The following is a 57,671-nucleotide window of genomic DNA, read 5'->3' as shown; positions in this document are numbered from 1 at the left end:
ACCGACGCGTTCGAAGCCCGAGCACTCCAGCACGAGATCGACCATTGCGCCGGCCTCCTTTTCCTCGACCGGGTCGCCGGCGCCCACGCGATACACCAGCGCAAGGTCTACCTCTAGGCCAAACCTTTTGAAGCGGCGTCAGGGCGGCGCGTCGGCGAGATCCTGGCGGTCCACCCCTATACCGTGAGGGCATCATGAGACTGACGGTTGGTCCTCTTCCTTCCGCCGTCTATTGGCGGCGTCGCGCCATTGTGCTCGGTGCCCTTTTCATCGTCCTCTTGGTGCTCTTCACGACCTGTCGCGGCGGTGACGGATCCGGGGCGAGCAAGACCGGCGCCACCAGCACCCCGACGGTCGACACCGGCGGCGACCCAGCCACGCCGGACGCCGAGCAGTCGCCTCCCCCGCCCCCGTCCGACGATCCCGCCACCGGCGCCCCGATAGCGCCACCCGCGGCCACGACCGGCGCTCCCGTCGCGCCGCCCGCCGACGGCTGCACCGACGCCGAGATCAAGGTCACGCCGGTGCCGAGCCTGACCAACGCGCCCGCCGGCCAGACCATCGTCATCAAGCTGCGCATCAAGAACGAGTCCGGCCGCGAGTGCAGCCGCGACGTCGGTCCGGACGAGCAGGAGATCTACATCAAAAAGGGCGCGCAGGTCATCTGGTCCTCCGACCGTTGCAGCACCTACCGCGGCTCGGATGTAAAGCCGTTCCCGCGCAACCTCGAAATGGAGTTTCAGGTCACCTGGAACGGCCGGCAGAGCACCGGCTGCCAAAACGGCGCGGCCACCGGCAGCGCCCCCAGCCCCGGCGAATACCAGGTCTTCGGCCGCCTCGGCACCGACCTCAGCACTCCGGTAAAGCTCACCCTCACCTAAAAGATTCGAGCTACCGCGATGATGCTCCTATGGATGTCAAGCGGCGAGGTCAAGATCGTTTGTTGTGATGATTTGGTAGAGTTCGCGGGCGACGTACCGTTTGAGGCAGCGGATGATCTCTTTCTTGGATAGGCCGTTTTTGGTGCGTCGTTCCATGTAGGCGCGGGTGTTGGGGTCCCAGCGCAGCCGGCTGAGTACGACGCGGTAGAGGGCGGCGTTGGCCTGTCGGTCGCCGCCGCGGTTGAGCCGGTGGCGGGTGGTTTTGCCGGATGAGGCGGGTAGTGGGGCGGCGCCGCAGAGCATGGCGAACGCGGTTTCGGAGGCGAGCCGGTCGTGGTTTTCGCCGGCGGTGACCAGTAGTTGGCCTGCGGTGTCGGCGCCGACGCCGTGGACGGCGACCAGGGCGGGGTTGATGGCGGCGACGAGGGGGTCGAGCAGTTCGTCCAGGTCGGTGATCTCGACCGACAGTTGTTGGTGGCGGCGGGCCAGCGTGCGTAGGGCGAGCTTGGCGGCGGTGGCCGGGCTGGCGGCGTCGGCCCGGTCGGGACGCAGGTTCGCGCAGGTGGTGATCAACTTTTTGACGGCCAGGCCGCGTAGCCGGGCGCGTAGGTCGTCGGGGGCGGTGACGATCAGGGTTTTGATCTGGCGTTGGGTGTCGGCGCGTTGCTCGACCGCGCTGCGCCGGGCCACCCGCAGGTTGCGCAGGGCCTCGACGCGGCCGTCGCGTTGCTTGGGTGTGCCGGTGCGTTCGCCGGCCAACGCGGTCTTGGCCGCCGCGATGGCGTCGATTGGGTCGGACTTGCCTGCCAAGCGGCGGGTCTTGCGGTCCGGGCGGTCGACCTCGATCACCTCGACGTGCTGCTGGTGTAACAGGCGGGCCAGTCCCGCACCGTAGGCGCCGGTGCCCTCGACACCGACCCGGAGCAGCTGGCCGTGCCGGCGCATCCAGGCCAGCAGGGCCGTGTAGCCGGCCGTCGTGGCGGGGAACTGCTCGGTGCCGAGCACCCGCCCGACCAGGTCGATCACCGCCGCGGTGTGCGTGTCCTGGTGGGTGTCGATCCCACCCACGACCTCGATCGCGGCTTCGTCAGGTGTAATAGAGGGCATCGTCGTCCTGTCGTTCGTCACGGTGGGCAAGGCGGCACGCACCAGCCGGGCAACGCGGACAAGACAGAGATGGGGCCTCTGGCCAGGCTCCTATTAGGTCACAACGCCACGTCCAGCCAGTGCACGAGCACCTCCCGACCGGAGCCGACAAATCTTCGCCAAGACCCGAAGTCAGTCCGTCGTTGGGTCAGACCCCGGCGGGAGGTGCTCACAAACATCATCTCTGTCCGTCGTGGTCCAGACCGTTGCTCCCGCGGCCTCACCCTCCGCGGTGGGAAAGCACCGGTCGGGCCGGGCACGGGGCGGCATGACGGTCGGCTAGACGTAGCGCTCCAGGATGGATGCCTCGGCCAGGCGGGAGAGGCCCTCGCGCACTCCGCGGGCCCGCGCGTCGCCCACGCCGTCGACGGCCTGCAGGTCTTCGACCGTGGCGCCGAGCAGCCGCTGCAGGCTCCCGAAGTGGCCCACCAGCCGGTCGACGACCGTGCCGGGCAGGCGCGGCACCTTGGCCAGCAGCCGGAACCCGCGCGGGCTGACCGCCGCGTCGAGCGAGTCGGAGGCGCCCGGGTAGCCGATCGCCTTGGCGACCGCCACCAGGTCGATCATCTCGGTGGCGGAGAGCAGGTCGAGCTCGACAAGCGCCTCGTCCAGCGTGCGGGCCTTGCGCCCGGCCGGCAGGTAGTCGCGGATGACCAGCGTGCGGTCGGCGTCGACGCCGGCCATCAGCTCGTCCAGCTGGAGGGCGAGCAGGCGGCCGTCGGTGCCGAGCTCCACCACGTATCCGGCGATCTCGTCGGCGATCCGGCGGACCATCTCGAGCCGCTGCACCACGGCCACGGCGTCGCGCACGGTCACCAGGTCTTCGATCTCCAGCGCGGAGAGCGTGCCGGAGACCTCGTCGAGGCGCAGCTTGTAGCGCTCCAGCGTCTGCAGCGCCTGGTTGGCCCGGGACAGGATCGCGGCCGAGTCGTCGAGGACGTGGCGCTGCCCGTTGACATACAGCCCGATGATGCGCATGGACTGGCTGACCGAGATGACCGGAAAGCCGGTCTGCTTGGCGACCCGCTCCGCCGTACGGTGCCGGGTGCCCGACTCCTCCGACGGGATGGACGGATCGGGCATGAGGTGGACGGCGGCCCGCACGATGCGGGTGCCGTCGCTGGAGAGCACCACCGCACCGTCCATCTTGCACAGCTCGCGCAGGCGGGTGGCGGAGAACTCGACGTCGAGGGGGAAGCCGCCGGTGCAGAGCGACTCGACCACCTTGTCGTAGCCGAGGACGATCAGCGCGCCGGTGCGGCCTCGCAGGATCCGCTCCAGCCCGTCGCGCAGGGCGGTGCCTGGCGCCATCAACGCCAGATTGGCGCGCAGGGGATCACCTCCCGGTGCGGGGCCGGCGGCCGGGCCTGGCGCGGCGGCCGCTCCAGCGCTGACAGTGCGCGCGGGCGAGCCGACCACGCCCGCGCGGCCGGCCAGGCTGGCGGCGGCGGTTCTATTCGCATCGCGGTCGATCGGCACGGGCACAGTCTACGGACCGTCATCCGACCTGTGCGGTTGCGGTTCGGCGGCAGATCCGTAGCGTGACGTCGACAACCTCACGCGTGACGTTATCCGGCTGAAGCGCGTGCCGCCCACTGCAACGCCGCCCGCACATTGGCCACCTCCACGACGCGCAGGCCCTTGGCGCGTACGCCGGTCGCGTCGGGCCCGCACCCCGCCGGCACCAGCGCGAACGTGAAGCCCAGCCGGGTCGCCTCGGCCAGCCGGCGGGGCACCGCTCCCACCCGGCGGACCTCACCGGTGAGCCCCACCTCACCGATGGCGACCAGGTGCGGGGCGATCGCGAGGTCGAGCCCGCCGGAGGCGACGGCGAGCGCGACGGCCAGGTCGGCGGCGGGCTCGACCACCCGGATGCCGCCGACCGTGGCCGCGAAGACCTCGCGGTCGTGGAGCTTGAGGCTGTCGGTGCGGCGCTGGAGGACGGCGAGCACCATGGCGAGGCGGGCACCGTCCAGCCCGGACACCGTGCGCCGCGGCGAGCCGGGCACCGCCGCCCCGATGAGCGCCTGCACCTCGGTGACCAGCGCGCGCCGCCCCTCCATCGCCACGGTGACGCAGGTGCCCGGCACCGGCTCGGTGGAACGGGTCAGGAAGAGCCCGGACGGGTCGGGCAGGCTGGAGATGCCGCTCTCGTGCATCTCGAAGCAGCCCACCTCGTCGGCGGTGCCGAACCTGTTCTTCACCCCGCGCACGAGGCGCAGCGACGAGTGCTTGTCGCCCTCGAAGTGCAGCACGACGTCGACGAGGTGCTCCAGGACCCGGGGGCCGGCGACCTGACCGTCCTTTGTGACGTGCCCGACCAGGATCGTGGCGATGCCCCGCTCCTTGGCCACCGCGACCAGCGCGGCGGTGACCGCCCGCACCTGGGTGACCCCGCCCGGCACGCCCTCGGTGCCGGGCATGGAGATGGTCTGCACGGAGTCGAGCACCAGCAGGCCGGGCTTGACCGCGTCGAGATGGCCGAGGACCGCGCTGAGGTCGCTCTCCGAGGCGAGGTAGAGCCGCTCGTGGAGCGCGCCCATCCGCTCCGCCCGCAGGCGCACCTGGCTGACCGACTCCTCGCCGCTGACCACCAGCGACGGGCTGCCCGCGCCGGCCGCCCACTGCTGGGCGACGTCGAGCAGCAGCGTCGACTTGCCGACGCCGGGCTCGCCGGCGAGCAGGACGACCGCGCCGGGCACCAAGCCACCGCCGAGCACCCGGTCGAGCTCCGTCACGCCGGTGGGGCGGGCCCGGGCCGGTGTGGCGCTGATCTCCGCGATCGGCCGGGCCGGCTCGGCCGGCACGCGCGAGCTCACCACGCGTCCGGCCGCCATCGGACCGGTCACCGTCGACTCGACGATCGAACCCCACTCGCCACACTCGGGGCAGCGCCCGACCCACTTGGGCGGCTGGTGCCCGCAGGCGTCGCACTCGTACGCCGGGCGGGGCTCACGCGCCGCGGCGCGGGTCTTGGCCGGGCTCCGCGGGATCGATCTCGACGTCGTCACGCCGGCACGCTAACCGTGGGGTACGACGAAAGCCCGGCTCAGTGCTCGCCTTCGCCCGCCTCGGCCGAGCCCCGCGGCACCGGAGTCATCGGCACGCCCACCGGTACGTCGAGGGTCAGCGTGGCGCCGCCGCCGAAGTCGAAGAGCAACTGCACCGTCTCGCCCGCCTTCAGCTCCTGCTTGAGCCCGAGCAGCTCGACGAACTGCTGGCCGGACGCGGTCAGCGCGGCGAAGCTACCGGCCGGGATCCGCACGGTCGCCGGCGGCGCGGGCGGCTCGACGGTCGGGGTCGGCTCCGCCGTGGGCGTGGCCGACGCGGACGGGGTGCCGGTGGCCTCCGCCGACCCGCTGGGCGTGCCCGTCGGCTCCACGGACGGCGAGGCGGAGGGAGAGACCGAGGGCGACGGCGTCGGCGAGGGTGTGCCCTTGGCGCCGGTGGCCAGGGTGACCGACTCGGCGTCCGCGCTCGTCACGGTCACCGTGACCGGCTGGCCCGTGTCGTTGAAGATGTGCAGGTCGAGCGGGGCGTCGGCGCCCGTCTCGTAACCCCCGGAGTGGTAGACCACCATCGCGTTGCGGACCGAGAGGCTCCCGCCGAGCGCGCTGATGTCGCCGTTGGCACCCGGCACGGCCGGCACCTTTTGGGCGGTCTCGGCGATCTGTCCTGCGCTGCACCCCGAGGCCAGCAGGGCGGTCGCCACGGCCGCGCCGGCAAGCAGCGTCATCGAGCGCCTCACGTCGGTCCTCCCTGTCGTGTCTGACCGGGGCCCAGCGTAGTTGCCCGTGATCGCCCGTTCGCGCCAGGCCCGCCAGTTGTGTCCTGCCCGGCTCGGACGCGGGCGTCCCTAGACCACGCGGCCGCTGGTGACGAGTAGGAGGACGTCGATCAGGGCCACCACCAGCACGGCGCGGAAGACCGCCACCGGTCGCGCACCTCGGGATGAGGCCAGGCGTCCCGCGTACCACCCTGCGGGTAGGACCACGACGGCGGCGGCGATGGCCGCGACGCCGTACCAGCTGGGGCGTCCGGGCGGGCCGAAGACGAGCGTGAGCGTCGCCGCGAAGAGCAGCCCGGCGGCGGCCGCCCGCGACCACGCCGCCCCGATCAGGTGCGGCAGGCCGCGCACTCCGGTGCGGACGTCGTCGTCGAGGTCCGGCAGCACGTTGGCGAAGTGCGCGCCGGCGCCGAGCAGCCCGCCGGCCGCGACGATCCAGGCCGGCGGCCGGGGCGAGTCCGGCAGGGCCAGGATGACGAACGCGGGCAGCGCGGCGAACGAGAACGCGTACGGCAGCACCGAGGCCGGGGTGAACTTGAGCGGCCAGTTGTAGAGCAGCGCGCTGACCAGGGCGGCGGTGATGGCGGTCGCGGCGGGCAGGCCGAGCGTGAGCCCGATCAGCGGGGTGGCGACGGCGGCGGCCAGCCCGGCGATGCCGACGACCCGCCGGCTCACCGCGCCGGTGGCGAGCGGCTTGTCGCTCCGCTCGACGGCCCGGTCGCGCTCGGCGTCGAGCCAGTCGTTGGTCCAGCCCACCGCGAGCTGGGTGGCGAGCACGGTGAGGCCGACCAGCGCGGCGCCGGCCGCGTCGTGGCCGACGCCCATGGCGAGGAGGATCGCGACCGCGGTCACCGCCGCTCCCGGCTCCGGGTGGCTGGCGCGGAGGAGGCCGGGGAGTGCACGCATACCGGGAAGTCTGGTCGTTACCGGGGAGTCGTGCCACGCTCGATGCCATGCGCATCCTGCCGCGCAACGATCCCCGGCAGTACGACGATCTTGCCGGGGAATGGTGGCGGCCCGATGGCGCCTTCGCGATCCTGCACTGGCTGGCCGCCGCTCGCGCCCGGCTGGTGCCACCGGCGTCCCGGCCGGGAGCGATCCTCGTCGACGTGGGCTGCGGTGGCGGGCTTCTCACCCCGCACCTGCATGGAAAGGGCTACCGGCACGTCGGGCTGGATCTCACCTGCTCCGCGCTCGAGCAGGCCGCCACGGGCGGCATCACGCCGGTCCACGCCGACGCCGGTGCCCTCCCGCTCGCCGGCGGCTGCGCCGACGTCGTGGTCGCGGGCGAGATCCTCGAACACGTTCCCGACCTGTCCCGAGCCGTCGCCGAGGCGTGCCGCGTGCTGCGTCCCGGTGGTCTGCTCGTGCTCGACACCCTCAACTCCACCGCGCTGAGCCGGCTGATCGCCGTAAAGCTCGCCGAGCGCGTCCGCGGCGTGCCACGCGGCCTGCACGACCCGGCACTCTTCGTCGATCCGCGGGTATTAGAGCGGGAGTGTGCCCGGCACGGGGTGGCACTCGCCGTCCGCGGCGTACGCCCGACCGTGCCGGGACTGGCCGCCTGGTTGGCCGGGATCGGTCGAGGTCGTGGCCGGATCGTCCCGACCTGGTCGGCCGCGATCCTCTACCAGGGCCGGGGCATCAAGGACGGCGGCTAGCAGGCAGGAGAGGGGCAGGTCATGGCGGGTGACGCGATAGCGGCTGCGCGGCGGTTGGCGCCGCGGCTGGCGGCCCGGGCGGCGGAGCACGATCGGGACGGCACGTTACCCGTGGACGACTTCGCCGACCTGCGGGCCGCGGGGCTCTTCGGGCTGATGGTGCCGGCCCGGCTGGGTGGCCGGGAGGCCGGCTTCGCCGAGTACGCGGCGGTGGCATACGAGCTGGCCCGGGGCAACGGGGCGACCGCCCTGGTCTTCAACATGCACGCCTCGGTGACCGGTGCCCTGAGCGCGGTCAACGAGGAGGTGGCCGAGTCGCTGGGCGTACCCGACGAGGCCCTGGCCGCCCGCGACCGCATGCTGGCCGAGGCGGCCGCCGGCTCCTGGTACGGCGTGGCGATGAGCGAGCGCGGCGCCGGCTCCCGGCTGTCCCGGCTCGCCACGGTGTACGAGCCGGTCGACGGGGGCTACCACCTCAAGGGCACCAAGACGTTCTGCTCCGGTGCCGGCCACGCCGACGCGTACCTGGTCGCCGCCCGTAGCGCCACCGACCAGTCGGTGGTGTCGCAGTTCCTGGTGCCGGCGACGGCGGACGGGCTGAAGGTCGAGCCCACCTGGGACTCGCTCGGCATGCGCGCCACCGCCTCGCACGACCTGCACATCGACGCCGTCGTATCGGACGACACGCTGCTCGGCGGCGTGGAAGGGCTGGCCCTGGTCGTCGCCCAGCTCATGCCGCACTGGCTGATCGCGAGCTACGCGGCCGTGTACGTCGGTGTCGCGCAGGCCGCCCTCGACGCCGCGGTCGAGCACGTGGTCAAGCGGGGCGTCTCCGAGCTCCCGTCGGTGCGCGCCCGGATCGGTCGCGCCGACGCTGCCGTGGCGGCCGCCCGCCTCGTGGTGGCGGAGGCCGCCCGCCGGGTCGACGAGGAGCCCGGCGCCGAGGAGACCAACCGCTGGGTGTGGCGCGCGAAGCTCCTGGCCGGTACCACCGCGGCCGATGTCGCGGCCTCGATGCTGGAGGCGGCGGGCACCTCGGCCACCCGCCGCGGCCATCCGCTCGAACGGCTCTACCGGGATGCCCGCTGCGGCTCGCTGCACCCGGCCACGTCCGACGTCTGCGCGGACTGGCTGGGCGTCGCCGCGATCGGCGGGGATCCGGACCGCGAGGGGACCAGCCCGCGATGGTAGCCGCCACGATCGCCGGGCTGGGCACGGCCGCCCCCGCCCAGGCCCACCAGGACGAGCTGTGGCGGGGCTTCTTCGCCAACCACTACGCCGGTACCACCCGGGCGCTCGCCGAGCGGATCTTCGCGAACGCCGGGGTGCGTACCCGCCACGCCGTCGCCAACCCGCTGATCGAAGACGTCTCCGGCTGGCCGACCGAGCGCCGCATGAACCGGTACCTGATCGAGGCCCTGCCCCTCGGCAAGGAGGCGGTCGACCGGGCGCTCGTCGACGCGGGCGTTGCCGCCGCCGACATCGGGCTCTTCGCGGTCTGCTCCTGCACCGGATACGTCACGCCGGGGCTGGACATCCTGCTCGCCCGCGACATGGGCATGGCGGACGACACGCAGCGGCTCTTCGTGGGGCACATGGGCTGCTACGCGGCGATGCCGACGATCGGGGCGGCGGCCGACTTCGTGACCGCCCGCGGCCGGCCGGCGCTGCTGCTCTGCAACGAGCTGACCAGCCTGCACCTGCAGCCGGCCTCGGCCCGGGTGGACACCCAGCAGATCGTCGCCCACGCGCTCTTCTCGGACGCGGCGGCCGCCGCCGTGCTCGTTCCGGGTGGCACCAGCGGGTACGCGGTCCGCGAGGTCGCCTCGGTCACCGACACCTCGGCGGTCGACCACATGACCTGGGACGTCACCGACCTGGGCTTCCGGATGGGGCTCTCGCCGCGGGTGCCGCAGGTGCTGTCCGTGCACGTACGCCGGTTCGTCGACGCCCTGCTCGCCCGGCACGGCCTCACGGTGTCCGATGTGGACGGCTGGGCGGTGCACCCGGGCGGTCCGCGCATCCTCAACGTGGTGGAGCGCGAGCTGGCCCTACCCGCCGTCGCGCTGGGCGACTCGCGGGCGACCCTCTCCGCGTACGGCAACTGCTCCTCGCCCACCGTGCTGCTGATCCTGGAGGCGATGCGGCAGCGGCCCGACCCGCCGGCGTGGGTGGTGATGCTCGCCTTCGGTCCCGGACTCACGCTCTACGCGGCCCTCCTGCAACGCACGTAGCCGCTACAGTGCCACCGTGGAGGGGCGGCTGAGTCTCGCTGTGCTGGTCGCCGGTGCGACCCTCGCGTTCGTCGCCGGAGCCGCCTGGTGGGTGGCCGCCGCGCCGCCGACCCAGGTCGAGCCGGCCGGGATCGCCCCGCAGGTCGTGGCACCCGAGCCCGCCCCGCCCCTGGAGCCCGAGCGGGTGGACATCGATCCAGACAGCTACCTGCCCGAGTTTCCCAACACCGTCGAGCGCCAGATCCTCCGGGTCGAGCCCGGCGCGGCGTACGCGGTGAACGTCCAGGCGGTAAAGGGCGGCGAGTACCGGTTCCAGTACGTCTGCCTGGGCCCGGGCGACCTGCTGGTGCGGATCAACGGGACGACCGAGGGCGTAAAGGCCTACGAGGTCGACTGCGAGGGCAATCTCAGCACGTTCCAGTTCGTCGCCGCGCAGAGCGAGGTGCTGGTCGAGATGTACCGGCCCGGCACGGAGCCGGCCGAGGTGGGCATCCAGGTCATCGCCGTGGAGTGAGGCGGCTCAGGACAGCCGGGCGAGATCGCCGCGAAACTGCTCGATGGTCTGCGCGGCCGGCACCGTGGAGATGATCTCGCCGGTGCGGGCCACCAGCAGCACGGTGGCCACCTGGCCGGTGCCCTGGGTGCCGAGCTGGAGGCTGCCGCGCAGCTCCCCGGTCGGGTCGGCCAGCATGCGCACGCTCGCCGCCCCGGTGCCCGGCCCACGCGGCGTGCTGGCGCGCGGCGGCGGCGCGGAGGACTTCGTGACCATGACGACCGTGACGCCCGGCTTGGCGGCGGCCGCGGTGTCGGCGACGAGGCGGGTGCAGTCACAACCGTCGGTGAGCATCACCGCGGCGGGGAGCAGGCCACGCAGCGAGACGGGGGATCCGTCGACATCGATCAGGTCGAGGGCCGGCATGGTGCGGCTCGGCATCGGGGCGCTCCCGGACTGGCGGGCGACCGGCGGCGGCAACGGCTGCTGCCGGCCCGGCCAGGTCACCGCGAAGAGGCTCGCGAGCGTGGCGAGCACGGCAACCGCCATGATCAGCAAGGGGATGCGCAGGGAGGACTGGCCCGTGCCGCCGCGGACCGGCCAGCCGAGCCGCCGGCGCCACGTGTCCTGGCGGGCCCGCCGGCGTAGGTCCTTACGGATGGCGGCCGACTCCTCGGCGAGCTCGCTCAGGTCGTCGGGGATGACCACCGTGCCCCACTCGGGCGGCAGGTCGGGCACGCCTTCGGGGCGTCCGCCGCCTTCTGGCGGGGTGCCGCCATTGCCGTTGCCCATGGTCCGATGTCCCCCAGTCCGCGCGCCGCGAAGTCGATCGGGGTCAACCTTTAGGGTCTCTCACCGAGGGGTGGGACCGCTAGGGGGGAGCGGTCCTTACGGCCGGTCCCGGAGGCGCCGCCGGTGTCGCGGAGTGCTGATTCAGGGATTACTCTGCGTGGCGGATGGTCGATGGAATCCTCCTGTCAAGCTGGAGAAAGGCCTCTCACAGGGCCCCTGAGCTGCGCTAACGGTCAGGACCGGGGCGGGACATCGGTGCCTGAGCGTGTTACCCTAGACACAGCGAAAGGGGTTTCGAACCTATGGTTTTCAGTGTCGGCGAGACCGTTGTTTACCCCCACCACGGGGCCGCACTCATCGAGGCAATCGAGACTCGGGTCGTCAAGGGCGAGGAAAAGCAGTACCTCGTCCTCAGGGTCGCTCAGGGTGACCTGACGGTGCGGGTGCCCGCCGAGAATGCCGAGATCGTTGGCGTGCGTGAGGTAGTGGGCGAGGAAGGCCTGGGCAAGGTCTTCGACGTCCTCCGTGCTCCGCACACCGAGGAGCCGACCAACTGGTCGCGGCGTTACAAGGCGAATCTGGAGAAGCTGGCCTCTGGCAACCCGCTCAAGGTGGCCGAGGTTGTTCGTGACCTGTGGCGGCGGGAGCGTGAGCGGGGCCTGTCGGCTGGCGAGAAGCGCATGCTGGCCAAGGCTCGCGACATTCTCGTCGGCGAGGTCGCCCTGGCGGAAAAGAGCACCAAGGACGAGGCGGAGATCCTCCTCGACAAGGTGCTCACCGAGGCCTGATCCTCCGGCTGACCCGTTTACACAACCTCTCCACGGGGACCGCGACGTGACCGCGCAGCTTGATCCGCGCGGTGACGTCGCGGTCCTCGTTCCTGCGGCTGGGGCCGGAGTGCGGCTGGGCGCCGGCGGTCCCAAGGCTCTCCGCCGGCTCGGTGGAGAGCCGTTGCTCGTGCACGCCGTGCGCCGCGTGGCGGCCGCACCGTCCGTGAGCGCGATCGTGGTGGCCGCGCCACCGCCCGACGTCGAGGCCGTGCGCGCACTGCTCGCCCCCGTGGCTCCGGTGATCGTCGTGGCCGGCGGGGCCGAGCGGCAGCAGTCCGTGGCGGCGGCCCTCGCCGCGGTGCCCGAAGGGCCCGACATCATCCTCGTGCACGACGCCGCCCGGGCCCTCGCCCCGGCGTCGCTGGTCGAGTCCGTGGCGGCAGCCGTGCGGGCCGGCAGCGCCGCGGTCATCCCCGTGCTCCCGGTCGTCGACACCGTCAAGGAGGTCGGCGCCGATGGGGTGGTGCTCGGCACGGTCGACCGCTCCGCACTCCGCGCCGTGCAGACCCCGCAGGGCTTCCGCCGGTCGATCCTCGCCGCCGCGCACGCCGGCGCCGCCGCGGCGTACCTCACCGACGACGCGGGCCTGGTTGAAAAGCAGGGGGTACCGGTGACCTGCGTCCCCGGCCACGAGCACGCGCTGAAGATCACCCGCCCGTTCGACCTGGCGGTCGCCGAGCTGCTCCTGGGCCAGGCCACGTGATCATTCCCCGGGTCGGTATCGGCACCGACGTGCACGCGTTCGCGGCGGGGCGGCCGTGCTGGGTGGCCGGGCTGGAGTGGCCCGGCGTCGACGGCCTGGCCGGACACTCGGACGGCGACGTCGCCGCGCACGCCGCGTGCGACGCGCTCCTGTCCGCCGCCGGCCTCGGCGACCTCGGCGCCAACTACGGCACCGACCGCCCGGAGTGGGCCGGCGCCGCCGGGGTGGCGCTGCTGGCCGAGACCGCCCGGCGGGTGCGCGCGGCCGGCTTCGAGATCGGCAACGTCTCGATCCAGGTGGTGGGCGTACGGCCGAAGATCGGACCGCGCCGGGCCGAAGCCGAGGCGCTCCTGTCGACCGCCGTGGGCGCCACCGTGACCGTCTCCGGCACCACCACCGACGGGCTCGGCCTCACCGGCCGGGGGGAGGGCCTCGCGGGTCTCGCGGTGGCAGTGGTGTACCAACGCTGACGTAGGCTCGGCCTCGTGCCCAGCGATGCGCCATCGGACCGGGACGCCACACCCGACAGCTACGTGCAGCGCGCCGCACTCCTGGCCGATCTGGGCCGCTACGACGAGGCGGCCGGGGAGCTGGCGGAGGCCCTCGCTCTCGATCCGCACCACTCGGCGGCGTTCGCGACGCTGGCCAGCGTGCACCTGGCCGCCGAGCATCCCGCCGAGGCACTACTGGCCGCCGAGGCAGCCGTCGCCGCCGCCCCGGGTGACCTGCCGGCCCTGGTCAGCCGCGCGATGGCCCTGACCGACCTGCGCCGGTTCGCGGAGGCCGCCGCCGTGGCCGAGGAGATCCTCCGGCTCGGCCCCGCCGATCCGTACGCGCAGCGCAGCGCCGCCGCCGTCCTGGCCGACTCGCGCAACGGCCAGACCGCCATCGACGCCGCCTGGCGCGCGGCCCAGCTCGCGCCCCGCGACCCGCTGACCCACCTCGTGCTCGCGCTGGTGGCCGGCCGCCTGGGGCGCTTCGAGCTGGCCGAGCGGGCCTACCACGAGGCGCTGCAGCTCGACCCCACGCTCTCCGGTGCGGCCGACGAGCCAGGCATCGTGCGGCTGGACCGCCGGCGGTACGCGCGGGCGCTGGAGCGGGTCTCCGAAGCCGCCGTCTTCCAGCCGATGCCCACGTTTCAGCCCGCGCCGGAGCCGGCCGCCAAGCGCCCCGTGGAGCGCGTCCGGCCGGTGGTGCTCTTCGGCGCCACGCAGAGCCTGGTCACCGCGATCCTGGTCGCGTTCGTGGCGGCGGCCGGCGGTGCGAGCTCGCGGCTGCTGGCCGGCGTGCTCGGCGGCGTCGGCCTGCTCGCGCTCGGCGTGCTGATCGGCCGGCTGCCGCGCCCAGACCGGTTCGGCGGCCGCCCGGGACGGCTGGCCACGCTCGCGGTGGCGGCCGGCCCCTGCCTCGTCATGCTGTACGCGTTGGTCGGCACGCCCTGGCCGCTCGTGCTCGCGATCGTCTCCGCCGTGACCGGCCTCACCCTCCTCACCCGCCTGGGGTGAGAAAGCCCGGGGTGAGAAAAGCCGGGGTGAGAAAGCCCGGGGCGAGGACGCCCTGTGGTGAGGAGGCCGAGCTAGCCCGTGCTGCGTCCCGCCCACGTCCAGGCGTACCCGGTGTCCTCACAGGACAGTGCCGGCTCGCAGAGATCGAGCGGCCGGAACGTGTCGACCATCACCGCCAGCTCGTCGAAGTAGTCGACCCCGATCGCCCGCTCCACCGCGCCCGGCTGCGGCCCGTGCGTGAAGCCGGCCGGGTGCAGTGAGATCGACCCCTGCTCGATGCCGGAGCCGCGCCGCGCCTCGTAGTTGCCGCCGGTGTAGAAGAGCATCTCGTCCGAGTCGACGTTGTGGTGGTTGTACGGCACCGGGATCGCGAGCGGGTGGTAGTCGACCTTTCGCGGCACGAACGAGCAGATCACGAAGTTTGGCCCCTGGAACGTCTGGTGCACCGGCGGCGGCTGGTGCACCCGGCCGGTGATCGGCTCGAAGTCGTGGATCGAAAACGCCCACGGGTACAGGTGACCGTCCCAGCCGGCGACGTCGAACGGGTGGTGGGCGTACACGTAGCGGGTCCAGCCGCGCCGGTGCTGGACGTATACCTCGACGTCGGAGCCTTCCACCAGCAGCGGGGCGTCGGGGCCGCGCACGTCCCGCTCACAGTACGGCGAGTGCTCCAGGAACTGGCCGCGCACCGAGAGGTAGCGCTTGGGGGGTCCGATGTGGCCGGTCGCCTCGATCGTGAGCAGGCGCAGCAGGTCGCTGGTGGGCACGACGCGGTAGATCACCGAGGTCGGGATCAGCACGTAGTCGCCGCTGGCCACCTCGAGCGTCCCGAACGTCGACTCCACCCGGGCGGTGCCCGACTCCACGTACAGGCACTCGTCGCCGATCGCGTTGCGGTAGAGCGGCGAGGGGCGGTCGGCGACCACGTACGAGACGCGCACGTCGTCGTTGGCCAGCAGCGGCTGCCGCCCGAGCACGGCGTCGGCCCCGCCCGCGTCGAGCTTGTGCGTGCGCAGGTGGCGGGGCTTGAGCGGGCGGTTGGCGGCACGCGTCCAGGCCGGCGGGTCGTACTCCTGCGCCGCCACGATGGCCGTGGGCAGGTGGCGGTGGTACAGCAGGGACGAGTCGGCGGAGAAGCCCTCCTGGCCCATCAGCTCCTCGGCGTACAGGCTGCCGTCCGGCTGCCGAAACTGCGTGTGTCGTTTGCGCGGGACCTCCCCCACGCTCCGGTAGTAGGGCATGTCCTACCCTCCGTTATGTCCTGTTCACCGGCCGATAGCGTCCGGTTATCGGACGGTGTTGTCCGCTCCTTGTAGCGTCCATTAGGTTCTCTGTTCGTGTCAACCGGACTGATTCCGGCGCTCTTCACTCGCCTCGTGGATGACGCCGCCGTGTTCCCACCGGGGAGCGCGCCGCTGCCTGAGGCGATCATCGGGCATCGCGAGCACCGCGCGGCGTGGTACGCCGAACTCGTCGGTGCCCTCCTGCTGCCCTCGTCGGCGCTGTCCGACGTGGGCCGCCTGCTGGCGCCCGGCGAGCGGATCGAGGCCGGTCTGATCGGTGACGGCGGGGTCGACGCCCTGCCGGCTTCACTCGACGCCGCCGACCCGCGCCTGGAGATCGCTCAGGTCGAGGTCGCGGTCGCCAAGCGCGGCGAGGATCCCGAGCCCGGTCTCCGCCGGCTGCTCGCGGTCCTGGCCGATCGGCCTTCCCTCACCGGGTACGCGGAGATCCCGCTCACCTGGGGCCTCCTGGCCGCCCTGGACGCGGTCGCCGAGGCGCGTACCGCCGGTGTCGCGGTGGCCGCCAAGTTTCGCACCGGTGGGCTGGCCGCCGAGCTCTTCCCCACGCCCGTCGAGCTGGCCGCGGTGATCTGCGCCTGCCGCGACCGGAAGCTGCCGTTCAAGCTCACCGCCGGGCTGCACAACGCGATCCGGCACACCGACCCGGAGACCGGGTTCGTGCACCACGGGTTTCTCAACGTGCTGGTCGGCACCGCAGCGGCCGCCGACGGCGCCGAGGTGGCCGACGTGGCCGAGCTGCTCGCCGCGACCGACCCGGTGCCGCTGATCGAGCCGGCCCGCGCGCTGCGGGAGCGGCCTCGTCCACTCTGGATCGGCTTCGGCTCGTGCAGCGTCGTCGAGCCGCTGACCGACCTGATCCGGCTGGGCCTGGTCGACGGCGGCTTCTCCTGACCTGTGTTTGTCGGGTAATTGGCTGGGATACAGGGGGTGACGGGCGTACCGTTATTCGCCGGGGGAGGCGCTATGTCCACGGTGGCGGTTACGCGATTGGTCGATGCTCCGATGTCGCGCGTGTGGCGGGTCTTCACCGACCTGCCGGCCCGCGCCACCTGGCTCTCCACAGTGGACGCGATCGAGGTGATGACCCCGGGCCTCTTCGGCGCCGGCACGGTGTGGCGGGAGACCCGCACGATGCCCGGCGGCGTCCAGGTGACCGAGGAGTTCACCGTGCAGCGGTGCGATGCGCCGACCCGCTTCGTGGTCGCCTCGCCCGGCATCGGCGCCGACTACCGGATGACGTACACGCTGACGCCCGTCGAGGTCGGCCGCCACCGTGGCGGCACCGCGGTGACGGTGGTGCAGGAGGGCGCGCCCTCCGCTCCGGGCGGTCGCCTGCTCGTGCTCGTCTTCGGCGGCCTCGCCGCGCGCACGGTCGAGGGCGCGCTGCGGCAGGATCTGACCGATCTGGCGACCGCCGCCGTTCGGCCCGCGGCCGCTTAGGTTAGGTAACCTGCCCGGCGTGGGCATCCGACCTTCGACCTGGCTCCGGGTGGGCGCGGTCACCGTGGCCGTATCGGGTTTGATCGCCGTCGGCAGTGTGATCGCCTACCGGGTGCTGGCCCCGGCGGAGACCGTCACGGTCGCCACGACGGCGTACCCCGCCGCCCCGGCCGCCCAGCCCGGCGTGATCGGTTCGCTGCCCGCCGCACCGCTCATCGTCGACGGCCGGCTGCGCATCTACGCCGCCACCCGTCAGGTGCGCGCCGACGGGCCGGTCGACGCCCGGACGCAGCGCACCCCGTACTGGTCGTACCGGCGGTGGCCGCAGGAGCTCCTCGGCGTCGTGGCGGCCGGCACCACGGTCGTCGGGCGCTGGTCGGACGGCGACGTCGTGGCGCTCGACGCCCGCACCGGCAAGGTCACCTGGCGGGCCGCCGGCAAGCCGCCCGAGGAGGCCGGGTACGAGGGTGGCAGCACCGGTGCCGAGACCGTGTACGAGCCGGAGGGGCTCTACACGTCCGGCGGCACCGTGCTCGTGCGCGACGCCGCCCAGCTTCGCGCCCTCGACATCGCGACCGGGCGGGAGCTGTGGCACGCCCCGATGCCCGACTGCCGCGAGGGCGGGTTCACCACCGCCGGCGGCCGCTTCGTCACCACCGACGCCTGCGGCGGGACTCCGGCCGTCGAGTTCTACGACGTGGCGACCGGGCAGCCCCAGGGCCGCTGGGCGCCGCCGTCGGCCGGGGCGACGCTGGAGGTCGAGCCGCTCGGCTGCGCGCCGGCCCAGTCCGCCTGTACGGCCCTGCGCACCGTCGACGCCACCGGCTCGCGCGGCTGGCTCCTGGGCGAGCCGGACGCGGCCGGCAAGACGCCGGTGACGGCCGCTCCGGCGCTCGACCCGCCCGGTGCGGTGCTCGCCGGCGAGGTCGGCGTGAGCCAGGCCGGCGGCGATGTCGTGGCGCGCTCTCTCCGCGACGGTGCCGAAGTGTGGCGCTGGCGCGGAGACGGCACTTCGGAACTGCTCGGCGCGCAGTCCGGATCTGTGCATTTGCTAACTGAAAATTGCGACCTCGTCACTCTCGATCCAACTACTGGAAGAGAGAAGTCACGCTTCTTGCTGGCGTACGCAAGGGAAGGCATCGACTGGCGACCGGGGTTGGTTCGGGCCGGCGACGGGTTTGTCGCGGTCGAGCGGCTCGTCGAGCCGGAGAACGCTGATGCCGATGAGGCTGATGAGTATTTTGGTGCGCTGCCGGTAATCCTCGCGCGCACGTAGGAGGCCTTACCGACAGCAAGCAAACGGGGGCACCCGGTAAGGTGCCCCCGAAAAGCAAACTACGGCCCCCTAAGGATCGAACCTCTTTCAACCCGTAACTCGTTGGGCCTGCGTCCCGACCCCTCACCTCGTGTCGAGACGGGCCTGAAGCGGGAGGTTGAAAAAGGTTCGGTGGAGAGCCGTTGCGGTCGCCTCGTTCAATCGTCAGCTGTGAAGATCGAACTCACCGTTCTTCGCGCCGACGACGAAGCTGTCCCACTCGGCCGGCGTGAAGAGCAGCACTGCTCCGCTCCGGTCTTTCGTGTCGCGCACCGCGACTCCGCGGTCGAGGATGGCGACCTCAACGCAGTTGCCGTTCCCGCTACTGCGCGTGCTCTTGAACCACGCTGCACGGGTCAGGTCCAGGGCGGCCATTCCGCACCCCTTGTCCCTAGATTGATTACGGACGGTTGCGAGAAGCCTTGCGTATCCAGGCGGTCGATTCGTCGGGAGCGAGCGCCATTTTGCGCAGCCTCTCGTGGACGAGTGTATACCCGCGCACGTGATCCTGCTCTTCCAAGGCTTGACCGTTTGTCAAATTCTCCAGATAGACCACCGGCTCGTCCGCTGCGTCGGGAAAGCTTATGATCACGTAGGGTGTTGTCATTGCCGGATGGCCACCAACGGAAAACGGTAGTACCTGAACAGTCACGTTAGGTAGCTCCGACAGATCCGCCAGATGGTCGAGTTGGCGGCTCATCACCTCTGGCCCGCCAACCGAGCGCAAGAGAACCGCTTCGTTGAGTACCGCTGACAACTCGACGGGATTTTCCCGGTGCAGCACCTCTTGGCGGCGGATCCGGGCCGCCACCTTGCGGTCGAGGTCGTCCTCGCCCGCGGTGAGCCGGTAAACCGCCCGCGCGTAGTCCTCGGTCTGCATCAGCCCGGGCATCGTTTCGGCCTCGTAAGTCCAAACGGCGGCCGCCTCGGCCTCCAGCCCGACGTAGAACTCGAACCAGACCGGCAGCACGTCGCTGTAGTTCTGCCACCAGCCGCGCTGCTGGGCGCCGCGGGCGATGTCGATCAGCGCCTCGGCGTCGCTACCGGTCACCTGGTAGAGCGCGAGTGCGGCGCGTACGTCGCGGGGTTTTATCCCGATTTGCGCATTTTCAATACGAGACAAGTTGCTCTTGGACATATCGAGCTGGCGCGCCGCCTGTTCGAGGTTCATCCCCGCCTGCTCGCGCAGGTGGCGGAGCTCGCGGGCGATACGGCGGCGGCGAACTGTGGGGCTTCCGGACACGGCAGCGAGTTTCGCACCTCTATCCACGGCGCGCCACCAAGGTCGTCCGCGAATCAAAACGGGAGTTGCGTTGCATGTGTGTCAGGTGCATTCTGGTGTGGCTACCGGGTGAATTGGCATATGTCAACTGGTTCACGCCTGGTGCGCGAGTCACTGCGTTCTGTTCTCAACAATTAAGCCCAAATCGGGGGAGAACGCCGTTGAGGCATCTGTCGATCGTGCGAGCCGACCACGCCGACGTGGACGCCATCATCGACCTGATCACAGACTCCTTCCAGCATCTGGCTGTCTCGGTCTGGCTGGTGCCGCGGCGCCACGAGCGGTGGGCCGTGCTGCACGGCCACATCCGCATCCACGTCGAGCACGCGATGCGCTACGGATACGTGCACGTGACCGGCGACCGACTGGGGGCGGCGGTGTGGCTGCCGCACGATCGGCGGCTTCCGTCACCACCTGACTACGACGAACGGTTGATAAAAGCGTGCGGCCACTGGGCCGACCGGTTTCGCACCGTCGACCGGCTCATCGCCGCCCACCACCCGCGGCGCCCGCACCACCATTTGACGTACCTGGCGGTGCACCCCGAGCGCCGGGGCGAAGGCGTCGGCTCGGTGCTCCTGCGCCACCACCACGCCCGCTTGGACGCCGCCGGCATCGGGGCCTACCTGGAGGCGAGCAGCTCGCCCAGCCGCGACCTGTACTCGCGGCACGGCTACCGCACCGGCGAGATGTTCGCCGTGCCGGACGGCGCACCCTTCTGGCCGATGTGGCGCGAGCCGTACATCCCGGCCGAGCGCTGAGCGTTGGGCGTCAGAGCGCGGCTTCGGCCGCGACGAGGAAGGCGTCGTTTTCCGCCGGAGTGCCGACCGTGACCCGGACCCCGTCACCGGGGAAGGGGCGCACGATCACGCCGCGCGACTCGCAGGCCGCGCCGAACTCGGTCGACCGGTCGCCGAGCGGCAGCCAGATGAAGTTGGCCTGGCTGTCCGGGACGTCGACGCCGAGCTTGCGTACGGCCTCACCGAGCCGGTCCCGCTCCGCGACCACGAGCGCGCAGCGGCGCAGCACCTCGTCCTGCTGCCGCAGCGCCGCGAGCGCTGCCGCCTGGGCCACCGCGCTGGTGGAGAACGGGGTCACCACCTTGCGCACTGCGGCGGCCACCTCGGGCTGCGCGACCAGGAAACCGACCCGGAGGCCGGCGAGGCCCCACGCCTTGGAGAGCGTGCGCAGGATCGCGACGTTGGGGCGGTCGCCGTACACCTGGAGCCCGTCCGGCACGTCCGGGTCGGTCACGAACTCGCGGTAGGCCTCGTCGAGCACCACCAGCACGTCGTCCGGCACGGCGTCGAGGAAGCGGTCGAGGTCGGCGCGGCGGATCGAGGTACCCGTCGGGTTGTTGGGGTTGCAAACCAGGACCATCCGGGTGCGGTCGGTGACCGCGGCCGCCATCGCCGGCAGGTCGTGGCCGTGGCCGGCGTTGTTGGGAACGCGCACGCTGGTCGCGCCGGTCGTGGCCGCGACGATCGGGTACGCCTCGAACGAGCGCCACGAGTAGAGGATCTCGTCGCCGGGCAGGCAGGTGGCCCGGGCGAGGTGCTCGCAGAGGGCGACCGAGCCGCAGCCGGTGGCGATCCGCTCGGCGGCCACCTCGTACCGCTCGGCGAGCGCCTCGCGGAGCGCGACCACGCCCATGTCCGGGTAGCGGTGCACGCCGCTGGCCGCCTCGGCGATCGCCTCGACCACGCCCGGCAGCGGTCCGTACGGCACCTCGTTGCTGGCCAGCTTGATCGCCTCGGGCAGGCCCAGCTCGCGGGCGAGGTCGGCGGGATTGCGGCCGGGCACGTAGCTGGGCAGTGCCTCGAGGTCGGCGCGGGTCAACTTGGTCATTGGGTACCTCCGGGGGCATCCGCGGTCGCGGTCTGCGGCACCTCGACCACGACGGTCTGCGCGGACTTGTCGTGCAGTGCCTGGTACAGCGGCCGGTCGAAGAACGGGAAGATGCAGTCGACAAGCTGCAGGATGAAGCCGATGCAGAAGCACGACCAGAGGAACGTGGGCAGGCCCATGAGGTTCCAGCGGCGCAGCGAGCGGCCGAAGCCGAGCTGCTTCGGACTCTCCATCGGCATCACCCTGATCCGCATGATGCGCTTGCCCAGCGTCTGGCCGCTGTTGGCCGTGCTGGGCACCTCGTACGCGAACCAGAGGGCGACGCCGATGATAAAGATCACGACTTGGAGCGCGTCCGCCTGACCGCCGGGCTGGGGCAGGTTTTGCAGCACCGGCTCGCGCGCCTCCAGCCGGCGGTTCCACTCCTGGATCAGCGGCTCGTACTCCTGGTACAGCCGGAAGATGAACCATCCGTTGACCACGGCGTTGAGCAGCAGCACCATGCCGACGTCGATCAGCCGGGCGACGACCCGGGGGCCGAGCGAGGCGATCCGCAGGCCGTGCGGGCGGGGCGGCGGCACCGGCGGCCGGTACGCGTACGGCGGGTAGGGGTAGCCCGGCGGAAGCTGGGTGCCCGGTGGTGGCGGCGCCATCGGCGGCCAGGGCTGGTTTCCCGGCGCACCGCCCGGCGTAAACGCGCCGTTTCGCTGCGGCGGTGGCGGGGCGGGCGCGGCCGGGCCGGCCGGCGACTGGGACGCCGGGGGCGCCGCCGGCGTCGTGGGTGCCGCCTCCGGCGGAGGTGGGGGTGGGGCCGGCGCGGTCACCGCGGGCGGGCCCGGCGGCGGGGTTGCGTCGGCGGGCAGCGAATCCCCTATCCAGCCCTCACCGTCCCAGTAGCGCTGGGTGCTCGGTTCAGCCGGATCCTTGTACCAGCCAGGTGCGACACTCACGCAGGAACCTTAACGACCACGGTGGCGGCGAACTTGTCGTGGAGGCACTGCTGGTGCGGCTTGTCCCACAGTTGCCACAGTCCGTCGAGGTAGAGAAAGCCCGGCACGAAGTTCGTCGCGACGTGGGCGACCAGCCAGCGCTTGGCGGCCGAGCGGCGGGTCAGCGCCGTGTCCGGGGCGAGGGCGACGATCTTGATCTTCATCACGCGCTTGCCGAGTGTCTGCCCGCTGCGAAACAGGATCTCCACGTAGTAGACGTACGAAACCACGAGCAGCACCGCGAACAGGCCGATCTCGATCAGCAGCAGCGGGACGAAGAACTCCACGAAGCTCGGCTCGACCGGGGTGCCGTCGGGCCGCACCTCGAACAGGTCGGGCCCGACGGCGAGGAAGAAGATCACAAACGCGGGCACCGCGAGCACGAGCGCGACGCAGAGGAGCACCCCGTAGTCGATCAGGTACGCCAAGAGGCGGTCGGTGAAGGTCGCCAGCGGCTGTCCGGCCGGGCTCATCGCGGGCGGCGGTGGTGGTGGCCGCAGCGCCGGGGCGGCCCAGGGTGGCGGCGGCAGCTGCCAGCCCGCCTGCTGTGGCGCGGATGAGGGGGTGGGTTGCGTCACGCGGACAGTGTTACAGGTTTCCGCGACGCCTTATCACCGCAGTCATGTACGGGAAGATCACCTCAAATCACATCGACACGGACGGATCGCGCTCGCGGGCGAAGATCCCGCGTGTCGCTACCGTGGCGACGTGGCTAACGGGACGGCCAGCGGTAGGACGGGTTGGGTGGTCGCGGCCCTGATTGTGCTGGTCATCCTGGTTAGTACCAATACCTGGAACCCCTTTCCGGGCATCTGGGAGTGGGTCAGCGCCAGCCAGCCCCTCTCCTCGCCGAACGTCAGCTGGCAGCAGCGGCTCGGCAGCGGCCCGCAGAGCGTCACCTTCGCCGGCAACGCGGTCGTGGTCGAGCACCGTACGTCGGTCGAGGCGCGCGGCGTCAGCACCGGCGCCCAGCTGTGGGAGAAGGACAAGGACTGGGCGGCGGTCGCCGGCGAGGGGCTCGACTCCGTGGTCGTGGTGGGCGAGCTGCTGACCAAGGGGTACGAGGTGCTCGACCCGATCAGCGGCTCGGTGCGGCGGACCGACAAGCGGGCGGTGGCGGTGTGGACGTACCGCAATGCGCTGCTCGACGTGCACTGCGACGACGCCAAGGACTGCCAGCTCTCGGCCTGGGAGCCGCGCGGCGACGCTCCGATGTGGACGGTGGATCTACCGGGCGTCGGGTTCGTGCTCTTCGCCGACAACCCGGACCTGCTCGACGCCAAGGCGCTCAGCACCCGCCGGGTCGAGGGCGGCGCCGGCGGTCCGGTGCTGATGCCCTCGCTGCTGGGCTTTCCGGTCGACGGCAAGGTGCGCGTCGTGGACACCGCGGCCGGCCGCGTGGTGCAGGACTTCGAGCCGGACCGCCACGACCGGCACGTGGTGGTCGGCGGCCGGGTGATCCGGGTACAGGCCCGCTCCGGAGACGGCACCTGCTACTTCACGGTCATCGCCACCGACCCGGCGCTCCAGCGGGAGGTGTGGCGGCACGAGGCGGTCAACCTGCGTACCGCCGAGGGCGCCGGGTGCGCGCAGCGGGAGGACCCGGCCGGCGGGCAGAACGTGATCGTCGGCGTGACCGCGGACGGGCGGGAGGCGGTGCTCGACGCGTACGACGGGCGGGTGCTGTGGCTGGGCGGCCACGGGGAAAAGCTGCTCGCCGTCGACGACCAGTACGCGCTCGTGCGCCCGTCCGGCGGCAAAGCGGTCACCTCGTATGAGCTCGGGGCGAAGCGGGCGCGGTGGAGCTACCCGACCCAGGACCCGAAGGCCGGGGTGGCGATCGCCCGGTTCGCGGTGATCGTCGCGCCCGAAGACCCGGACCGCATCGTGGCGCTCTCGCCGGCCACCGGGCGGACGCTGGCCGACCTGCGTTCGTCGGCGAAGGTTCTCGCCGTCGGCCCGACCGGCATGATCATCGGCGAGCAGCGCGAGATCGGCTTCGTCCCGTTCACCGGGACGGCCCCACCCGCCTCGCCGGGCGCGACTCCGGCACCCGCCGACACCTCGCTCTGCGACGGGCCGAAGGAACCCAACTGCGGCCAGGTCAAGTGACCGGACCGGCAGTGGTGCCTGGCGGGTGGGAGGCGGTGCCGGCGCTGGCTTAGGCTTGCCGCTCATGAGCGAGCGGTGCGAGCGAATCATCGAACTCAGCGTGTGTGGAGCCTCCTGCCCGCGCGCGGCGAAGCGAGGACTGGTATGAGTGCCGCCGCCGCTTTCTCCTTCTCCCCGCTGCTGCCCACCGGCGCCGACCAGACCGAGTACCGGCTGGTCAGCGACGAGGGCGTCGACGTGGTCAACGGCCCGGGCGGCCGGCGCTTCCTGACCGTCGAGCCGGCGGTGCTGACCCAGCTCACCGCCGAGGCCATGCACGACATCGCGCACTTCCTGCGCCCGGCCCACCTGACCCAGCTCCGGTCGATCATCGACGACCCGGCGGCCTCGCCCAACGACCGCTACGTGGCCCTCGACCTGCTCCGCAACGCCAACATCGCGGCCGGTGGCGTGCTGCCGATGTGCCAGGACACCGGCACCGCGATCGTGATGGGCAAGCGGGGCCGGCACGTGCTGACCGACGGCACCGACGAGGAGGCGATCGCGCGCGGTGTGTACGAGGCGTACACCCGGCTCAACCTGCGCTACTCGCAGCTCGCGCCGCTGACCATGTGGGAGGAGCGCAACACCGGCTCCAACCTGCCCGCGCAGATCGAGATCTACGCCGAGGACCCGGGCGGGCAGCCCGACGCGTACAAGTTCCTCTTCATGGCCAAGGGCGGTGGCTCGGCCAACAAGTCGTACCTGTACCAGGAGACGACGGCGCTGCTGAACCCCGAGCGGATGATGCGCTTCCTGGACGAGAAGCTGCGGCTGATCGGCACCGCCGCCTGCCCGCCGTACCACCTGGCGGTCGTGATCGGCGGCACCTCCGCGGAGTACACGCTCAAGACCGCGAAGCTCGCCTCGGCGAAGTACCTGGACGGCCTGCCCACCGAGGGCTCGATGCGGGCGCACGGCTTCCGCGACCTCGAAATGGAGGCCGAGATCCTGGAGCTGACCCGGCAGTTCGGGATTGGCGCGCAGTTCGGCGGGCGGTACTTCTGCCACGACGTGCGGGTGGTCCGGCTGCCCCGGCACGGTGCCTCCTGCCCGGTCGCGATCGCGGTCTCCTGCTCGGCCGACCGCCAGGCGCTGGCCAAGGTCACCCCGTCCGGCGTGTGGCTGGAGCGGCTGGAGACCGACCCGGCTCGCTTCCTCCCGGACGTGACCGACGCGCACCTGGAGGCCGAGGACGTGGTGCGCATCGACCTCAGCCGGCCGATGGACGAGATCCGGGCCGACCTCGCCAAGTACCCGGTGAAGACCCGGCTGTCGCTGAGCGGCCCGCTGGTGGTGGCGCGTGACCTCGCGCACGCCAAGATCGCCGAGCGGCTCGACGCGGGCGAGCCGATGCCGGCGTACCTGCGCGACCACGCGGTCTACTACGCCGGTCCGGCGAAGACGCCCGAGGGGTACGCCTCCGGATCGTTCGGCCCCACCACCGCGGGGCGGATGGACGCGTACGTGGCGAAGTTTCAGGCCGCGGGGGGCTCGCACGTGATGCTCGCCAAGGGCAACCGCTCGCGCGGGGTCACCGAGTCGTGCCACCAGCACGGTGGCTTCTATCTCGGCTCGATCGGCGGACCGGCGGCGCGCCTGGCCCAGGACTGCATCAAGCGGGTCGAGGTGATCGAGTACCCCGAGCTCGGCATGGAAGCCGTCTGGAAGATCGAGGTCGAAGACTTCCCCGCCTTCATCGTCGTGGACGACAAGGGCAACGACTTCTTCGCCGAGGTGACCAAGCCCGTGCTGACCGTCGGACGGCGCTGAGGCCGCCCAGGCCAGGCCGGTCGCGCGCGGCTGACCAGGGAGTTTGTCGGGTGCGCCCAGCAAATCCCTGACCAGCCGCGTGGCGGCGCCGCGCTCACATAGCCGCCTTTCCGTTGTGCGGAAAGACGACCCCCCGTTATGAGCTGGCATGGACCAGTGACCTGGTTCCCGCGCGTCCATCCTGAACCGTCGGGCTCTCGTTCCGCTGCCGTTTCGCTATCGCGGACCCGCGCGGACCCGGCAGCGGAGGCCGGAGGTTCGGCGAGCGCACGCGAGCCGCCGGGCGCAGCGGTGCCCGCGGGAAAGCACCCCAAGAAGTCGCTCCACGCTTCCCGGGGACCCCGCGCATGCGATCCGCAGCCGGCGCGGACCGGGGCAAAATATGTCTAAAGCCCTCTGACGTGCTCGGCCGCGTGCTCGGCTCCGAAGGCTCTCTAGTGTGGGACGTCGCTTTCACTGGTGTGAAACAGCGATAGATTTCATGAAGGCCGATCTACCGGGAGCGGGTATGCGGTTCGGGATCCTGGGGCCGCTGCGGGTGGGCGGCACCGAGGACGCCACGGTCACCGCCGGGCGGGACCGGGTGGTCCTCGCCATGCTCCTGCTCAACGCCGGCCGGGTGATGCCGGTCGACCGCCTGGTCGACGCGATGTGGGACGGTGCCCCGCCCAATACCGCCCGGGGCCAGTTGCAGACCTGCGTCTCCCGCCTGCGCCGGTCGCTCGCCGCGACGGTCGGCGACGAGGTGATCGTCACCGACCCCGCCGGGTACTCCGCCCGGATCGCGCCGGACGACCTGGACGCGACCGTCTTCGGCCAGCTGACCGCGGAGGCCCGGGCGGCGGCCGACGGCGAGCGGCTGGAGGAGGCGCGGGACGCGTACCGGGCAGCGCTGGCGCTGTGGCGCGGGCCGGCGCTCTCCGGTATCGCCAGCCGGGCCGTGCAGCGGGGTGCCGCGGCCCTGGACGAGCAGCAGGCCGTCGCGATCGAGGAGTGCGTCGAGGTCGAGCTCCGGCTGGGCCGGGAGCGCGAGCTGCTCGGCGAGCTGACCGACCTGGTCGAGCTGTACCCGCTGCGGGAGCGCCTGCGGGCCCAGCTCATGCTTGCGCTCTACCGGGCCGGTCGGCAGGCCGACGCGCTGGCCGTCTACCGGGAGGCCCGCGCGGTCCTCGCCGAGGACCTGGGCATCGAGCCCGGTCCGGCGCTGCGCGAGATGCAGCAGCGGATCCTGGTCGGCGACGTGGCGGCGGCCACCGAGGAGCGCCGGCCGCACCCGCCCGCGCGCTGCCTGCCCCGCACCGCCGCCGACTTCACCGGGCGCAACGAGGTGGTGGCCCGGCTGGTCGAGGCGGTCGAGCGGGCCGACCCGAGCGGGCCGGTGATCCAGCTGATCGACGGCATGGCCGGGAGTGGCAAGACGACACTGGCCGTACACGTGGCGACGCTGCTCTCCGGCCGCTATCCGGACGCGCAGCTCTTCGTCGACCTGCACGGGCACAGCGAGCAACGGCCGCTGGAGCCGACCGCCGCACTGGTCACGCTGCTGCGGCAGCTCGGCGTGCCGAGCGAGCGGATCCCGCCCGCGCCGGACGAGCGGGTCGCGCTGTGGCGCACCGAGCTGGCCGCGCGCCGGGTGCTCGTGGTCCTCGACAACGCGGCCAGCACAGCGCAGGTCGGCCCGCTGCTCCCCGCCGCCCCGGGCTGCCTGGCGCTGGTGACCAGCCGGCGCCGGCTCGTGGGGCTGGACGGCGTACACCCGGAGCCACTGCCGGTGTTTGCCGAGCCGGAGGCCGTCGAGCTGCTCGCCCGGGTGGCCGGCCCGGAGCGGATCTCCGCCGAGCCGGCAGCCGCCGTCGAGGTGGTACGGCGCTGCGGGTACCTGCCGCTGGCCATCCGCCTCGCCGGCGCCCGGCTGGCCCACCGGCGCAGCTGGCGGGTGGCGGACCTGGCCGCGCGGCTGCGCCGGGAGCGCCCGGTGCTGCCCGAGCTGGCGGCCGAGGACCGTACGGTGGCGAGCGCGTTCGCGCTGTCGTACCGGCAGCTGCCCGAGCCGGCCCAGCGGATGTTTCGGCTGCTCGGCCTCTACCCCGGGGTGTGGTTCGACGCGCTCGGCGCGGCAGCGATCGCCGACCTGCCGCTCGTCGAGGCGCAGGACCAGCTCGACGAGCTGGTCGACCGGCACCTGGTGGAGGAGCCGCGGGCGGGACGGTTTCGGCTGCACGACCTCATGCGCGAGTACGCCCGGGAGCTGGTCGGCGCCACCGAGCCGGAGGCCGCCCGGCAGGCCGCGGTCGGGCGGGTGCTCGACTGGGCCCTGCACGCCGTGGCGGGGGCCACCGCCGAGCTGGAGCGGGGGCTGCTGCACGGCTCGCTCGACCTGCGCCGGCCGATGCGCCCCGATCTGGTGGTGCCGTTCGGCGACGGCGGCTCGGCCTGGCTGGAGGAGCAGCGGCTCAACCTGCCGGGGCTCGTGCGGTGCGCGGCCGAGACGGGCCACCACGAGTACGCGTGGAAGCTCGCCCGCGCCATGTGGCGCTTCCTCTTCATCCGGTACTACGGCGACGACCTGCTCGCCACCCAGCTCGACGGCCTGGCGGCGGCGCAGCGCTCCGGCGACGACGCCGCGGTGGCGACGATGCACAACTACCTGGCTTCCGTGTACTTCCGGGCGGGCGAGTACCTCGACGCGATCGAGCACGTGGAGGCGGCCCTGAAGCTGCGCGAGCGGCTCGGCCACGAGCGTGACGCCGCCGTCTGCCGCGGCAACCTCGGCGTGGTGATGATCCAGCTCGGCCGGCTCTCGGAGGGCGTCGAGTGCTCGAAGCAGGCGCTCGCGACCTGGCGCCGGCTGGCCAACGAACGGGGCATCTCCTCCGCCCTGGCCGACCTGGGCATGGCGTACATGCTGCTCGGCCGGTACGACGAGGCGCTGAGCATGCACCGCCGGCACCTGCTGCTCGCCGCCGAGCACGGGCTGGACTTCCAGATGGGTGTGGCGCTCGGCCACCTCGCCCAGGTGCGGCTACGGCTCGGCCAGCTCCCGGTGGCGATCCGCCTGCTGCGCAGCGCCCTGCACCTCAAGCGGCGCACCGGCAACCGGTACGGCGAGGGGGAGGTGCTCAACGACCTGGGCGTGGCGTACCGGCTCTGCGGCGACGGGGCCACGGCCGAGCGCTATCACCGGGAAGCGCTGAGGATCATGCGGGAGATCGGCGACCGACGGGGCGAGGCGCTGGTCCGCAACGACCTGGGCGTCGCGCTCGCCGCCGCTGGCCGCTCCGTCGAGGCGGGCGAGCAGCACACGCAGGCGCTGGCGATCGCCCGGCGGATCAAGCACCGGTACGAGGAGGCCCGCGCCCTCGACGGACTGGCCACCGGCCTGCGCCACGCCGACCCGTCCCAGGCCCGCCGCCACTGGGAGCGCTGCCTGGCCATCGGCCGCGACATGGGCATCCCCGAGGCGGCCGCGGTCGCCCGCCACCTGGCCGACCTGGACGCCGAGCAGGCCGCCGCCATCCGCCGCTGACGGGGTCCGCACCCGCGCGGGGTGGCGAGCGCGACTGCTTGAGATGCGGCGCACGGACGATCATTGGGTCAGGATGGGTGTGTGACAGACCAGGCTTGGCGCGTAGAACGAGACACGATGGGCGAGGTCCAGGTGCCGGCCGACGCCCTCTGGCGGGCCCAGACCCAGCGGGCCGTGGAAAACTTCCCGATCTCCGGCCGCGGCCTCGAACCGGCCCACATCAAGGCCCTCGCGCAGATCAAGGGCGCGGCCGCACAGGTGAACGTGCAGCTCGGCGTGCTGCCGGCGGACGTGGGCGAGGCGATCGCGACGGCCGCCGCACACGTCGCCGACGGTGGGTACGACGACCAGTTTCCGGTGGACGTCTTCCAGACCGGCTCCGGCACCTCGTCGAACATGAACGCCAACGAGGTGCTCGCCACCCTCGCCGGCCGCGAGCTGGACCGGCCGGTGCATCCCAACGACGACGTGAACGCCTCGCAGTCGAGCAACGACGTCTTTCCCTCCTCGATCCACCTGGCCGCGACCGACGCGGTGGTGCACGACCTGCTGCCCGCGCTGCGGCATCTCGGCTTTGCGCTGGAGGCGAAGGTCGACGAGTTTGCCAGCGTGGTGAAGGCCGGCCGCACGCACCTGATGGACGCCACCCCGATCACTCTCGGCCAGGAGTTTTCCGGGTACGCCGCGCAGGTCCAGTACGGCATCGAGCGCCTGGAGGCGAGCCTGCCCCGCCTCGCCGAGCTGCCCCTCGGCGGCACCGCGGTCGGCACCGGCGTCAACACCCCACCCGGCTTTGCCCCCGAGGTCATCGCGAGGCTGCGCGAGATCACCGGGCTCCCGCTCACCGAGGCGCGCAACCACTTCGAGGCGCAGGGCGCACGGGACGCGCTCGTGGAGGCCTCCGGCCAGCTGCGGACGATCGCCGTCGGGCTCTACAAGATCGCGAACGACATCCGGTGGATGGGCTCGGGCCCCCGGGCCGGCCTGCGCGAGCTGCAGATCCCCGACCTCCAGCCCGGCTCGTCGATCATGCCGGGCAAGGTCAACCCGGTGGTCTGCGAGTCGGTGCGCCAGGTGTGCGCGCAGATCCTCGGCAACGACGCCACCGTCGCCTTCGCCGGCTCGCAGGGCGACTTCGAGCTCAACGTCATGCTCCCGGTGATGGCCCGCAACCTGCTGGAGTCGATCCGGCTGCTGGCCGGCGCGAGTCGCCTCCTCGCCGACCGCTGCGTCACCGGGCTCGTGGCCAACGTCGAGATCAACCGCGAGTATGCCGAGTCGTCGCCATCGATCGTCACCCCGCTCAACCGCTTCCTCGGCTACGAGGAGTCCGCCTCGATCGCCAAGCAGGCGCTCGCCTCCGGACAGTCGATCCGGGCGGTGGTGCGCGACCGGGGTCACGTGGAAGCCGGCCGGATCACCGAGGAGCAGCTGGAGCAGGCACTCGACGTGCTCCGGATGACCCGCCCATGAACCACCCGGCGACGGCGCCCCCGATCACCACCGTCGTCTTCGACGCGGACGAAACGGTCGTCGATCTCTCGCCCGCGGTGACCGGAGCCCTGGCGACGGTCCTGGCCGAGATGCGGCGGCTGAGCCCGGCGGCGGAGGCGCTGACGGTGGCCGACCTCGCCGAGGACTGGCCGCCGGTCTTTGCCGCCATGCGCGCGGCGCCGACACCGGACATCCGGCGGGCCGCGCTCGCCCGGTCGCTCGTCCGGGTGGGGCTGGAGGCGGAGCTGGACCGCGTCAGCGAGATCTTCTTCGCCCGGCGATTTGCGCTGAGCCGCCCCTTTGCCGACGTGCTGCCGGCGCTGGCCGCGCTCCGGGCGCTCTACACGGTCGGGATGGCCACCAACGGCAACAGCCGCGCCGACCGGTGCGGCCTGACCGGCGAATTTGCCTTTGAGGTCTACGCACACGAGGGAGGCCTGCCCAAGAAGCCGGCGGCCGAGTTTTTCGCGGCGGTGGTCGAGGCGGCGGGCTGCGTGCCGGCGGCGGTGGTGCACGTGGGTGACTCGTGGGAGCACGACGTGCGGGCGGCGCGGGCCGCCGGCCTGCGGGCGGTGTGGCTCAACCGCGCCGGGGCGCCGCGCCCGCCCGGTCCGGCACCCGATGGCGAGGTGCGCTCTCTCGCCGAGCTGCCCGAGCTGCTCGCCGGACTGGCCGCCGGCCGGGTCACGGCTGCCACCCCCGATCCAGAAGGGCAACGCGCAGCGCGGTGACGAAGTCGGTGAAGCCGTGGCGCATCTGCCGCAGCGTCACCGGCAGCACGGTCCAGCCGGCCGCGGTCAGCTGCCCGCGGCTGTAGCGCTGCATCAGCTCGGGGTCGACGTCGTCGAGGCAGCGGGACCGGCCACCGGCGCACGGGCCCTCGATCTCGACGGCCACCTGGAGCTCCGGCCACACCAGCTCCGGGTGGAGCACCCGGCCGGTGGCCAGCTCGATCGGGTGGCGGGCGACCGGGCGGGGGAGGCCGGCGGTGACGATCCTGATGCGCAGGCTGGACTCGGCGGCGGACCGGGACCGCGGGTCGGTCAGGTCGAAGACCCGCAGCGCCCGGCTCCGGGTGAGATGGTTGGCGTGGCGCTCGACCACCTCGCCGAGGTCGGCCCGGGCGACCTGGCCACGCCGCAGCAGCCGGTCGATGATCGACACGGCCTGGGTCAGCTCGAGCCAGCAGGCCACATCCCACGCCGTACGAGCGGGGGTGGTGCGGCGCAGCCCGTCGCGTGCCTCCATCTCGTCGGCGTCGATGTCGATGCCGTGGATCCGCAGCCCGTGCTGGGAACGGAGGCGCAGGTCGGGCGGGAGGATGACGTGGACGTCGTCGTTGTAGCTGGCGGCGTGCTCCACACCGTGCAGGAACGCGGCGGAGGGGCCGGCGAAGACCGCGGTCACCGGCAATCGCAGCGCGGTCGCACGGCACGCGAGGGTGTGGTCGAGCCGGATCCGGGAGTCGGCGTAGACGTCGTGGCGCACCCGCACCCAGGCGGTGCTCCGCAACTGGTTGGTGGAGACGAGGTCGCGCCGGACCGCGTCACTGCCCCGAAACACCTGCCACTGCAACGGTGACGGCCGCTGGGATGTAAGTGCCATGCGCAAAAGCGTCGCGATCCGTACGCCTGATCAGTACCCCCTGTGGACAACGGCGGCCCGTTGATCCACAGTGGCCTGTGGACAACTCCACGGCCCTCGCGAAGGCCGGTATCATGCGCCGCCTCAGCCGAGTGCCTGAGCCACCGCCGCCGCGGCGCTGACCACCTGCGGCCCCACCACCTCGGGGTCGAGCGGGCCCAGCGCGACCACCCCGACGCTCGCCTCCAGCCCTTCCAGCCCCAGCACCGGCACCGCCACCCCGTACGCGCCCGGCTGCAGCTCCCCGGAGGTCGTGACCACGCTCGCGTCGCCCTGCCGCCCGGCGAGGATGGCCCGGCCGGCCGCGCCCCGGTCGAGCGGGTGCCGGGACCCGGTCCGGTACGCGACGTGGAACGCGGTCCAGCTCGGCTCCACGACCGCCAGCGCGACCGCCTCGCCGCCCTCCGCGATCGTCATGTGGGCGGTCGCTCCCACGGACTCCGCGAGCCGGCGCAGCGGTGGCCGCGCGGCGTCGGCCAGCAGCGGCTGGGCCCTGTTGGCCAGGTGCAGCAGGCCGGCGCCGAGCCGCAGCCGCCCGCGCCCGTCGCGGCGGACCATGCCGTGCTCGACCAGCGCGCCGACCAGCCGGTACACGACCGCGCGGCCCACGCCGAGCCGGGTCGCCGCCTCGGTCACGGTCATCCCGCCGGGCGCGTCGGCGACGAGGAAGAGCAGCCGGAGCCCGCGGTCGAGGGTCTGCGCGGTCTCCGGCCCGCGCCCACCGTCACTCACGGCCGTCTTCGCTGCGCTCGCTCACGCCCCGAGCCTACGAGTACGGGATTCGCGCGACCGGTACCCTTGTACGGTGACGCTACGCCTGTATGACACCGCCACCAGATCGGTGCGGGACTTCGTCCCGCGTGAGGCCGGCCGGGTGGGGATCTACCTGTGTGGCCTCACCGTGCAGTCCGAGCCACACATCGGCCACCTTCGTTCCGGCGTCAACTACGACGTGCTACGCCGGTGGCTGCTGCGCGCCGGCAACGAGGTGACCTTCATTCGCAACATCACCGACGTCGACGACAAGGTGCTCGCCAAGTCGATCGAGTACGGTCGGCCGTTCTGGTCCATCGCGTACGCGAACGAGGTCGTCCTCGGCGCCGCCTACCGCTCGCTCAACGTGCTCCCGCCGACTTACGAGCCGCGCGCCACCGGGCACGTCCCCGAGATGCAGGAGCTGATCCAAAAGCTGATCGACACCGGCCATGCGTACGTGGCGGGCGACGGCTCCGGCGACGTCTACTTCGACGTCCGCTCCTACCCGGCGTACGGCGCGCTCTCCGGCCAGCACCCCGACGCGATGCAGCACCCCGACGACGGACCGGAGCGGGCCAAGCGCAGCCCCAACGACTTCGCGCTCTGGAAGGGGCAGAAGGCGGGCGAGCCGGCCGACGCCACCTGGCCCTCGCCGTGGGGTCGCGGCCGCCCCGGCTGGCACATCGAGTGCTCCGCGATGTGCTGGCGCTACCTCGGCCCCGAGTTCGACATCCACGGCGGCGGGCTCGACCTGACGTTTCCGCACCACGAAAACGAGATCGCCCAGTCCCGCGCGGCCGGCCTGCCGTTCGCCCGCTACTGGGTGCACCACGCGCTGCTCAACCTCGGCGAGGCCAAGATGAGCAAGTCGCTGGGAAACGTCATCGACCTCGACCACGTGGTCGCGATGGGCATCCGCCCGATCGAGCTGCGCTACTACATGCTCGAGGCGCACTACCGTTCCCGGATCGACTACACCGACGAGAGCCTGCGGGAAAAGGCGGTCGCCTTCCGGCGTATCGAGGGCTTCGTCCAGCGGGCCGTCGACCGGGTCGGCCCGGTGCCCGCCGGTGAGTTGCCCACCGCGTTCACGGCCGCGATGGACGACGATCTCAATACCTCCGCGGCGCTGGCGAGCCTGCGCGAGGTGGTCCACGACGGCAACACCGCGCTCGACACGAGCGACGAGCCGGCGATCCGCGCCGCGCTGTCGAGCGTCCGGGGGATGCTCGACGTGCTCGGCATCGACCCGCTCGACCCGGCCTGGGGCGGTGGCGGCAGCGGTCACCTCAAGGAGGTGGTCGACTCCCTTGTCGCGCTCGCCCTCGACCAGCGGGCCCAGGCCCGGGCGCGCAAGGACTGGACCGCCGCCGACGCGGTGCGTGACCAGCTCAAGCAGGCCGGGATCATCGTGGAGGACACTCCCGCCGGGCCTCGATGGACGGTGGACGATGGCCGGTAACTCACAGCGGCGGGGCCGGCGGGTCACGTCGAAGAAAGGCGCGAGCGGCGGCTCCGGCGGAAAGAACCGGGCCGGGCTCGCCGGCAAGGGGCGCACGCTCCCGGCCGACGAGCGGCCGTGGCACAAGGCGTACTCGGGGACGGAAAAGCTGCCCCAGCGCACCGCCTGGAAGCAGGACAAGGAGCGCCGCGCGGCCGCCGAGGAGGGGCGCGCCCCCAAGATCGGCGTACCGGGTACCAAGGACACGACGTGGGGTCGGGGCACCAAGGGGGTCAAGCCGACCAAGCGGAGCGCCGCCGCTCCCACCGGTCGCGGCGGTCCGAAGGTCGCGCCGGGGCGCAAGTCGACACCGGCCAAGGGCGCACCGGAGTTGCTCGTCGGGCGCAACCCCGTGGTCGAGGCGCTGCGCACGGACGTGCCGGCCACCGCGCTCTACGTGGCGCTCGGCATCGACATCGACGACCGGGTCAACGAGCTGGTCCGCACCGCCGCCGACCGGGGCATCCCGATCCTGGAGATCAGCCGCGCCGAGCTCGACCGGATGACCGGTGGCGTGCTGCACCAGGGCGTGGGGCTGCAGGTCCCGCCGTATTCGTACGAGCCGTTCGAGGATCTGCTGGCCGCCTCCGCGGAGGCCGCGGCCCCGCTGCTGGTCGCGCTCGACGGGGTGACCGACCCGCGCAACCTCGGCGCGGTCATCCGGTCGGCGGCGGCGTTCGGCGCGCAGGGCGTGTTTCTGCCCGAGCGGCGGGCCGCCGGCATGACCGCGACGGCGTGGCGCACCAGCGCGGGCGCCGCCGCGCGCCTGCCGGTGTCGCAGGTGACCAACATGACCCGGGCGGTCAAGGCCTGCCAGCAGGCCGGCTTCGTCGTGGTCGGCCTCGACGCCGGCGGCGAGACCGACGTGTACGACCTGGAGGTCGCCGCCGGCCCCGTGGTGGTCGTGGTCGGCTCCGAGGGGCGCGGCCTGTCCCGGCTCGTCGGCGAGACCTGTGACCTGCGGGTCCGCATCCCGATGGCCTCCTCGGTCGAGTCGCTCAACGCGAGCGTCGCGGCCGCCGTGACCCTCGCCGAGATCACCCGCCGCCGCACGGCTGGCTGAGGCCACCGCCGCACCTCGGGCTGAGGCCGTCCCACACGGCCGCCAAGGTCGCCGCCGCAGGTCGCGCTGATGCCGGCCCGGGCCCAGCAGGCGCGGGGAGGCTGCACGGCCCCCGTAACATGCTTGGCCGGGGATCCCCTCACCCCCGTGAGGAGCGGCAGAGATGGCAGGCCCGGACGGCGGTTACGCGCTCGGCGTCGACGTCGGCACGTCCAACACCGTCGCCGTCCTGCGCTGGCCCGACGGCCGCACCCGGCCCCTCCTCTTCGACGGCCAGCCGATCACGCCGTCCGCCGTCTTCCTCGACGACGCCGGGCTGCACGTCGGCCGGGACGCCCAGCGGCTGGCCCAGGGCGACCCGTCCCGATTCGAGCCCAACCCCAAGCGCCGGGTCGACGAGCCCAGCGTGCTGCTCGGCGGGCGCGAGGTGCCCACGGTCGACCTGCTCGCCGCCGTGCTCGGCGCGGTCGCCCGGACCGCGGTCGAGGCGGTCGGCTTCCTCCCGCCGGCCGTGGTGACCCACCCGGCCGCCTGGGGCTCGCGCCGGCGCGAGGTGCTCGCCGCGGCGATAGCCCGGGCCGGCTGGCCGCCGGTCGGCGACCCGGGCACCAAGCTGCTGGCCGAGCCGGTCGCCGCCGCGCGCTACTTCGCCGAGGTGCTGCGCCGGCCCGTACCGGTGGGTGCCTCGCTCGCGGTCTTCGACTTCGGCGGCGGCACGCTCGACATCGCGGTCGTCCGCAACGAGGGGACCGGCTTCGCCGTCATCGGCTCGGGCGGCGTGGCCGAGCTCGGCGGGCTGGACCTCGACGCTGCGCTCGTCGACCACCTCGGCCGGGTGCTCGCCCCGACCCACCCGCAGGCGTGGCAGGCGCTCGCCCACCCGGCCACCGCCGGCCAGTGGCGCAGCCGCCGGCAGTTCTGGGACGACGTACGCGGGGCGAAGGAGATGCTCTCCCGCACCTCCGCGGCGCCCGTGCCGGTGCCCGGCATCGACCAGGCCGTCCACCTCACCCGCGAGGAGCTGGAACGGCTGGTCACCCCGCTGCTGCGGCGCGGCGTCTACGAGGCGGCCTCGGTGATCGGGGCCTGCGGCCTCACCCCGAGCCAGCTCGCCGGCCTCTTCCTCGTCGGCGGCTCGTCGCGGGTACCGCTGGTGGCCCGCATGCTCCACGCCGACCTCGGCATCGCGCCGACCGTCCTGGAGCAGCCCGAACTGCCGGTTGCCGAGGGCGCCCTCGCCGAGCTGTCGGCACCGAGGGCCCGGGCGGTCGCGAGCGTCCCGGCGGTCTCCAGCGCCACCGCCGCGCGGGAGATGACCGCGACGCCGACCAGCGGGCCCGGGCTGCCGGTGTCGTCGGTGCCGGTGTCGCCTTCCGGGTCGCCCGTCTCCGCCGTACCAGGGATGTCGGTCTCCCCGGCCCCACCGTCTCCGCCGCGGCGGCCGCTCTACCGGCGACCGGTCCTGTGGGTGGCCGCCGCCGCGGTCGCGCTCATCGGCGTGGTCGCCGCCGCGGCGCTGGTGCTCCTGCGCAACGACGAGGTCGACTTTCAGCCGGTGGCCGAGGTGGACCGGATCCCCTCCGCCGACAGCCAGCCGTACTACGTCTACACCGACGTGGTGGGCGACCGGGGCTACCTGGCCTACGAGCAGACCGGCCAGCCGCTGACGATCGTCGCCGTCGAGCTTGCCACGGCCAAGGAGCTGTGGCGGGTGCCGACGACGAGCGTCTCCGATCGGTGGGACGGGATCAGCGCTCTGCCCGGTGCGGTGGTCGCGTTTCAGAGCAGCAGCATTTCGAGCACCGAGACGCGAGACATGGCGGTGCACGACCCGGCCAATGGAAAGCAGATGTGGCACCGGCTGATCGGGCCCAACGACGCCGTGTACCCGTTCAAGGACGTGCTGGTGCTGGTCGACACGGGTAACCAGCGCGTGCTCGGGCTCGACCTGAAGACCGGCGGAGTCCGCTGGGACCGCCCGAGCCCGGGCAAGGAGCAGGGGCTGACCGGCACGGCCGTGTACCCGGTGCAGACCGTCGAGGACGTCTCCGGCCCGGCGAGCGTGAGCGGCCGCCCCTTCGCCCCGCGGACCGACGACGACCAGCGGTTCGTGTTGATCGGCGCGGACCGCTCGGCCACCGTGATCGACGCGAGCAACAACCGCGAGCTGAGCAAGCGCACCAACGTGGCGGACCCGAGCGACGACGCCGTGGCATACAACGGGCGGCTGCTGGTGGCCACGGACGAGGGCGGATACCGGCTCTCCGCCTACGACCTCGACACCATGGGCGAGCCGGTCAACCTCTACACCGCGCCGGAGGAGAGCCGCCAGCTCGACGTCCTCGCGATGTGCGGCGAGACCCGGGTGTGCCTGCTCGACTCGGCCGGCGTAGACAGCAAGTCGACCGAGGTGGTGGCGATCGACCTGGAGAAGGGTGGCCAGCTCTGGCGCGCACCGGCGCCGGATGCCGGCGTGCTCGTCCACTTCGGCGAGGAGGTCGTCGCACAGGCCACGAGCGGCGACTACCCCGTCCGGATCTTCGACCCGGACGGCAACGAGATCCTCAAGCGCGACGGGGCGGTCGGCCGGGTCGACGCCGGCAACCTGCTCCTCTTCGACGAGGTCGCCAGCTACGCCGACGACTACAGCGTCGCCGGCCTGCATGTCGGCTCCACGGACGTGATCGAGATGGGCCAGCTCAAGGACGTCAAGACCGACACGTGCTCCTGGAACCGGACGTACATCGTCTGCGCCGGCACCACCGACTTCCTGGTCGCCCGCTTCGCCCGCGACTAGAGGCTCTGTGCGTCCACGGCCACCTTGTCTCAGACGATGTCGTGGTCCGCACGCTCATTCTGGCCCTTTGGACAGCAACGCGGCGGCCTCCACGATGCGCCTCTGCGGTTGGCATATCCGTCCCGCAGGCGGCGCCTGCTCTCGATGGTTGTGAATCTAGAACGCTTATGGCGGATATAGAGCCCTAAACGTTCTAGATCGGCTTTGGATCTGCTCCTGGGCCACCGCGGACGTCGCGGTAGCCCGGCTCACGTCGCGAGCGTGCCGTTGGCTTCGCTGAGGAACGCCTCGGCCGCCTGCTTGGGTGACTTCTTGCCGAGCTGCACGCTCTCCGCGGCCGTGGTCAGGAGTGAGCGGATCTTGGCGTGCCCCTTCGGTGGGGGTGCGGGCGCGGCGCCGAAGCGGGGCGTGATCGCGTTTTCGAAGTCGATGGTGGCGCGGGCCGTCGGGTCGGTCAGCGACTCACCGACCACCTTGCGTACGTCGGTGTTGGGGCTCAGCCCGCGCTCGGTTCCCAGGATCTTGCCGGCCTCGGGGTCGTTGACCAGGAAGTTCATCACGTCGACCACCACCTCGGGGTGGCGCGTACCGCGGAACGCCGACCAGTACATCGACGCGCGCGCCCACTGTCCCTTCGGGTCGCCGGGGTACGACACGAGGGCCAGCTCGTCCTTTGTGGTGCCCTGCAGCTCGGGCAGCTGGTTGGACCACATGAAGCTCGTCGCCGCCCGCCCGGTCGCGACGAGCTGCTTGGTCACGTCGCCGCCGTTGGCCTCCTTGATCACAGCCGGGGCGGGTGCGGCACCGCTGTCGCGCGCGGTCTGCCACATCTGGAACCACGTGGTCAGGTCGGCGGCGGTGAAGCCCATCTGGCTGCCCGCGTACAGCTCCTTGCCCTGCGCGCGCAGCCACAGCCAGAGCGCCTTGTAGTCGGCCGACGGGTCCATCGTGCCGGCCACCCGGCCGTCGGTCGCCTGCGTGATCTCCGTGGCCCAGTCGAAGAGCTGCTCGTACGTCATGCCGACCGTCGGCTCGCGCAGGTTGAGCTGGCGCACGAGGGTGCGGTTGTAGACCATCGCCGGCGTGTTCTCCGCGCCCGCGACGCCGACCTGGCGGCCGCCGACCTGCCCGTACTTGGCGAGGCTGTCGGGGAGCTTGCCGAGGTCGAGCGCCCCACTCGTCGTGTACGGCGTGAGGTCGAGGGTGACGTTTCGCTCGGCGTACTCGGTCAGGTAGTTGTCGTCGATCTGGAAGAGATCGGGCCCGTCCGGCCCGGCGGCCTGGGTGGCCAGGTTGTCGTAGTAACCCTGGTTGCCCTGCCAGTGCGTCTTGAACGTGACGTTGGGATGCCGGGCCGTGTAGAGGGCGAGCGCCTGCTCGGTCAGGTCGGCCCGCTTCTCGCCGCCCCACCAGAAGACGTTGATCTCGACCTTCTGGTCCTGTGCCTCGGCGTCGTCCGAGTCACCGCTGCACCCGGTCGTGGCGAGCAGCGCCGCCGCGGCCAGGCACCCGATCGCGCGCATCCCGATAGTCATCCGCACGGATATCGACCTTAGGGCGCGTTTCCACCCGGTGGGAGGGCCGTACGGACGAGCTGTGACCAGGGCGTTCACGAGGAGGGACGCCCTGGTCACGCACCGTGCGGGAGGCGTCGGGCGACCGCGTGCATGGCGAAGATGGCGTAGCCGGCGAGCACCGGTACCAGTACCGGAATGATCATCAGGCCCAGCGCCGCGACCAGCGCGACCACGCCGGCGCACGCCAGCACCGCGGCCGGCCGGCGCTGACCGCCGGCCAGCGCCGCCTTCGCGGCGGCGCGCCACCCCACGCCACCGGACCGACCCACCTCGACCACCGTCAGGCCGGCCAGGCCCGCGGCCGCGATCAGGATGAGCAGCGTGGGTACGGCGAGCAGGATCCCGCCGGGCACCACGCCACGGGTGATCGCGGCCAGGTTGAGCACGAGCAGCGCCCCGCCGGCCGTGGCCGCGAGCGCGGGCAGGACGCCCGGGAGCAGCCCGCGGGCGAAGCGGCCGAGGGTGACCCGCGCCCCCGGCCACCGTTCGTCCGCGGACCAGTCGTGCACCGCGGCGCTGGCGGCCGCCACCGCCGCCCCGGCCGTCACGACGCCGAGCGAGCCGAGCGTGACGAGGATGCCGACCAGCGCCAGGTCGCTGGCGTTGCGCACGGTGTCTCGCCACCCGCCGTGCACCATCCGGGGAACGTCCTCAGTGCTCATCCCTTGAGTCCGCTCGTGTTGATCCCCTCGACCAGCATCCGCTGGAAGGCGACGAAGAACAGGAACACCGGCAGCAGCGACAGCACCGACATCGCAAACATCGGCCCGATCGAGCTCTGCCCGCTGGAGTCGATGAAGAGCGTCATCGCCACCGGCAGCGTGTAGTCCTTCAGGTCGGAGAGGTAGACGAGCTGGCGGAAGAACTCGTTCCAGGTCCAGATGAACGAGAAGATCGCCGTGGTCACCAGCGCCGGGCGGCTCAGCGGCAGGATCACGTACCGGAAGATGCCGAACGGGCTGGCGCCGTCGATCTTCGCCGCCTCGTCCAGCTCGCGCGGGATGCCCCGCATGAACTGCACCATGAGGAAGACGAAGAACGCCTCGGTGGCCAGGAACTGCGGCACGAGCAGCGGCATGTACGGCCAGTCGCCGCCCACCCAGCCGAACTGCTTGAACAGGATGTACTGCGGCACAGTCAGCACGTGCTGCGGCAGCAGCAGGGTGCCGATCATGATGGTGAACCAGAACCCGCGCAGCGGAAACTTCAACCGCGCGAAGGCGTACGCGGCGACCAGGCAGGAGGCCGCGTTTCCGACGACGGTCAGCAGCGCCACCATCGTGCTGTTGAGGAAGAACCGCGCGAAGCTGACGTCGAAGTGGTTCCACCCGTCGGTGTAGTTGCCCGGCGTGAACTCCTCCGGCAGCAGCCCCGTGTTGCTCGCGATCTCCGGCTGCGACTTCAGCGACGTGCCGACCATCCAGGCGAGCGGATAGAGCACGACGCCGAGGATCGCGACGAGGACCAGCATGCGTACGATGCCGCGCGCGATTCCGGAGGGGCGGCGGGACGCAGCGAGCGCGTGCGTGCCCATCAGCTGTCATCTCCATCCGAGTAGTGCACCCAGAACCGCCCGGTCGTGAAGAAGACGGCGGTGATGATGCCGATCGCCAGCAGGAACACCCACGCCATCGCCGAGGCGTAGCCCATCTCGTAGTCGGTGAAGCCCTTGATGTAGAGGTTCAGCGTGTACATCAAGGTGGAGTCGACCGGACCGCCGGTGCCGTTGCTGAGCACGAAGGCGGCGGTAAATCCCTGGAAGCCGTTGATGGTCTCCAGCACCAGGTTGAAGAAGATGACCGGCGACAGCATCGGCAGCGTGACACTGCGAAACTGCCGGAACCGGCCGGCGCCGTCGACCGAGGCCGCTTCGTACAGCTCGGTGGGCACCTGCTTGAGCCCGGCCAGGAAGATCACCATCGGTGCGCCGAACTGCCAGATGGCGAGCACCATCAGGGTCTCCAGTGCCCAGGACGGGTCGTTGACCCAGGGCTTGCCCTCGATGCCGAAGAGGCCGAGGAAGCCGTTGAAGGCGCCCTCGCGGTTGAACATGTTGACCCAGACGATGGCCAGCGCGACGCTGCCACCGATGAGCGAGGGCAGGTAGAACAGGCCCCGGAAGAGGCCGACACCGCGCCAGGCCCGGTTGAGCAGCAGGGCGACGCCGAGCGCGACCGCGAGCTTGAGCGGCACCGCGATCAGCGCGAACGACACGGTCACCGTCACCGACCGCCAGTACGACGGGTCGGCGGTGAACATGCGCTCGTAGTTGTCCAGCCCCACCCACTCGACCTCGCTCAGCGGGCTGAGGATGTCGTAGTCGGTGAAGCTGATGTAGAGCGACAGGAGCATCGGCACCGCGGTGACGGCCATCAGGCCGAGCAGCCACGGCGACAGGAAGACGTAACCCGCCACTGCCTCGCTACGCCGGCCGCGCCGGGACCCCCGCCGCTTGGCGGGGATCCCGGAGGCTCGGTTTGCGCGCACCGACGGCTGTTCCGCCGTGGTCAACGCCACGAGCGAACTCCTCTCCGTACCTGCGCCACGTGAGCGAGCTTGCGAGCGAACAATTGGGCGCAGGGATCAACCCACAGTGCTGGTCGCGCCATCAGACGGCCTCAGCTAGCCGAGCTTCGGCTGGACGACGGCGATCAGGTCGGCCGCGGCCTTCTCCGGCGTTGCCTTGCCGAACTGGACGTTCTCCGCGGCCTTCACCAGCTCCGAGCGGAAGGTGCTGTGACCCTTCGGCGGCACCTGTGGCGCCTTGCCGAACTTGGCGGCGAGGTCGTTTTCGACCTGGATCGACAGCTTCATGTTGGCGTCGGTGACGGTGTTCGCGAACGCGGTCCGCAGGTCCATGTTGGACGGAAGGCCGCGGTCGGTGCCGAGGATGTTGACCGCCTGCTGGTCGTTCACCAGGAAGTTGATGACGTCGACCGCGGTGTCCTTCTTGTCGCTGCTGCGCGCCACGCTCCAGTACATGGAGGAACGGGCCCACTGGCCGCTCGGGTCACCGGGGTAGGCCACGACACCCAGCTCGTCCTTGGTGTTCTTCTTCAGCTCCGGCATCTGGTTGGCCCACACCCAGGAGGTGGCCGCCTTGCCGGTGACGACGAGCTGCTTGCTGATGTCGGTGACGTTGCCCTCGTGGATGACGTCGGGCGTCGGCGTGGCGCCCTTGTCGCGCGCGCCCTTCCAGAGCGTAAACCACGCGGCCAGGTCGGCCTCGGTGAAGCCGAGCTGCTTGCCGCTGTACAGGTCCTTGCCCTGCTGGCGGATCCACACCCAGAACGCCTTGTAGTCGGCGCTCGGGTCCTGGGTGCCCGGGACCTTGGTCTTCGTGGCGACCTGGGCGGCCCAGTCGATGTGCTGCTCCCAGGTCTGGCCGGTGGTCGGCTCGGGCAGGCCGTTCTTGGCCAGCAGGGTCTTGTTGTAGACCAGGCCCTGCGTGTTCTCCCCGGCGGAGATGCCGACCAGCTTGCCGTCCACCTGCCCGTACTCGACGAGGCTGGGCGGGAACTTGGAGACGTCGAGCTTGCTGCCCTTGTACTCCGTCAGGTCGGCGGTCACGTTGCGGGTGGCGAAGTCGGCGAGCATGTTGTCGTCGAGGGCGAACAGGTCGGGCACGTCACCGCCGGCGGCGAGCGTGGCCAGCTTGTCGGCGTAGCCCTGGTTGGCCTGCCAGGTCACCTCGAACTCCACGTTCGGGTGGTTGGCCTTGTAAGCGTTGAGCGCGTCCTCGGTCAGCTTGGCGCGGGCCTCGCTGCCCCAGTAGAAGACGGAGAGGCGGACCGGGGCGTTGGGGTCGGAGCTGCCGCCGCCCTCGTCGTCGCCGCATGCGGCGGCACCGAGGACCAGCGGGACGGCGATGGCCGCCGCGGTGAGCCCGCGGAGCAGGCGGCGTCTGTGCGTTCGGATACCGGGGTGCATCTTTTGGTTCACTCCTTGACAGTGTGCGGTTTGCCCGTTGGTGCTGGGCCTGTCGAGTCGCGGATCACCAGTTCGGTCTGGAGCGTTACCTGTGCGGTGGTACGACGGTCGTCGCCGTGCTGCAGCAGCATGTCGACGGCCGCCCGGCCGGCGGCCCCGGTGGGGTTGGCCACCGTCGTCAGCTTGGGGCGGGTGAGGCGGCTCAGCGATATGTCGTCGATGCCGACGATGCTGACCTCCTCGGGCACCCGCACCCCGAGCGAGTCGAGCCCCTCGATGAGGCCGATCGCCATGAGGTCGTTGTAGGCGAGCACCGCGGTCGCGCCGATGCGGCGAACCTGCTCCGCCTGGGCGGTGCCACCGTGCTCGGTGGGCTGGTTGGGGCCGAGCACGGTGAGCTCCGCGTCGGCGGTGCGGGCGGCGGCCGTGGCGGCGCGGCGGATCTCGCGGCTGGTCCACGAGCCCCGCGGCCCGCCCAGCAGGGCGACGTGGCGGTGCCCGAGGCCGGTCAGGTGCTCCACCGCGAGGCGGGCGCCCTGGGCGACGTCCATCACCACGGACGGCAGGCCGGTGACCTGCCGGTTGATCACGACGAGTGGCACCTCGCGGCTGAGCTGCTCGATCAGGCTGTTGCTCATGCGTGGGCTGCAGAGCAGCACCCCGTCGACCTGCTTGGCGAGGGCGTGGACGAGCTCCTCCTCGACCGCCGGATCCTCGTTGGTATCGGTGACGAAGATGTGGTAGTCGCGGTGGCGTGCGGCGCTCTCCGCCGCCTTGATCAGGGGCGGGAAGAACGGGTTGGCGATGTCGGCGACGATCAGGCCGATGTTGTGGGTGCGGCCGGTGATGAGCGCGCGGGCGGCCCGGTTGGGGCGGTAGCCCAGGTGCTCCGCGCAGGCGAGCACGCGGCTGCGGGTCTCCGGGTTGACCAGGTGTGGCGCCGAGAACGTGCGCGACACGGTGGAGATGTGCACTCCCGACGCACGCGCGACGTCGCGGATCGTGGCTGGCACGCGCACTCCTCTCCGTGTGTCACCCGTCACTCGGGTGGGCCAATTAATGCAAACGGTTGCTCACGTGTCAACGGGCTTAGATTGCGGGTTCGTTACGACAAGGCGGGTGGAAAGCGCTTGCTTCAACCGCTGAAGGCGACATAGCTGGACATTATGGAGTCGTCGTTGACTCCCCGGGGCTTGGCGTGGCACCTTGCCACTGCAAACCTTTGCATACCCAGAGAGGATGCTCGATGCCGGATCAAGCGCCGCGGCGGCGTCGCTACGCCCTCGTCGGCACCGGCTCCCGCGCGGAGATGTTCGTCCGGTCGCTGCTCGCCCACCCGGACCGCGCCGAGCTCGTCGCGTTCGCCGACGTCAACCAGGCCCGGATGGACCTGCACAACTCGTGGCTGGCCAGCGCCGGCGCGCCCACCGTGCCGACCTACCCGGCCGGCGACTTCGTCTCGATGCTGGACAAGGAGCGGGTGGATGTCGCGCTGGTGACCAGCGTCGACCGCACCCACGACGAGTACATCGTGGCCGCGCTCCGGGCCGGGTGCGACGTGGTGACCGAAAAGCCGATGACCACCGACGCCCCGCGCTGCCAGCGCATCCTCGACGCCGTGGCGGAGACCGGGCGCCAGGTGACCGTCGCCTTCAACTACCGGTACAACCCGCTGCACGAAAAGGTCCGCGAGGTGCTCGCCTCCGGCGAGATCGGGGAGATCGGCTCGGTGCACTTCGAGTGGCTGCTCGACGTGCGGCACGGCGCGGACTACTTCCGGCGCTGGCACCGCGACAAGGCCAACTCCGGCGGCCTGATGGTGCACAAGGCGAGCCACCACTTCGACCTGGTCAACTGGTGGCTCGGCGCGGCGCCGGTCGAGGTCATGGCGTACGGGCGGCTCTTCTTCTACGGCGAGGCGGGGCACCGCCACGGGTACGCCCGCGACTACGCCCGCGCGCACGGATCGAGCGAGGCGGCGGGCGACCCGTTCGCGATCGACCTCGCGGCCAACCCGCACCTGCGCGCGCTCTACCTGGACGCCGAGGCCGAGGATGGCTACCAGCGCGACGTCAACGTCTTCGGGCCCGGCGTCACCATCGAGGACGACATGGCCGTGCTCGCCCACTACACCAGCGGCGCCACGATGACGTACCACCTGACGGCGTACTCGCCGTGGGAGGGGTACCGGGTCATGTTCAACGGCAGCCGCGGCCGGCTGGAGCTGCACGTGGTGGAGAACGACTTCGTCAGCCCGGCCGGGGCCAAGGGCCTCAAGGGCGCCCTGCACGGGGTCGAGGCGGCGGTCGAGGAGGGCTCGGCCCGGATCACCGTGCACCCGTTCTGGGAGCGGCCGCGCGAGATCCCCGTACCCGGACACACGCGCGAAGGCCACGGAGGTGCGGACGTCCGCATGACCGCGGTGCTCTTCGGCGGTGAAAATGACCCCATGGGCCGCGAGGCCAGTGCCCGCGACGGCGCGTTGGCGCTGCTCACCGGCTTGGCCGCCAACCGTTCGTTCGAGACCGGCCAGCCGGTGCGGGTCGCCGACCTGCTCACCGTCGAATAGGAGCCCCGAGGTGACCCGAGCCGACCTGCTCTTCCCGTCCGAGCCCACGCAGCGAGCCATCGCCCGGGAGCTGTACGCCCTGGTGAGGAACAAGCCGATCATCTCGCCGCACGGGCACGTCGACCCCGCCATCCTCGCCGACGACGCGCCGTTTCCCGACCCGGCCCAGCTGATCATCTGCCCGGACCACTACGTCACGCGGATGCTGTTGAGCCAGGGCGTGCCCCCGGCGTCGCTGGGCGTACGCACGCTGGACGGCGAGCCGTACGAGACGGACGGGCGGACGATCTGGCGGCGGTTCGCCGAGCACTGGCGCCTCTTCCGGGGCACCCCCTCGCGGCTCTGGCTGGAGGAGACGTTCCGCGAGGTCTTCGGGGTGGAGACCGCGCTCGGGCCGGACACGGCCGACCAGGTGTACGACGCGATCGCGGCGAAGCTGGCCGAGCCGGAGTTCCGCCCGCGGGCGCTCTTCGAGCGGTTCAACATCGAGGTGCTCGCCACCACCGAGTCCCCATTGGACGACCTGGGCCGGCACGCCAAGCTCGCCGCGGACGGCTGGGGCGGGCCGGGCGGCCGGGTCGTCACCACGTTCCGCCCCGACAACGTGGTGGACCCCGAGTTCGAGGGCTGGGCCGACAACGTCGGCCGGCTGGGGGAGATGACCGGCGAAGACACCGCGACCTACCCCGGGTACCTCGCGGCGCTGCGCAAGCGGCGGGAGGCGTTCATCGCGGCCGGCGCCACCTCCTCCGACCACGGCCACCTGACCGCGCGCACGCTGCTGCTCGACGAGAGCGAGGCGACCACCCTCTTCGAGCGCGGGCTGCGCGGCGCGGCCACGGCGGCCGACGCCGAGGCGTTCCGCGCGCACATGCTGGTCGAGCTGGCTCGGATGTCCATTGAGGACGGCCTGGTGATGCAGCTGCACCCGGGCGCGGTCCGCAACCACAACCGCTGGCTCTACGGCAAGCACGGGCGCGACGTGGGCGGCGACATCCCGCAGGCCACCGACTACGTGCACGGGCTCGAACCGCTGCTCTCCGCGTACGGCAACGACCCGCGGCTGCGCCTCGTCGTGTACACGCTGGACGAGGACACGTTCACCCGCGAGCTGGCCCCGCTGGCCGGCGGCTACGCGGCGATGTACCTCGGCGCGCCCTGGTGGTTCCTCGACTCGCCGGAGGTGCTGCGCCGCTTCCGCGAGGCCGTCACCGAGACCGCCGGCTTCTACAACACCGCCGGCTTCGTCGACGACACCCGGGCGTTCTGCTCGATCCCGGTGCGTCACGACGTCGCCCGCCGGATCGACGCCGGCTTCCTCGCCCGGCTGGTGGCCGAGCACCGCCTGCCACTGGACGAGGCGGCCGAGACGATCGTCGACCTGGCGTACCGCCTACCCAAGGGGATCTTCCGACTGTGATCACCGCTCTCGATGTCCACGATGTACGGTTTCCGACCGCGGTGGCCGGCGACGGTTCCGACGCGATCAACCGGGGTGACTACTCCGCGACGTACGTGTCGCTGAAAACGGACCGCGGTGTGGAAGGCGCCGGCTTCACGTTCACCAACGGGCGCGGCAACGAGATCACCTGTGCCGCGGTGCGGGCGCTCGCCCACCACGTGGTCGGCCGGTCGGTCGAGGAGATCTTCGCCTCGCCGGTCGCGTTCTGGCGCTCGCTCTCCGCGGACGTGCAGCTGCGCTGGCTCGGCCCGGAAAAGGGCGTCATCCACATGGCCACCGGCGCGATCGTCAACGCCGTGTGGGACCTGCGGGCCAAGCTGGAGGGCAAGCCGCTGTGGCGGCTGCTCGCCGAGATGCCGAGCGACGAGCTCGTCCGGTGCGTCGACTTCCACCACATCACCGACGCGCTCACGCCCGGCGAGGCCACCGCAATCCTCGACAAGGGACTGTCCGGGATGGACGATCGCCGCGCCGAGCTGGAACGGGACGGCTTCCCCTCGTACACCACGTCGGTCGGCTGGCTGGGCTACCCGGACGACAAGGTGCGGGCGCTGACCCGCCAGGCGTACGCCGAGGGCTGGCGGGCGATGAAGATGAAGGTCGGCGGCCCGATCGACGACGACGTGCGGCGGGCCCGCATCATCCGGGAGGAGATCGGCCCGGACGCGCTGCTGATGATGGACGCCAACCAGGTCTGGGACGTCGACGAGGCGATCGCCAACATGGCCCGGCTCGCCGAGTTCGACCCGTACTGGATCGAGGAGCCGACGCACGCCGACGACGTACTCGGCCACGCGCGGATCCAGCGGGCAGTGGCCCCGGTCAGGGTCGCCACCGGTGAGGTCGCCGCCAACCGGGTGATCTTCAAGCAGCTGCTCCAGGCGGAGGCGATCGGCGTGATGCAGATCGACGCCTGCCGCGTGGGCGGGGTCAACGAGGTGCTCGCCGAGATCCTGATGGCGGCCAAGTTCGGCGTGCCGATCTGCCCGCACGCGGGTGGCGTGGGGCTCTGCGAGCTCGTCCAGCACCTCGCCGTCTTCGACTACCTGCGGGTCGGCGCCACGCTAGAGGGGCGCATGGTCGAGTACGTCGACCACCTGCACGAGCACTTCACCGACCCGGTACGCACCCGCGACGGCCGGTACCTGCTCCCCACCGAGCCCGGCTACAGCGCGACGATGAAGCCCGCCTCCATCGCCGAGTTCAGCTTCCCCGAGGGGCCGGCATGGCGATGAGGCTGGGCTTCGGCACCCTGGGCCAGGTCCCCGTCGAGAGCCGCCCGCGGCTGCGCCCCGGCACCGTGCCGGCCGGCATCGTCCACCTTGGACTCGGCGCGTTCCACCGGGCGCACCAGGCGGTGTACACCGAGGCGGCGGTCGCGGAGGCCGGCGGCGACTGGGGCATCGTCGGCGTGGCGCCGCGCAGCACGGACGTCGTCGAGCGCCTTGCCGAGCAGGACAACCTTTTCAGCGTCACGTCAATGTCCAACGACGCGGCGCGTACCCACGTGGTTGGCGTCCTCGCCGGCGTGCGCCACGCGGCCAGCGACCCGATGGCGGTGGTCGCGCTGCTGGCCGACCCGGCCATCCGGGTGGTGACGCTCACGGTCACCGAGAAGGCGTACCAGATGGACCCCGCCACGGGCCGGCTGCGACCCGATCCGGCCGTGGCGGCCGACCTGGTGGGCGACGGCCCGCCGGCGACCGTGCCCGGGCTGCTGGTGCGCGGCCTGATCGCCCGGGCACGGGCCGGCGCCGGCCCGATCGCGCTGGTGAGCTGCGACAACCTGCCGTCCAACGGAAAGCGCCTGCGCGGCCTCGTCACGCAGGCCCTCGCGTACGGCGGGACGGAGAGCGCGCTCGTCGACTGGGTCGGCGGCAGCGTGACCTTCCCGGGCACGATGGTCGACCGGATCGTTCCGGCCACGACGGCCGAGACGCTGGCCACCGCCGAGCGGGTACTGGGCGTCGCCGACCTGGCCGCGGTGGCCGCCGAGCCGTACCAGCAGTGGGTGATCGAAGACGACTTCCCGGCCGGCCGCCCGGCCTGGGAGCGGGCCGGCGCGGTGCTCACCGGCGACGCCAGCCCGTGGGAGCGGCTCAAGCTGCGCACGCTCAACGGCGTCCACTCCGCCATCGCGTACCTGGGCGCGCTCGCCGGCCGCGAGACGATCGCCGAGGCGCTGGAGATCCCGGGCATGGCCACGATGCTGCGCCGGTTTGTGGCCGAAGACGTCGCCGGCAGCTTCACCCCGCCGGACGGCGTCTCCGTCGTGGAGTACGGCGACTCGGTGCTGGAGCGCTTTGCCAACGCGGCGATCCGGCACCGCACGATCCAGGTGGCGATGGACGGCTCGCAAAAGCTCCCGCAGCGGGTGCTGCACACGATCGCCGACCGCCGCGCGGCCGGTGCCTCGCCGAGGTGGGGTGCGCTGGTACTGGCCGCCTGGATGCGCTTCGTGCAGGGGGAGAGCGACGCGGGTCGGCCGCTGCCGCTTGACGACCCGCTGGCCGAGCGGATCCGCAAGGCCCTCGGCGACGGCAAGCCCACCGCCGAGGGCGTGGTCGACGCGCTCTTCGGCCTGAGCGAGGTCTTTCCCGCCGAGTTCGCGGCCGACGGCACGGTACGCGAGCTGGTGGCCGGCTGGCTGGCCGCGCTGGACCGGCACGGCGTCGAGGCGACGTTGCTGGAGCTGCGATGAGGGTTGCGCTGATCGGCGCGAACGGGCACGGCCGCTGGCACCGGCGCCAGATCGCCGAACTGGAGGCGGCCGGCGTGGTCGAGCTGGCCGCCCTCGTCGACGTACGGCCGATCGAGCCGGGGCCGGAGGCCGCCCCGCACTTCACCGACCACCGCGCGATGCTGCGCGAGGCGGCGCCCGACGTGGTCGTGATCTGCACCCCGCCGTACACCCATCGCCAGATCGCGACGGACGCGCTCCGCGCCGGCGCGGATGTGCTGCTGGAGAAGCCGCCGGTCCTCTCCCGCGCCGAGCACCGCGCGCTGAGCGAGGTGCTCCGGGAGACCGGCCGCGCCTGCCAGGTCGGCTTCCAGGCGCTCGGCTCGGCGGCCCTGCACGAGCTGCGGCGCTCCATCTCGTACGGCGTGGTCGGCACGGTCACCGGGGTCGCCACCGTCGCCGCCTGGCAGCGGGACGACGCCTACTACCGGCGCTCCCCATGGGCCGGAAAGCGCACTGTGGACGGTCGCCCGGCGCTCGACGGCGCGCTGGCCAACCCGCTCGCCCACGCCTGGATGCAGTGTCTGGCCATCATGGACGGTGACCCGCCGGTCGGCGTCGAGCTGGAGCGCTACCGCTGCCGCGACATCGAGGTGGACGACACCGCCTGCCTGCGCATCACGCTCGCCTCCGGGCGGCCCGTCGTGGTCGCGGTGACCCTGTGCGGCGAGGAGTTCATCCCGGGTGAGGTCGTCGTGCACGGTACGGCCGGCCGCGCCGTACTCGAATATCCGACCGACCGGCTGCTGCTGCCGGGAGACGACGGCTATCGCGAGATCCCAGGCCGGGTCAACCTCCTGGAAAACCTCGTCCAGCACCGGGCGGACGGCACTCCACTTATCGCGCCATTGGCGCGCACGGAGCCGTTCACGGCGGTGCTGGACGTGCTCAACTCGGCCCCCGATCCGGCATTCCTCGGCGGCGACCTGGTCGTGGAAGAAGGCGAAGGGCCGGCACGGAAAGTCACGATCAAGGGCGTCAACTCGGCGCTCCGGCAGGCGGCGGAGAAGCTGGCGCTGCTGTCGGAGCTGCCGGTGCCGTGGGCGGTGGGACCGCACAGCGTGCGCCTCACGGCAACACCGGAAAACACACTGCAAACGACGGAGGAACCGGTCCGGTAAGAAATCGGACAGGGCACCAGCTTTCTCGGCAATTCGCTGCCGAGCAAATCGCCCGTGCCTCCTTTTCCTGCAAAATACCTGCAAACCTAAGGCATTGACACTCTTAACCGCAAATACCTACTTTTCCATTAAGTAGATTTCGGTTTCGTTACGAGATCAGCTCTGGGTATTGGGCAACCGCGGAGAGTGCGATGCAACTCATGCGATTGACCGCTGCGGCGGTCGGTATAGGTCTCGTCGCGGCGCTGGCCCCCTCCGGGACCGCGCTCGCTGGTAACGATCACGGCAAGCAGAGCCTGGGCAGGCAGGTCCTGCCCGCGGGTGACGGCTGGGCCGCCTCCGGGCCCGGCACCACCGGCGGCTCGGCCGCCGCCCGTGTGGACGTGCACACTGTGGATACTCGCGCCGAACTCATCGACGCGCTCGGCGGCGACAACGCCACCAACCGTACGAACGCTACCCCGAAGATCATCGTCGTCCGGGGCACCATCAACGGGTTCGAGGGACTGCCCGGCCGCTGCGCCGACCTCGCCGACCCGGCCTACTCGCTCGACGCCTATCTCGCCGCGTACGACCCGGCGGTGTGGGGGCGGGTCAACCCGAGCGGCCCGCTGGAGGAGGCGCGGGTGCGGTCGGTGGCCAACCAGACGCGGTACACGCAGATCAACGTCGGTCCGAACACGACGATCGTCGGTCAGCGCGGCGCCCGGCTGGAAAACCTCACGCTCATGGTCGACTCGGCTCCCAACGTGATCGTCCGCAATATCAACTTCGTGGACGCGTTCGACTGCTTCCCGGCCTGGTCACCCACCGACGGCGACGCGGGCAACTGGAACTCCCAGTTCGACCTCATGTCCGTGCGGCGCAGCGAGAACGTCTGGGTGGACCACAACACGTTCACCGACGGCGGCAACCCGGACAGCGGCCAGCCGGTCCACTTCGGACGGCCGTACCAGGTGCACGACGGCTCGCTCGACATCACGCACACGGCCAGCCTGGTCACCGCGTCGTACAACCGCTTCGTCAGCCGCGACAAGGTGATGCTGATCGGCTCGTCCAACACGGTCGGCCCGGACGTCGGGCGGCTCAACGTGACGCTGCACCACAACGTCTTCGACGGCACCCTTCAGCGGCTGCCGCGGGTGCGCTTCGGCCAGGTCGACATCTACAACAACTACTACCGCCTGGCCGGGGACGGCTTCTCGTACGCCCTCGGCGTCGGCGTCCAGTCCGCCATCTACGCGGAGAACAACTACTTCGCGCTGTTGGACGGCATCGCCGCGCAGGACATCCTCTACGACTGGGGCGGCACGGCCCTCACCGAGAAGGGCAACTGGGTACAGGCCAGCGGCTCCCGCCTGCCCCGACCCGTGAGCCTGCTGGACGCGTACAACGCGAGCCACGATCCGGACCTCGGCGCCGACTCCGGCTGGACGCCGGTCCTGCGGCACGGCCCGGTGCTCCCCGCCCCGCTAGTACCCCTCGCCACGCTGGTCCTGGCCGGCGCGCGCCTCTGACCGGGAGGTCCACTGTGAAGCACAAGCGACTCACCGCGGCGGGGCTGGCCGGTGCACTCGCCGCCGCGCTGGTCGGCCTCGGCACCACGAATGCGTTCGCCGACACGCTCCTCTCCGACGACTTCCAGGACGGCAACTCCAACGGCTGGTCGAAGTCGGGTGGCACGTGGTCGGTGGTGACGGACGGCTCGCTCGCGTACCGGCAGACCGGCACCAGCAGTGACGCCCGCAGCCTGGTCGGCGCCACGACCTGGACCGACTACTCAGTGCAGGCGCGGGTCAAGCCGACCGGGTTCGGCGCGGCCAACCGGTACGCCGGCCTGATCGCCCGCGCGCAGAGCAGCAGCAACTACTACGCCCTCGTGCTCACCAGCTCCGGCGGCGTGCAGCTGGTCAAGCGGGCCGGCGGCGAGCCGGTCGTGCTCGGCAGCGGCTCGGGAGGCGGCGGCACCGGCACCTGGACCACGCTGATGCTCGCCGCCTCCGGCAGCCAGCTGTACGGCTACGTCAACGGCACCCTCGCGGTCCAGGCCACCGACAGCGCGTTCGGTGCCGGCCGGGCCGGCGTCGCGGCCAACTACGCCAGCGTCACGGTCGACGACGTGGTGGTCAGCACGGTCAGCGGCACCCCGACGCCCGGCCCCACGACGGGCGGCCCGACGCTCCCGCCGACCGAGCCGCCGCTGGACCCGAGCGCGCCGCCGATCGGCTTCGCCTCGGTCAACGCCCTCGGCCAGAACGGCACCACGGGCGGCGCCGGCGGCCCGACGGTCACCGTGGACACCGCGTCCGAGCTGCTCACGGCGATCGCGCAGCCCGGGCCGCTCAACATCCGGGTACAGGGGATGATCGCCCTGCCCGGGCCGATGCACGACGTGACCTCGGACAAGACGATCATCGGGGTCGGCGCGAGCTCGGGCATCACCGGTGCCGGCTTCAACGTCGGCCTGCCGGTCAGCAGTGTCACGTCGCCGCCGCCCGACGCCGTGCACAACGTGATCATCCGCAACCTTAACTTCCGCGACGCCGCCGACGACTCGATCAACGTGCAGATGTACTCGCACCACGTGTGGATCGACCACAACGACCTGGCCGAGGGGTACGACGGCCTGATCGACATCAAGCGCGGCGCGTCGTACGTGACGGTGTCGTGGAACCACACCCACAACCACACCAAGAACATGCTGCTCGGCCACGACGACAGCAACGCCGCGCAGGACACCGGATACCTGAAGGTGACGTACCACAACAACTGGTTCGACCGGACGCCGCAGCGCAACCCGCGGGTCCGCTTCGGCGAGCCGGTCCACGTGTTCAACAACTACTACGTCTACAACACCGACACCGGCCCGGCCTGCCAGGCGAACTCCGGCTGCGTGGTCGAAGGCAACTACTTCGAGGACGTCGAGGAGCCGGTGACCAACAACTACGCCGGCCCGTCCGGCCGCTGCGTGGCCCGCAACAACGTGTTCGTCGGCGAATCCGGCCAGCCGGACTGCAGCGGGAGCGTGCAGGAGCCGTCGGCGTACTACAGCTACACGGTCGCGGACCCGAACACCGTCAAGTCGGTCGTGATGGCCGGCGCGGGTACCGGACGACTGTGATGCAGATGTGACCGCGGGCGGTGGGCAGACACCGCCCGCGGGCACCACACCCGGCCGGGGGTCAGGGCACGGGCGGCGCAGCCCGGGTCTCCCGCGTCCCGCCCCGGCCGGTCCTCCCGCGCTCAGCGCTCGACATCCGGGCGGCGGCCCCCCGCGGCTGCCGTTTCCAGCCCCGAAGGGAAACCCATGCGCGCCAGACACAAGCTCCTCGTCGCCGCCGGCGCGGGTGCCACAGCCGTGGCCCTCGTCGCCGGCCTGACCGGGGCCGCGTACGCCGCGACCCTCTTCTCCGACGACTTCAACGACGGCAACTACACCGGCTGGTCCAAGTCCGGCGGCACCTGGTCGGTGGTCACCGACGGGTCCGGGACGTTCGAGCAGTCCGCCAACAGCAGCGAGCTCGCGCGCCAGTTCACCGGCGACAGCGGCTGGGGCGACTACCAGGTACAGGCCCGGGTCAAGCCGCTGTCGTACAACGGCTCGAATCGGCTCGTCGCACTCGCCGCCCGGGCCAGCGGCGCCACCAAGATGTACCGGCTGGCGCTGCTCAACAGCGGCCGCGCCGAACTGCAGGTGGTCAACGGGAGCAGCATCACGGCGATCGGCGGCGCCGCCATGGCCGTGTCGACCGGCACCTGGTACACCCTGCGCATCGAGGCGAGCGGCAGCACCATCCGCGGATTCGTCAACGGATCGCAGGTGGCGTCGGGCACCAACACGATGAACAGCGCCGGGCGGATCGGGCTCGTCACCGCGTACGCCAGCGCCCGCTTCGACGACGTCACCGTCACCACCGGCGGCACCACTCCCACCACGCCGCCACCCACCAGCGTGCCGCCCACCACGCCCCCGCCGACCACCGTGCCGCCGACCACGCCGCCGCCCACGTCACCTCCGCCTGGGGGCAGCACGCTGTACGTGTCGCCGAACGGCAGCGACGGCGCGACCGGGACGGAGTCGAACCCGACGACGCTCACCTCGGCAATCACCCGCATCGCCGCCGGCGGGACGATCTACGTGCGCGGCGGGACCTACAACCTCGCGCAGACGGTCACCATCGCGCAGGGCAATAACGGCACGTCGAGCGCCCGCAAGAAGCTCTCCGCGTACCCGGGTGAGACTCCGGTCTTGAATTTCTCCGCGCAGAGCGAGGACCCGGCCAACCGCGGGTTTGTCGTGGGCGGAAACTACTGGCACATCTACGGCATCGTCGTGGAGCGAGCCGGTGACAACGGGATCCTGCTCGCCGGCAACAACAACATCATCGAGCGCACCGTGACGCGGTTCAACCGGGACTCCGGGCTACAGCTCTCGCGGCTGGTCGCCGGAGCCCCGCAGGACCAGTGGCCGTCCAACAACCTGATCTTGAGCGCGGAGTCGCACGACAACGCCGACTCCGACGGCGAGGACGCCGACGGCTTCGCTCCGAAGCTCACCGTCGGCCCCGGAAACGTCTTCCGCTACACCGTGTCCCACAACAACATCGACGACGGCTACGACCTCTACACCAAGGACGACACCGGTCCCATCGGCGCGGTGACCATCGAGGACTCCCTCGCCTACGACAACGGCACCCTGAGCAACGGCGGTCAGGCCGGAAACGGGGACCGCAACGGCTACAAGCTCGGTGGCGAGGACATCGCGGTCAACCACGTCGTCAGGCGCAGCATCGCCTACGAGAACGGCAAACACGGGTTTGGCTACAACCGCAACCCCGGCTCGATGACGGTGTCGAACAACCTCAGCATCGGCAACGCAGAGCGCAACTTCAACTTCGACGGCGGCACCTCGGTGTTTCGCAACAACACCTCGTGCGACAGCGGGTCGAACGACCGGATCATCGGCAACTCGGACAGCTCCAACCAGTTCTGGTCCGGCTCGAACGGCTCCCGCTGTTCCTCGTACACCGGCTCCCTGGGCTGGTCCTTCGCCGCAGATGGGCGTCTCGTGGTGACCCTCGGCGGCCGGGTTGTGACGCTGTAGCTCACGCGGACAGCGAGAGGGGGCGGGGGCCCCCGGCCCCCCCCCCCGAAGGCCGGGGGGGGCGCGGCCCGGGGGCGGGGGGGGGGGGGGCGCGCCCGGGCCGCCCCGCGCCGGGGCCGCGGGGGGCGCCGCCGGCGTCGTGGGTGCCGCCTCCGGCGGAGGGGGGGGTGGGGCCGGCGCGGTCACCGCGGGCGGGCCCGGCGGCGGGGTTGCGTCGGCGGGCAGCGAATCCCCTATCCAGCCCTCACCGTCC

Annotated in this window: 50 protein-coding genes (1 of these 50 running past the window's edge); 30 read left to right on the top strand and 20 right to left on the bottom strand. The window is 71.8% G+C overall.

The window, feature by feature from the left end:
• On the top strand, positions 1-117 hold the 3' end of the coding sequence (locus tag RB614_RS39945) for a peptide deformylase (protein ID WP_308717929.1). The gene continues 435 nt to the left of window position 1, outside the view; the window shows 117 of its 552 coding nt (coding positions 436-552); the start codon falls outside the window, past its left edge; it ends in the stop codon at positions 115-117.
• A 164-nt stretch (positions 118-281) separates the two neighbouring features.
• Positions 282-881, top strand: a complete 600-nt coding sequence (locus RB614_RS39940; RefSeq protein ID WP_308717928.1) for a hypothetical protein — start codon at positions 282-284, stop codon at positions 879-881.
• A 36-nt stretch (positions 882-917) separates the two neighbouring features.
• On the opposite strand, the gene RB614_RS39935 is transcribed toward RB614_RS39940, so the two are convergent.
• From RB614_RS39935 to RB614_RS39915, 5 genes are all read right to left on the bottom strand, one after another.
• Positions 918-1,988, bottom strand: coding sequence for an IS110 family RNA-guided transposase (locus RB614_RS39935; RefSeq protein ID WP_308717935.1), 1,071 nt, complete (start codon positions 1,986-1,988; stop codon positions 918-920).
• Positions 1,989-2,306: 318 nt separating this feature from the next.
• Positions 2,307-3,506, bottom strand: a complete 1,200-nt coding sequence (disA, locus tag RB614_RS39930; protein WP_308717927.1) for a DNA integrity scanning diadenylate cyclase DisA — start codon at positions 3,504-3,506, stop codon at positions 2,307-2,309.
• A gap of 89 nt (positions 3,507-3,595) precedes the next feature.
• Positions 3,596-5,038 (bottom strand): DNA repair protein RadA, encoded by a 1,443-nt coding sequence (gene radA, locus RB614_RS39925; protein WP_308717926.1) that lies wholly within the window; start codon positions 5,036-5,038, stop codon positions 3,596-3,598.
• Positions 5,039-5,076: 38 nt separating this feature from the next.
• Complete coding sequence (locus RB614_RS39920) at positions 5,077-5,775, bottom strand: copper chaperone PCu(A)C (protein ID WP_308717925.1); 699 nt, start codon at positions 5,773-5,775, stop codon at positions 5,077-5,079.
• A gap of 108 nt (positions 5,776-5,883) precedes the next feature.
• On the bottom strand, positions 5,884-6,720 hold the full coding sequence (locus tag RB614_RS39915) for a UbiA family prenyltransferase (protein ID WP_308717924.1): 837 nt from the start codon (positions 6,718-6,720) through the stop codon (positions 5,884-5,886).
• Positions 6,721-6,767: 47 nt separating this feature from the next.
• Between RB614_RS39915 and RB614_RS39910 the strand changes: the two genes are divergently transcribed.
• Genes RB614_RS39910 through RB614_RS39895 form a run of 4 tightly spaced genes read left to right on the top strand, consistent with a single transcriptional unit; the run spans position 6,768 to position 10,223 of the window.
• Positions 6,768-7,475 (top strand): methyltransferase domain-containing protein, encoded by a 708-nt coding sequence (locus RB614_RS39910; RefSeq protein WP_308717923.1) that lies wholly within the window; start codon positions 6,768-6,770, stop codon positions 7,473-7,475.
• Positions 7,476-7,496: 21 nt separating this feature from the next.
• Positions 7,497-8,666, top strand: coding sequence for an acyl-CoA dehydrogenase family protein (locus RB614_RS39905; RefSeq protein ID WP_308717922.1), 1,170 nt, complete (start codon positions 7,497-7,499; stop codon positions 8,664-8,666).
• Complete coding sequence (locus RB614_RS39900; RefSeq protein WP_308717921.1) at positions 8,660-9,709, top strand: type III polyketide synthase; 1,050 nt, start codon at positions 8,660-8,662, stop codon at positions 9,707-9,709. The genes RB614_RS39905 and RB614_RS39900 overlap by 7 nt, the downstream gene beginning before the upstream one ends.
• A gap of 16 nt (positions 9,710-9,725) precedes the next feature.
• Entirely contained in the window at positions 9,726-10,223 is a 498-nt protein-coding gene (locus RB614_RS39895; RefSeq protein ID WP_308717920.1) for a DUF6023 family protein, read from the top strand.
• 6 nt (positions 10,224-10,229) lie between these two features.
• Here RB614_RS39895 and RB614_RS39890 read toward each other — a convergent pair whose 3' ends face one another.
• Positions 10,230-10,994 carry a hypothetical protein gene (locus RB614_RS39890; RefSeq protein WP_308717919.1) on the bottom strand — a complete coding sequence of 255 codons (765 nt, stop codon included), beginning with the start codon at positions 10,992-10,994 and terminating at the stop codon, positions 10,230-10,232.
• 302 nt (positions 10,995-11,296) lie between these two features.
• On the opposite strand from RB614_RS39890, the gene RB614_RS39885 reads away from it, so the two are divergent.
• The 4 genes from RB614_RS39885 to RB614_RS39870 are packed head-to-tail and all read left to right on the top strand — an operon-like array spanning position 11,297 to position 14,032.
• Positions 11,297-11,782, top strand: a complete 486-nt coding sequence (locus tag RB614_RS39885; protein ID WP_091551228.1) for a CarD family transcriptional regulator — start codon at positions 11,297-11,299, stop codon at positions 11,780-11,782.
• Between the two features lie 46 nt (positions 11,783-11,828).
• Positions 11,829-12,527 (top strand): 2-C-methyl-D-erythritol 4-phosphate cytidylyltransferase, encoded by a 699-nt coding sequence (gene ispD / locus RB614_RS39880; RefSeq protein WP_308717918.1) that lies wholly within the window; start codon positions 11,829-11,831, stop codon positions 12,525-12,527.
• Positions 12,524-12,997, top strand: coding sequence for a 2-C-methyl-D-erythritol 2,4-cyclodiphosphate synthase (gene ispF, locus RB614_RS39875; protein ID WP_308717917.1), 474 nt, complete (start codon positions 12,524-12,526; stop codon positions 12,995-12,997). The genes ispD and ispF overlap by 4 nt, the downstream gene beginning before the upstream one ends.
• A 15-nt stretch (positions 12,998-13,012) precedes the next feature.
• The gene (locus RB614_RS39870) at positions 13,013-14,032 is read left to right on the top strand and encodes a tetratricopeptide repeat protein (protein WP_308717916.1); all 1,020 of its coding nucleotides are present in this window, start codon (positions 13,013-13,015) and stop codon (positions 14,030-14,032) included.
• Between the two features lie 71 nt (positions 14,033-14,103).
• Here RB614_RS39870 and RB614_RS39865 read toward each other — a convergent pair whose 3' ends face one another.
• A complete protein-coding gene (locus RB614_RS39865; RefSeq protein WP_308717915.1) occupies positions 14,104-15,273 on the bottom strand; it encodes a homogentisate 1,2-dioxygenase in 1,170 nt (389 codons plus the stop codon).
• A gap of 96 nt (positions 15,274-15,369) precedes the next feature.
• Between RB614_RS39865 and RB614_RS39860 the strand changes: the two genes are divergently transcribed.
• The 3 genes from RB614_RS39860 (at position 15,370) to RB614_RS39850 (ending at position 18,052) form a co-directional block, all read left to right on the top strand.
• The gene (locus RB614_RS39860) at positions 15,370-16,227 is read left to right on the top strand and encodes a hypothetical protein (RefSeq protein ID WP_308717914.1); all 858 of its coding nucleotides are present in this window, start codon (positions 15,370-15,372) and stop codon (positions 16,225-16,227) included.
• 72 nt (positions 16,228-16,299) lie between these two features.
• On the top strand, positions 16,300-16,776 hold the full coding sequence (locus tag RB614_RS39855; RefSeq protein WP_308717913.1) for an SRPBCC family protein: 477 nt from the start codon (positions 16,300-16,302) through the stop codon (positions 16,774-16,776).
• A 19-nt stretch (positions 16,777-16,795) separates the two neighbouring features.
• Entirely contained in the window at positions 16,796-18,052 is a 1,257-nt protein-coding gene (locus tag RB614_RS39850; RefSeq protein WP_308717912.1) for an outer membrane protein assembly factor BamB family protein, read from the top strand.
• Positions 18,053-18,256: 204 nt separating this feature from the next.
• On the opposite strand, the gene RB614_RS39845 is transcribed toward RB614_RS39850, so the two are convergent.
• On the bottom strand, positions 18,257-18,466 hold the full coding sequence (locus RB614_RS39845) for a DUF397 domain-containing protein (protein ID WP_308717911.1): 210 nt from the start codon (positions 18,464-18,466) through the stop codon (positions 18,257-18,259).
• Positions 18,467-18,491: 25 nt separating this feature from the next.
• Positions 18,492-19,334 (bottom strand): helix-turn-helix domain-containing protein, encoded by an 843-nt coding sequence (locus tag RB614_RS39840; protein WP_308717910.1) that lies wholly within the window; start codon positions 19,332-19,334, stop codon positions 18,492-18,494.
• 200 nt (positions 19,335-19,534) lie between these two features.
• Between RB614_RS39840 and RB614_RS39835 the strand changes: the two genes are divergently transcribed.
• On the top strand, positions 19,535-20,134 hold the full coding sequence (locus tag RB614_RS39835; RefSeq protein ID WP_308717909.1) for a GNAT family N-acetyltransferase: 600 nt from the start codon (positions 19,535-19,537) through the stop codon (positions 20,132-20,134).
• 10 nt (positions 20,135-20,144) lie between these two features.
• On the opposite strand, the gene hisC is transcribed toward RB614_RS39835, so the two are convergent.
• From hisC to RB614_RS39820, 3 genes are read right to left on the bottom strand one after another with little or no spacing between them, the layout of a single operon-like run.
• Positions 20,145-21,221, bottom strand: coding sequence for a histidinol-phosphate transaminase (gene hisC, locus RB614_RS39830; RefSeq protein ID WP_308717908.1), 1,077 nt, complete (start codon positions 21,219-21,221; stop codon positions 20,145-20,147).
• A complete protein-coding gene (locus tag RB614_RS39825; RefSeq protein WP_308717907.1) occupies positions 21,218-22,171 on the bottom strand; it encodes an RDD family protein in 954 nt (317 codons plus the stop codon). The genes hisC and RB614_RS39825 overlap by 4 nt, the downstream gene beginning before the upstream one ends.
• Complete coding sequence (locus tag RB614_RS39820; RefSeq protein ID WP_308717906.1) at positions 22,168-22,788, bottom strand: RDD family protein; 621 nt, start codon at positions 22,786-22,788, stop codon at positions 22,168-22,170. Before RB614_RS39820 ends, RB614_RS39825 begins: the two co-directional genes overlap by 4 nt.
• Positions 22,789-22,918: 130 nt before the next feature.
• Here RB614_RS39820 and RB614_RS39815 point away from each other — a divergent pair, with 130 nt between their 5' ends.
• The 5 genes from RB614_RS39815 (at position 22,919) to RB614_RS39795 (ending at position 31,885) form a co-directional block, all read left to right on the top strand.
• Positions 22,919-24,322, top strand: a complete 1,404-nt coding sequence (locus RB614_RS39815) for an outer membrane protein assembly factor BamB family protein (protein WP_308717905.1) — start codon at positions 22,919-22,921, stop codon at positions 24,320-24,322.
• 144 nt (positions 24,323-24,466) lie between these two features.
• Complete coding sequence (locus RB614_RS39810; protein WP_308717904.1) at positions 24,467-26,134, top strand: fumarate hydratase; 1,668 nt, start codon at positions 24,467-24,469, stop codon at positions 26,132-26,134.
• Between the two features lie 508 nt (positions 26,135-26,642).
• The gene (locus RB614_RS39805) at positions 26,643-29,660 is read left to right on the top strand and encodes an AfsR/SARP family transcriptional regulator (protein WP_308717903.1); all 3,018 of its coding nucleotides are present in this window, start codon (positions 26,643-26,645) and stop codon (positions 29,658-29,660) included.
• 117 nt (positions 29,661-29,777) lie between these two features.
• A complete protein-coding gene (locus RB614_RS39800; protein ID WP_308717902.1) occupies positions 29,778-31,133 on the top strand; it encodes a class II fumarate hydratase in 1,356 nt (451 codons plus the stop codon).
• Positions 31,130-31,885 (top strand): HAD family hydrolase, encoded by a 756-nt coding sequence (locus RB614_RS39795; RefSeq protein ID WP_308717901.1) that lies wholly within the window; start codon positions 31,130-31,132, stop codon positions 31,883-31,885. Before RB614_RS39800 ends, RB614_RS39795 begins: the two co-directional genes overlap by 4 nt.
• On the opposite strand, the gene RB614_RS39790 is transcribed toward RB614_RS39795, so the two are convergent.
• Together RB614_RS39790 and RB614_RS39785 are read right to left on the bottom strand one after the other, a co-directional pair.
• Positions 31,839-32,759, bottom strand: coding sequence for a type IV toxin-antitoxin system AbiEi family antitoxin (locus tag RB614_RS39790; protein ID WP_308717900.1), 921 nt, complete (start codon positions 32,757-32,759; stop codon positions 31,839-31,841). The two genes, RB614_RS39795 and RB614_RS39790, sit on opposite strands and share 47 nt — an antisense overlap.
• Before the next feature lie 123 nt (positions 32,760-32,882).
• On the bottom strand, positions 32,883-33,530 hold the full coding sequence (locus RB614_RS39785; protein ID WP_308717899.1) for an IclR family transcriptional regulator: 648 nt from the start codon (positions 33,528-33,530) through the stop codon (positions 32,883-32,885).
• A gap of 73 nt (positions 33,531-33,603) precedes the next feature.
• Here RB614_RS39785 and cysS point away from each other — a divergent pair, with 73 nt between their 5' ends.
• From cysS to RB614_RS39770, 3 genes are all read left to right on the top strand, one after another.
• Positions 33,604-35,016 (top strand): cysteine--tRNA ligase, encoded by a 1,413-nt coding sequence (gene cysS / locus RB614_RS39780; protein ID WP_308717898.1) that lies wholly within the window; start codon positions 33,604-33,606, stop codon positions 35,014-35,016.
• A complete protein-coding gene (gene rlmB, locus RB614_RS39775) occupies positions 35,006-36,118 on the top strand; it encodes a 23S rRNA (guanosine(2251)-2'-O)-methyltransferase RlmB (RefSeq protein ID WP_308717897.1) in 1,113 nt (370 codons plus the stop codon). The genes cysS and rlmB overlap by 11 nt, the downstream gene beginning before the upstream one ends.
• A gap of 163 nt (positions 36,119-36,281) precedes the next feature.
• Positions 36,282-38,915: an Hsp70 family protein gene (locus RB614_RS39770; protein ID WP_308717896.1), complete on the top strand. Its 2,634-nt coding sequence runs from the start codon at positions 36,282-36,284 to the stop codon at positions 38,913-38,915.
• A 248-nt stretch (positions 38,916-39,163) separates the two neighbouring features.
• Here RB614_RS39770 and RB614_RS39765 read toward each other — a convergent pair whose 3' ends face one another.
• From RB614_RS39765 to RB614_RS39740, 6 genes are all read right to left on the bottom strand, one after another.
• A complete protein-coding gene (locus RB614_RS39765) occupies positions 39,164-40,450 on the bottom strand; it encodes an ABC transporter substrate-binding protein (protein ID WP_308717934.1) in 1,287 nt (428 codons plus the stop codon).
• A 95-nt stretch (positions 40,451-40,545) separates the two neighbouring features.
• The gene (locus RB614_RS39760; protein ID WP_308717895.1) at positions 40,546-41,154 is read right to left on the bottom strand and encodes a hypothetical protein; all 609 of its coding nucleotides are present in this window, start codon (positions 41,152-41,154) and stop codon (positions 40,546-40,548) included.
• Positions 41,151-42,026 (bottom strand): carbohydrate ABC transporter permease, encoded by an 876-nt coding sequence (locus RB614_RS39755; protein ID WP_308717894.1) that lies wholly within the window; start codon positions 42,024-42,026, stop codon positions 41,151-41,153. Before RB614_RS39755 ends, RB614_RS39760 begins: the two co-directional genes overlap by 4 nt.
• A complete protein-coding gene (locus RB614_RS39750; RefSeq protein ID WP_428983204.1) occupies positions 42,026-43,009 on the bottom strand; it encodes a carbohydrate ABC transporter permease in 984 nt (327 codons plus the stop codon). Before RB614_RS39750 ends, RB614_RS39755 begins: the two co-directional genes overlap by 1 nt.
• Positions 43,010-43,114: 105 nt before the next feature.
• Positions 43,115-44,422, bottom strand: coding sequence for an ABC transporter substrate-binding protein (locus RB614_RS39745; protein ID WP_308717893.1), 1,308 nt, complete (start codon positions 44,420-44,422; stop codon positions 43,115-43,117).
• An 8-nt stretch (positions 44,423-44,430) separates the two neighbouring features.
• Complete coding sequence (locus RB614_RS39740) at positions 44,431-45,435, bottom strand: LacI family DNA-binding transcriptional regulator (protein ID WP_308717892.1); 1,005 nt, start codon at positions 45,433-45,435, stop codon at positions 44,431-44,433.
• Between the two features lie 233 nt (positions 45,436-45,668).
• Between RB614_RS39740 and RB614_RS39735 the strand changes: the two genes are divergently transcribed.
• From RB614_RS39735 to RB614_RS39700, 8 genes are all read left to right on the top strand, one after another.
• Positions 45,669-46,991, top strand: a complete 1,323-nt coding sequence (locus RB614_RS39735; protein ID WP_308717891.1) for a Gfo/Idh/MocA family protein — start codon at positions 45,669-45,671, stop codon at positions 46,989-46,991.
• A gap of 10 nt (positions 46,992-47,001) precedes the next feature.
• Complete coding sequence (gene uxaC, locus RB614_RS39730) at positions 47,002-48,411, top strand: glucuronate isomerase (RefSeq protein ID WP_308717890.1); 1,410 nt, start codon at positions 47,002-47,004, stop codon at positions 48,409-48,411.
• Positions 48,408-49,688, top strand: a complete 1,281-nt coding sequence (locus tag RB614_RS39725) for an enolase C-terminal domain-like protein (RefSeq protein WP_308717889.1) — start codon at positions 48,408-48,410, stop codon at positions 49,686-49,688. The genes uxaC and RB614_RS39725 overlap by 4 nt, the downstream gene beginning before the upstream one ends.
• Positions 49,679-51,154, top strand: a complete 1,476-nt coding sequence (locus RB614_RS39720) for a mannitol dehydrogenase family protein (RefSeq protein WP_308717888.1) — start codon at positions 49,679-49,681, stop codon at positions 51,152-51,154. Before RB614_RS39725 ends, RB614_RS39720 begins: the two co-directional genes overlap by 10 nt.
• Complete coding sequence (locus tag RB614_RS39715; protein ID WP_308717887.1) at positions 51,151-52,314, top strand: Gfo/Idh/MocA family protein; 1,164 nt, start codon at positions 51,151-51,153, stop codon at positions 52,312-52,314. Before RB614_RS39720 ends, RB614_RS39715 begins: the two co-directional genes overlap by 4 nt.
• Positions 52,315-52,514: 200 nt before the next feature.
• A complete protein-coding gene (locus RB614_RS39710) occupies positions 52,515-53,831 on the top strand; it encodes a pectate lyase family protein (protein ID WP_308717886.1) in 1,317 nt (438 codons plus the stop codon).
• A 14-nt stretch (positions 53,832-53,845) separates the two neighbouring features.
• A complete protein-coding gene (locus tag RB614_RS39705; RefSeq protein WP_308717885.1) occupies positions 53,846-55,435 on the top strand; it encodes a pectate lyase family protein in 1,590 nt (529 codons plus the stop codon).
• Positions 55,436-55,621: 186 nt separating this feature from the next.
• Positions 55,622-57,418 carry a right-handed parallel beta-helix repeat-containing protein gene (locus RB614_RS39700; protein ID WP_308717884.1) on the top strand — a complete coding sequence of 599 codons (1,797 nt, stop codon included), beginning with the start codon at positions 55,622-55,624 and terminating at the stop codon, positions 57,416-57,418.
• The last annotated feature ends 253 nt before the right edge of the window (positions 57,419-57,671 follow it).

The organism is Phytohabitans maris, assembly GCF_031085175.1.
In the GTDB taxonomy this organism is placed as follows: domain Bacteria; phylum Actinomycetota; class Actinomycetes; order Mycobacteriales; family Micromonosporaceae; genus Phytohabitans; species Phytohabitans maris.
Note: the sequence above shows the minus strand (reverse complement) of the source record. Positions and strands in the feature narration are given on the sequence as shown.

Excerpts from the sequence above, each read along its gene's own strand:
- RB614_RS39935 (WP_308717935.1), bottom strand. The coding sequence starts at position 1,988 with ATGCCCTCTATTACACCTGACGAAGCCGCGATCGAGGTCGTGGGTGGG.
- RB614_RS39915 (WP_308717924.1), bottom strand. The coding sequence starts at position 6,720 with ATGCGTGCACTCCCCGGCCTCCTCCGCGCCAGCCACCCGGAGCCGGGA.
- RB614_RS39910 (WP_308717923.1), top strand. The coding sequence starts at position 6,768 with ATGCGCATCCTGCCGCGCAACGATCCCCGGCAGTACGACGATCTTGCC.
- RB614_RS39905 (WP_308717922.1), top strand. The coding sequence starts at position 7,497 with ATGGCGGGTGACGCGATAGCGGCTGCGCGGCGGTTGGCGCCGCGGCTG.
- RB614_RS39900 (WP_308717921.1), top strand. The coding sequence starts at position 8,660 with ATGGTAGCCGCCACGATCGCCGGGCTGGGCACGGCCGCCCCCGCCCAG.
- RB614_RS39890 (WP_308717919.1), bottom strand. The coding sequence starts at position 10,994 with ATGGGCAACGGCAATGGCGGCACCCCGCCAGAAGGCGGCGGACGCCCC.
- RB614_RS39885 (WP_091551228.1), top strand. The coding sequence starts at position 11,297 with ATGGTTTTCAGTGTCGGCGAGACCGTTGTTTACCCCCACCACGGGGCC.
- RB614_RS39865 (WP_308717915.1), bottom strand. The coding sequence starts at position 15,273 with ATGCCCTACTACCGGAGCGTGGGGGAGGTCCCGCGCAAACGACACACG.
- RB614_RS39855 (WP_308717913.1), top strand. The coding sequence starts at position 16,300 with ATGTCCACGGTGGCGGTTACGCGATTGGTCGATGCTCCGATGTCGCGC.
- RB614_RS39845 (WP_308717911.1), bottom strand. The coding sequence starts at position 18,466 with ATGGCCGCCCTGGACCTGACCCGTGCAGCGTGGTTCAAGAGCACGCGC.
- hisC (WP_308717908.1), bottom strand. The coding sequence starts at position 21,221 with ATGACCAAGTTGACCCGCGCCGACCTCGAGGCACTGCCCAGCTACGTG.
- RB614_RS39810 (WP_308717904.1), top strand. The coding sequence starts at position 24,467 with ATGAGTGCCGCCGCCGCTTTCTCCTTCTCCCCGCTGCTGCCCACCGGC.
- RB614_RS39805 (WP_308717903.1), top strand. The coding sequence starts at position 26,643 with ATGCGGTTCGGGATCCTGGGGCCGCTGCGGGTGGGCGGCACCGAGGAC.
- RB614_RS39800 (WP_308717902.1), top strand. The coding sequence starts at position 29,778 with ATGGGCGAGGTCCAGGTGCCGGCCGACGCCCTCTGGCGGGCCCAGACC.
- RB614_RS39795 (WP_308717901.1), top strand. The coding sequence starts at position 31,130 with ATGAACCACCCGGCGACGGCGCCCCCGATCACCACCGTCGTCTTCGAC.
- RB614_RS39790 (WP_308717900.1), bottom strand. The coding sequence starts at position 32,759 with ATGGCACTTACATCCCAGCGGCCGTCACCGTTGCAGTGGCAGGTGTTT.
- rlmB (WP_308717897.1), top strand. The coding sequence starts at position 35,006 with ATGGCCGGTAACTCACAGCGGCGGGGCCGGCGGGTCACGTCGAAGAAA.
- RB614_RS39770 (WP_308717896.1), top strand. The coding sequence starts at position 36,282 with ATGGCAGGCCCGGACGGCGGTTACGCGCTCGGCGTCGACGTCGGCACG.
- RB614_RS39765 (WP_308717934.1), bottom strand. The coding sequence starts at position 40,450 with ATGACTATCGGGATGCGCGCGATCGGGTGCCTGGCCGCGGCGGCGCTG.
- RB614_RS39760 (WP_308717895.1), bottom strand. The coding sequence starts at position 41,154 with ATGAGCACTGAGGACGTTCCCCGGATGGTGCACGGCGGGTGGCGAGAC.
- RB614_RS39755 (WP_308717894.1), bottom strand. The coding sequence starts at position 42,026 with ATGGGCACGCACGCGCTCGCTGCGTCCCGCCGCCCCTCCGGAATCGCG.
- RB614_RS39745 (WP_308717893.1), bottom strand. The coding sequence starts at position 44,422 with ATGCACCCCGGTATCCGAACGCACAGACGCCGCCTGCTCCGCGGGCTC.
- RB614_RS39735 (WP_308717891.1), top strand. The coding sequence starts at position 45,669 with ATGCCGGATCAAGCGCCGCGGCGGCGTCGCTACGCCCTCGTCGGCACC.
- RB614_RS39720 (WP_308717888.1), top strand. The coding sequence starts at position 49,679 with ATGGCGATGAGGCTGGGCTTCGGCACCCTGGGCCAGGTCCCCGTCGAG.
- RB614_RS39715 (WP_308717887.1), top strand. The coding sequence starts at position 51,151 with ATGAGGGTTGCGCTGATCGGCGCGAACGGGCACGGCCGCTGGCACCGG.
- RB614_RS39710 (WP_308717886.1), top strand. The coding sequence starts at position 52,515 with ATGCGATTGACCGCTGCGGCGGTCGGTATAGGTCTCGTCGCGGCGCTG.
- RB614_RS39700 (WP_308717884.1), top strand. The coding sequence starts at position 55,622 with ATGCGCGCCAGACACAAGCTCCTCGTCGCCGCCGGCGCGGGTGCCACA.